General features: G+C 71.8%; 53 protein-coding genes and 3 pseudogenes (1 of these 56 only partly in view). 35 read left to right on the top strand and 21 right to left on the bottom strand.

All coding sequences use genetic code 11. The annotated features are described in order from the left end of the window. From ACFV2X_RS12125 to ACFV2X_RS12095, 7 genes and pseudogenes are all read left to right on the top strand, one after another. Positions 1–813, top strand: partial view of an MFS transporter gene (locus ACFV2X_RS12125; protein ID WP_385614728.1) — the 3' portion only. 381 nt of this gene lie to the left of the window's left edge; only the last 813 of its 1194 coding nucleotides appear in the window; the start codon falls outside the window, past its left edge; its stop codon occupies positions 811–813. 35 nt (positions 814–848) lie between these two features. Beyond that, positions 849–1715 carry a cupin-like domain-containing protein gene (locus ACFV2X_RS12120; protein WP_385614725.1) on the top strand — a complete coding sequence of 289 codons (867 nt, stop codon included), beginning with the start codon at positions 849–851 and terminating at the stop codon, positions 1713–1715. Continuing rightward, on the top strand, positions 1712–3007 hold the full coding sequence (locus ACFV2X_RS12115; protein WP_385614722.1) for an aminotransferase class I/II-fold pyridoxal phosphate-dependent enzyme: 1296 nt from the start codon (positions 1712–1714) through the stop codon (positions 3005–3007). The genes ACFV2X_RS12120 and ACFV2X_RS12115 overlap by 4 nt, the downstream gene beginning before the upstream one ends. Next, positions 3004–3921 carry an HpcH/HpaI aldolase/citrate lyase family protein gene (locus tag ACFV2X_RS12110; protein ID WP_385614719.1) on the top strand — a complete coding sequence of 306 codons (918 nt, stop codon included), beginning with the start codon at positions 3004–3006 and terminating at the stop codon, positions 3919–3921. Before ACFV2X_RS12115 ends, ACFV2X_RS12110 begins: the two co-directional genes overlap by 4 nt. Beyond that, positions 3908–4834 carry an acetaldehyde dehydrogenase (acetylating) gene (locus ACFV2X_RS12105; protein WP_385614716.1) on the top strand — a complete coding sequence of 309 codons (927 nt, stop codon included), beginning with the start codon at positions 3908–3910 and terminating at the stop codon, positions 4832–4834. Before ACFV2X_RS12110 ends, ACFV2X_RS12105 begins: the two co-directional genes overlap by 14 nt. Positions 4835–4839: 5 nt before the next feature. After that, positions 4840–5850, top strand: a pseudogene (gene dmpG / locus ACFV2X_RS12100) (4-hydroxy-2-oxovalerate aldolase); the annotation flags it as partial. Between the two features lie 164 nt (positions 5851–6014). Further along, on the top strand, positions 6015–7013 hold the full coding sequence (locus ACFV2X_RS12095) for an ornithine cyclodeaminase family protein (RefSeq protein WP_385615063.1): 999 nt from the start codon (positions 6015–6017) through the stop codon (positions 7011–7013). Between the two features lie 32 nt (positions 7014–7045). Here ACFV2X_RS12095 and ACFV2X_RS12090 read toward each other — a convergent pair whose 3' ends face one another. Then, entirely contained in the window at positions 7046–7537 is a 492-nt protein-coding gene (locus ACFV2X_RS12090; protein WP_385614714.1) for a MaoC family dehydratase, read from the bottom strand. Positions 7538–7632: 95 nt separating this feature from the next. Between ACFV2X_RS12090 and ACFV2X_RS12085 the strand changes: the two genes are divergently transcribed. After that, on the top strand, positions 7633–8997 hold the full coding sequence (locus tag ACFV2X_RS12085) for a hypothetical protein (RefSeq protein WP_385614711.1): 1365 nt from the start codon (positions 7633–7635) through the stop codon (positions 8995–8997). 25 nt (positions 8998–9022) lie between these two features. Here ACFV2X_RS12085 and ACFV2X_RS12080 read toward each other — a convergent pair whose 3' ends face one another. After that, positions 9023–9622, bottom strand: a complete 600-nt coding sequence (locus ACFV2X_RS12080) for a helix-turn-helix domain-containing protein (RefSeq protein WP_385614708.1) — start codon at positions 9620–9622, stop codon at positions 9023–9025. Between the two features lie 87 nt (positions 9623–9709). Here ACFV2X_RS12080 and ACFV2X_RS12075 point away from each other — a divergent pair, with 87 nt between their 5' ends. Beyond that, positions 9710–10240: a GNAT family N-acetyltransferase gene (locus ACFV2X_RS12075; protein ID WP_385614705.1), complete on the top strand. Its 531-nt coding sequence runs from the start codon at positions 9710–9712 to the stop codon at positions 10238–10240. Positions 10241–10348: 108 nt separating this feature from the next. Beyond that, positions 10349–11641, top strand: coding sequence for a zinc-dependent alcohol dehydrogenase (locus ACFV2X_RS12070; protein WP_385614702.1), 1293 nt, complete (start codon positions 10349–10351; stop codon positions 11639–11641). Positions 11642–11643: 2 nt separating this feature from the next. Here the strand turns inward: ACFV2X_RS12070 and ACFV2X_RS12065 are convergent. Next, positions 11644–11893: pseudogene (locus tag ACFV2X_RS12065) on the bottom strand (glycosyltransferase); the annotation flags it as partial. Between the two features lie 26 nt (positions 11894–11919). Next, positions 11920–12375: a DUF2267 domain-containing protein gene (locus tag ACFV2X_RS12060; protein ID WP_385614699.1), complete on the bottom strand. Its 456-nt coding sequence runs from the start codon at positions 12373–12375 to the stop codon at positions 11920–11922. A gap of 156 nt (positions 12376–12531) precedes the next feature. On the opposite strand from ACFV2X_RS12060, the gene ACFV2X_RS12055 reads away from it, so the two are divergent. Further along, positions 12532–13362 (top strand): class I SAM-dependent methyltransferase, encoded by an 831-nt coding sequence (locus ACFV2X_RS12055; RefSeq protein WP_385614697.1) that lies wholly within the window; start codon positions 12532–12534, stop codon positions 13360–13362. Between the two features lie 46 nt (positions 13363–13408). Beyond that, positions 13409–13966 carry an NUDIX domain-containing protein gene (locus ACFV2X_RS12050; protein ID WP_385614694.1) on the top strand — a complete coding sequence of 186 codons (558 nt, stop codon included), beginning with the start codon at positions 13409–13411 and terminating at the stop codon, positions 13964–13966. Positions 13967–14036: 70 nt separating this feature from the next. On the opposite strand, the gene ACFV2X_RS12045 is transcribed toward ACFV2X_RS12050, so the two are convergent. Next, positions 14037–18659: a glycoside hydrolase family 2 TIM barrel-domain containing protein gene (locus tag ACFV2X_RS12045; RefSeq protein ID WP_385614692.1), complete on the bottom strand. Its 4623-nt coding sequence runs from the start codon at positions 18657–18659 to the stop codon at positions 14037–14039. A 175-nt stretch (positions 18660–18834) separates the two neighbouring features. On the opposite strand from ACFV2X_RS12045, the gene ACFV2X_RS12040 reads away from it, so the two are divergent. Beyond that, positions 18835–20550 (top strand): GAF domain-containing protein, encoded by a 1716-nt coding sequence (locus tag ACFV2X_RS12040; protein WP_385614690.1) that lies wholly within the window; start codon positions 18835–18837, stop codon positions 20548–20550. A 28-nt stretch (positions 20551–20578) separates the two neighbouring features. Here ACFV2X_RS12040 and ACFV2X_RS12035 read toward each other — a convergent pair whose 3' ends face one another. Continuing rightward, the gene (locus ACFV2X_RS12035; RefSeq protein WP_385614687.1) at positions 20579–21304 is read right to left on the bottom strand and encodes a response regulator; all 726 of its coding nucleotides are present in this window, start codon (positions 21302–21304) and stop codon (positions 20579–20581) included. A 248-nt stretch (positions 21305–21552) separates the two neighbouring features. On the opposite strand from ACFV2X_RS12035, the gene ACFV2X_RS12030 reads away from it, so the two are divergent. Beyond that, positions 21553–22134 carry a hypothetical protein gene (locus tag ACFV2X_RS12030; RefSeq protein WP_385614685.1) on the top strand — a complete coding sequence of 194 codons (582 nt, stop codon included), beginning with the start codon at positions 21553–21555 and terminating at the stop codon, positions 22132–22134. A 115-nt stretch (positions 22135–22249) separates the two neighbouring features. On the opposite strand, the gene ACFV2X_RS12025 is transcribed toward ACFV2X_RS12030, so the two are convergent. From ACFV2X_RS12025 to ACFV2X_RS11995, 7 genes are all read right to left on the bottom strand, one after another. Next, positions 22250–22918 carry a CBS domain-containing protein gene (locus ACFV2X_RS12025; protein ID WP_385614682.1) on the bottom strand — a complete coding sequence of 223 codons (669 nt, stop codon included), beginning with the start codon at positions 22916–22918 and terminating at the stop codon, positions 22250–22252. A gap of 80 nt (positions 22919–22998) precedes the next feature. After that, complete coding sequence (locus ACFV2X_RS12020) at positions 22999–23706, bottom strand: pyridoxamine 5'-phosphate oxidase family protein (protein ID WP_385614679.1); 708 nt, start codon at positions 23704–23706, stop codon at positions 22999–23001. A 6-nt stretch (positions 23707–23712) separates the two neighbouring features. Continuing rightward, positions 23713–24795: a zinc-dependent alcohol dehydrogenase family protein gene (locus ACFV2X_RS12015; protein ID WP_385614677.1), complete on the bottom strand. Its 1083-nt coding sequence runs from the start codon at positions 24793–24795 to the stop codon at positions 23713–23715. Between the two features lie 112 nt (positions 24796–24907). Then, positions 24908–25816 (bottom strand): universal stress protein, encoded by a 909-nt coding sequence (locus ACFV2X_RS12010; RefSeq protein WP_385614675.1) that lies wholly within the window; start codon positions 25814–25816, stop codon positions 24908–24910. Positions 25817–25835: 19 nt separating this feature from the next. Continuing rightward, positions 25836–26108, bottom strand: a complete 273-nt coding sequence (locus ACFV2X_RS12005) for an SHOCT domain-containing protein (protein ID WP_385614672.1) — start codon at positions 26106–26108, stop codon at positions 25836–25838. 12 nt (positions 26109–26120) lie between these two features. Further along, positions 26121–26786, bottom strand: a complete 666-nt coding sequence (locus ACFV2X_RS12000; protein ID WP_385614670.1) for an HPP family protein — start codon at positions 26784–26786, stop codon at positions 26121–26123. Positions 26787–26904: 118 nt separating this feature from the next. Next, positions 26905–28176 (bottom strand): FAD-binding protein, encoded by a 1272-nt coding sequence (locus ACFV2X_RS11995; protein WP_385614668.1) that lies wholly within the window; start codon positions 28174–28176, stop codon positions 26905–26907. Positions 28177–28383: 207 nt separating this feature from the next. On the opposite strand from ACFV2X_RS11995, the gene ACFV2X_RS11990 reads away from it, so the two are divergent. The 15 genes from ACFV2X_RS11990 (at position 28384) to ACFV2X_RS11920 (ending at position 38965) form a co-directional block, all read left to right on the top strand. After that, positions 28384–29214, top strand: coding sequence for an MIP/aquaporin family protein (locus ACFV2X_RS11990; protein ID WP_385614665.1), 831 nt, complete (start codon positions 28384–28386; stop codon positions 29212–29214). 51 nt (positions 29215–29265) lie between these two features. Continuing rightward, positions 29266–30783 carry a glycerol kinase GlpK gene (gene glpK / locus ACFV2X_RS11985; protein ID WP_385614663.1) on the top strand — a complete coding sequence of 506 codons (1518 nt, stop codon included), beginning with the start codon at positions 29266–29268 and terminating at the stop codon, positions 30781–30783. A gap of 105 nt (positions 30784–30888) precedes the next feature. After that, positions 30889–31407, top strand: a complete 519-nt coding sequence (locus tag ACFV2X_RS11980) for a hypothetical protein (RefSeq protein WP_385614662.1) — start codon at positions 30889–30891, stop codon at positions 31405–31407. 6 nt (positions 31408–31413) lie between these two features. Continuing rightward, positions 31414–32382: an SRPBCC family protein gene (locus tag ACFV2X_RS11975; protein ID WP_385614659.1), complete on the top strand. Its 969-nt coding sequence runs from the start codon at positions 31414–31416 to the stop codon at positions 32380–32382. A gap of 30 nt (positions 32383–32412) precedes the next feature. Beyond that, positions 32413–32862 (top strand): gas vesicle protein GvpJ, encoded by a 450-nt coding sequence (gene gvpJ, locus ACFV2X_RS11970; RefSeq protein WP_385614657.1) that lies wholly within the window; start codon positions 32413–32415, stop codon positions 32860–32862. Next, a complete protein-coding gene (locus tag ACFV2X_RS11965; RefSeq protein ID WP_385614655.1) occupies positions 32859–33671 on the top strand; it encodes a GvpL/GvpF family gas vesicle protein in 813 nt (270 codons plus the stop codon). Before gvpJ ends, ACFV2X_RS11965 begins: the two co-directional genes overlap by 4 nt. Positions 33672–33673: 2 nt before the next feature. Further along, positions 33674–33925 (top strand): gas vesicle protein GvpG, encoded by a 252-nt coding sequence (locus ACFV2X_RS11960; protein ID WP_089514370.1) that lies wholly within the window; start codon positions 33674–33676, stop codon positions 33923–33925. A gap of 3 nt (positions 33926–33928) precedes the next feature. Then, a complete protein-coding gene (locus tag ACFV2X_RS11955) occupies positions 33929–34300 on the top strand; it encodes a gas vesicle protein (protein WP_385614651.1) in 372 nt (123 codons plus the stop codon). After that, the gene (locus ACFV2X_RS11950; RefSeq protein ID WP_385614648.1) at positions 34300–34698 is read left to right on the top strand and encodes a gas vesicle protein; all 399 of its coding nucleotides are present in this window, start codon (positions 34300–34302) and stop codon (positions 34696–34698) included. Before ACFV2X_RS11955 ends, ACFV2X_RS11950 begins: the two co-directional genes overlap by 1 nt. After that, a complete protein-coding gene (locus ACFV2X_RS11945; protein WP_385614647.1) occupies positions 34695–35492 on the top strand; it encodes a GvpL/GvpF family gas vesicle protein in 798 nt (265 codons plus the stop codon). Before ACFV2X_RS11950 ends, ACFV2X_RS11945 begins: the two co-directional genes overlap by 4 nt. Continuing rightward, positions 35489–35692: a gas vesicle protein gene (locus ACFV2X_RS11940; RefSeq protein WP_385614645.1), complete on the top strand. Its 204-nt coding sequence runs from the start codon at positions 35489–35491 to the stop codon at positions 35690–35692. The genes ACFV2X_RS11945 and ACFV2X_RS11940 overlap by 4 nt, the downstream gene beginning before the upstream one ends. Continuing rightward, on the top strand, positions 35670–36035 hold the full coding sequence (locus ACFV2X_RS11935; protein ID WP_385614643.1) for a gas vesicle protein K: 366 nt from the start codon (positions 35670–35672) through the stop codon (positions 36033–36035). The genes ACFV2X_RS11940 and ACFV2X_RS11935 overlap by 23 nt, the downstream gene beginning before the upstream one ends. 77 nt (positions 36036–36112) lie before the next feature. Beyond that, positions 36113–36694, top strand: coding sequence for a helix-turn-helix domain-containing protein (locus ACFV2X_RS11930; protein WP_385614640.1), 582 nt, complete (start codon positions 36113–36115; stop codon positions 36692–36694). Positions 36695–36735: 41 nt separating this feature from the next. After that, positions 36736–37254: a GNAT family N-acetyltransferase gene (locus ACFV2X_RS11925; protein WP_385614638.1), complete on the top strand. Its 519-nt coding sequence runs from the start codon at positions 36736–36738 to the stop codon at positions 37252–37254. A 136-nt stretch (positions 37255–37390) separates the two neighbouring features. Next, positions 37391–38965, top strand: coding sequence for an alkaline phosphatase D family protein (locus ACFV2X_RS11920; RefSeq protein ID WP_385614635.1), 1575 nt, complete (start codon positions 37391–37393; stop codon positions 38963–38965). Between the two features lie 71 nt (positions 38966–39036). Here the strand turns inward: ACFV2X_RS11920 and ACFV2X_RS11915 are convergent, their stop codons facing one another. Together ACFV2X_RS11915 and ACFV2X_RS11910 are read right to left on the bottom strand one after the other, a co-directional pair. Beyond that, positions 39037–40515: an MFS transporter gene (locus ACFV2X_RS11915; RefSeq protein WP_385614633.1), complete on the bottom strand. Its 1479-nt coding sequence runs from the start codon at positions 40513–40515 to the stop codon at positions 39037–39039. Between the two features lie 111 nt (positions 40516–40626). Continuing rightward, complete coding sequence (locus ACFV2X_RS11910; protein WP_385614630.1) at positions 40627–42231, bottom strand: fatty acyl-CoA synthetase; 1605 nt, start codon at positions 42229–42231, stop codon at positions 40627–40629. A gap of 293 nt (positions 42232–42524) precedes the next feature. Between ACFV2X_RS11910 and ACFV2X_RS11905 the strand changes: the two genes are divergently transcribed. Then, the gene (locus ACFV2X_RS11905; protein ID WP_385614627.1) at positions 42525–43187 is read left to right on the top strand and encodes a TetR/AcrR family transcriptional regulator; all 663 of its coding nucleotides are present in this window, start codon (positions 42525–42527) and stop codon (positions 43185–43187) included. A gap of 45 nt (positions 43188–43232) precedes the next feature. On the opposite strand, the gene ACFV2X_RS11900 is transcribed toward ACFV2X_RS11905, so the two are convergent. Then, positions 43233–43613 carry an ArsR/SmtB family transcription factor gene (locus tag ACFV2X_RS11900; RefSeq protein ID WP_385614624.1) on the bottom strand — a complete coding sequence of 127 codons (381 nt, stop codon included), beginning with the start codon at positions 43611–43613 and terminating at the stop codon, positions 43233–43235. On the opposite strand from ACFV2X_RS11900, the gene ACFV2X_RS11895 reads away from it, so the two are divergent. Next, positions 43597–44979 (top strand): MFS transporter, encoded by a 1383-nt coding sequence (locus tag ACFV2X_RS11895; RefSeq protein ID WP_385614621.1) that lies wholly within the window; start codon positions 43597–43599, stop codon positions 44977–44979. The genes ACFV2X_RS11900 and ACFV2X_RS11895 overlap by 17 nt on opposite strands. A gap of 2 nt (positions 44980–44981) precedes the next feature. Here ACFV2X_RS11895 and ACFV2X_RS11890 read toward each other — a convergent pair whose 3' ends face one another. Then, positions 44982–45749 carry a sulfite exporter TauE/SafE family protein gene (locus tag ACFV2X_RS11890; RefSeq protein ID WP_385614618.1) on the bottom strand — a complete coding sequence of 256 codons (768 nt, stop codon included), beginning with the start codon at positions 45747–45749 and terminating at the stop codon, positions 44982–44984. A gap of 42 nt (positions 45750–45791) precedes the next feature. Then, on the bottom strand, positions 45792–46430 hold the full coding sequence (locus tag ACFV2X_RS11885; RefSeq protein WP_385614616.1) for a TetR/AcrR family transcriptional regulator: 639 nt from the start codon (positions 46428–46430) through the stop codon (positions 45792–45794). A 133-nt stretch (positions 46431–46563) separates the two neighbouring features. Between ACFV2X_RS11885 and ACFV2X_RS11880 the strand changes: the two genes are divergently transcribed. Further along, positions 46564–47766, top strand: a complete 1203-nt coding sequence (locus ACFV2X_RS11880) for a cytochrome P450 (protein WP_385614613.1) — start codon at positions 46564–46566, stop codon at positions 47764–47766. Between the two features lie 5 nt (positions 47767–47771). Beyond that, the gene (locus ACFV2X_RS11875) at positions 47772–47987 is read left to right on the top strand and encodes a ferredoxin (RefSeq protein ID WP_385614610.1); all 216 of its coding nucleotides are present in this window, start codon (positions 47772–47774) and stop codon (positions 47985–47987) included. Between the two features lie 44 nt (positions 47988–48031). Here the strand turns inward: ACFV2X_RS11875 and ACFV2X_RS11870 are convergent, their stop codons facing one another. Continuing rightward, positions 48032–50728 (bottom strand): SpoIIE family protein phosphatase, encoded by a 2697-nt coding sequence (locus tag ACFV2X_RS11870; RefSeq protein ID WP_385614606.1) that lies wholly within the window; start codon positions 50726–50728, stop codon positions 48032–48034. A gap of 240 nt (positions 50729–50968) precedes the next feature. Between ACFV2X_RS11870 and ACFV2X_RS11865 the strand changes: the two genes are divergently transcribed. Continuing rightward, on the top strand, positions 50969–52414 hold the full coding sequence (locus ACFV2X_RS11865; protein ID WP_385614603.1) for a glyceraldehyde-3-phosphate dehydrogenase: 1446 nt from the start codon (positions 50969–50971) through the stop codon (positions 52412–52414). 45 nt (positions 52415–52459) lie between these two features. After that, the gene (locus ACFV2X_RS11860) at positions 52460–53848 is read left to right on the top strand and encodes a CAP domain-containing protein (RefSeq protein WP_385614600.1); all 1389 of its coding nucleotides are present in this window, start codon (positions 52460–52462) and stop codon (positions 53846–53848) included. Positions 53849–54149: 301 nt separating this feature from the next. On the opposite strand, the gene ACFV2X_RS11855 is transcribed toward ACFV2X_RS11860, so the two are convergent. Continuing rightward, a complete protein-coding gene (locus ACFV2X_RS11855) occupies positions 54150–55469 on the bottom strand; it encodes a polysaccharide lyase family 1 protein (RefSeq protein WP_385614597.1) in 1320 nt (439 codons plus the stop codon). Between the two features lie 274 nt (positions 55470–55743). Beyond that, positions 55744–56301: pseudogene (locus ACFV2X_RS11850) on the bottom strand (endo-1,4-beta-xylanase); the annotation flags it as partial.

Here is a 56301-nt window from a genome sequence, read left to right as displayed (position 1 = left end):
CGGGGAGCGCTGCGGACGGCCTACGCCCTGGAATCCATGCTGGACGAGACGATTTTCCTGCTGGGGCCGCTGCTGGCCACCGCCCTCGCCTCGGCGGTGCACCCGGCCGCGGGCCTGATCGCCTGCGCGGTCCTGACCTTGACCGGCTCCATCGCCCTGGCGCTGCACCGCCGGTCCGAGCCGGTGCCCGAGCCGACCCCCGGCCGCGGCCCCCAGCGGGCGATCGCGGTGCCCGGGGTGCGGGTGCTGATGGTCTCCTACGCGGGGACGGGATTTCTGCTCGGCGCGGTCGACGTCACGATGATCGCGTTCGCCCAGGAGCGGTCGGCTTCCGGGCTTGCCGGGGTGTTCCTGTCGCTGACGGCGGTGGGCAGCCTGATCGCCGGGGCGGTCTACGGGGCGGTGAACTGGCGGCTGTCACAGGCGCGGCTGCTCTCGATCACCACCTCCGTGCTGACCCTCGGCGTGATTCCCCTGGCCTTCGCGGACTCCTTACTGGTGATGGGCCTCCTCGCCGTGGTCGCGGGCGTGGCGATCTCCCCGGGGCTGATCGCGGGCAGCACGCTGCTGGAGTCGCTGGCCCCCAAGGGCTCCTTGTCGGAGGGTTTCTCGTGGCTCACCAGCGCCGGGGCCCTCGGTATCGCCCTGGGCACGGCCGTGGGCGGGCGGCTGGCCGACCCGGGCGGCTTCGAGCAGGCGGCGTGGGCGGCGGTCGGCGGCGGGATCCTCGCCATGGGGCTGAGCCTCGTAGGACAGCCGGCGCTTCTGAGGACGAGGCCGGCCCCGGAAGCGGCTTCGGGAACCACCGTTTGAGAACAATGACGTTACGACAGCGTGAGGACTGAGTTGTGAGCACAGCGCATGGCGTGTCCGAGCGGAAGGGACTCGGGGGATTACCGGTTCCCCGTCTCTCGTTCGACGAGTTCCTGGCCTTCGGGCGACGGGCCCTCATCCGGGCGGATGTCCCCGTGGTGATCGATTTACCGAAAGGCGCCCGGGGCCTCGGCAGAGAAGGCGTGGCCGAGCGCCTTGGAAACATGAAGGTGACCCTGTTCACCGAGCCGAGCGACAAGCGGAATTCACGGCGGTGGACCACCAAGGAGATCCGGCTCCGCGAGTTCTTCGACGACGACCGATACCAGACCGACCCCGGCACCTGGAACCGTATCGTGTCGAACATCCGCAACAGCCCGGCCGATGTCGACGCGATCCTCGGCTTTGACGCCGGAGAACTGTTCGACTACCGACGCTCGTTGAACGCCGCCAACCTGTGGATCAGCCACCGCGGAGTGTTCACCCAAAGCCACTTCGACGAGCTGGAGAACTTCAACATAGCGCTGGAAGGCCGTAAGCGGTTCGTCCTGGCACCCCCGGGATTCCTGGAGTACTACCCGAGGTCGATCGCGCGCGGGTTCGGCGACAAGTCCCAGGCATTCGACTTCGACGAGGTCGACCGGCGGCGCTTCCCCAAGCTCGTCTCCAAACTGGCCGAGCGCCGGGAGCTGATCCTGGAGCCCGGGCAGATGCTCTACCTCCCGCTCGGCTGGTGGCACCAGGCCGAATCACTGGACGAGATGAACATCAACATGAACTTCTGGCTGCGCGACCCGAAGATCCTCCGCAGACCCTATGTGCTGGGCGTCGCGCTCTACACGGCCGCCTACCGCAAGCTCAAGGGCGTCTACAACTACCAGCCGGCCGAGGCGGCGTCATGAGCGGGCGCAAAACCATCGGGTGCAAAACCATCGAGCCCACGCACCGGTACCGCAACAACGACAAGGCCGTCGGCGTCGGAAACGCCTTCTGGGACCTGTCCGAGCGCAACGGCCTCGCCGGGATCGTGGCCGAACTCGACGACGGCAACCCCAGTGTGCTGCACACCGAGGACGGCCACGAGTTCACCAACTTCACCTGCTGCTCCTATCTGGACCTGGACTCGCACCCCAAGGTCATCGAGGGCGCGGTCGCCGCGCTGCGCCGGTTCGGGGTGCTGGACCACTGCATTCCGCGCAGCCGGGTGCAGATCCCGGCGCTGCTGGAGCTGGAGGCATCGCTCGGCGAACTGTTCGGCGCCGACGTGGTGGCCGCGATCTCGGCTGGCGTGGCCAGCGCCGGACTGCTGCCGCTGATCGCCTCCGGGCATCTGGGCAACGGGGTCAGACCGCTGATGGTGTTCGACAAGAACTGCCATGTGTCCATGGCCGGGGCCAAGCCCGCCTGCGCCGACGAGACGGAGGTGGTCAGCTGCGGCCACCACGACCTCGGATTCCTCGAGGACATGTGCAAGCGGTACGAGCGGGTCGCCTACGTCATGGACGGCTCGGACAGCCTGGGCGGATACGCGCCGGTGCGAGAACTGGCGGAGCTGCAGGAGAAGTACGGCCTGCTGGTGTACTACGACGACTCGCACTCCCTCTCGGCGTACGGGGACCGCGGCATCGGCTACATACGCACGCACTGCCCCGTGCTGGACGAGCGGACGATCACCGTCGCGACCCTCAACAAGGCGTTCGGGACCAGCGGCGCGGCCATCCTGCTCGATGGCTACCCGAAGGACACGCTGCGCGTGGTCGAGCGGTTCGCGGGTGCCCTCAGCTACTCGCAGCCGATGAACACCGCCGCGGTCGGGGCCTCGCTGGCCTCGGCGGAGATCCACCGCACCGAGGAGCTGACCGAGCTCCAGGGGCGGCTGCGGGCCAATATCGCGCTCTTCGACAGCCACATCAAGACCGAGCAGACCGGGACGACGTTCCCGATCCGTCTCGTACCGATGAGCGACGAGACGGTCATCGAGGCGGGCCGCCGGGTGTACCGGGCCGGGTTCTACGTGTCCCCGGTGTTCTTCCCGATCGTCCCCCGCGGCACCGCGGGCCTGCGGGTGATGCTCCGCGCGGGCCAGACCGAGGAGCAGATCCGCGGGCTGTGCGCGGCCCTGGCCGACGTGGGCGTCCCGCAGGCGGCCCCCGTGCCGGAGCGGGCATCCGTGCCGGTGGAGGGGGCCGGATGACGGGCACCGCCCGGGCGATCCCGCGCTCCATCCTGTACACGCCCGCGCTGTCGCTCGACCGGGTCGTGGGGGCGTGGTCCTACGACGCGGATGTGCATCTGGTCGACCTGGAGGACGCCGTTCCGCCACCGGAGAAGTCCGCGGCGCGCAGGGTGTGCCGGGCGGCGCTGGAGAAGGCGCCGGAGCCCGCGAACGCCGCCGTACGCGTCAACGAGTTGGGCACCATCGAGGCGGTGCACGACATCGTGATGCTCGCCGAATGCCCGGTCAAGCCCGGCTTCATCGTGATGACGATGGTGAAGTCCGCGGTCGAGGTGGCGCTGATGCGCGACACCCTCGCCTCGGCGGGGGCCCGGCCGCAGATCTATGTGACCGTGGAGACCCCGGCCGCCGTCGCCGACGTCGACGCCATCGCGGCGGCCGCCGACGGGCTGATCCTCGGTTCGGCGGACCTGGCCGCCGCCCTGGGCATCCAGATCAGCTGGGCGGGGCTGCTCGCCGCCCGCCAGGCGATGGCCCTGGCCGGCGCCCGGCACGGCACCGCCCTGATCGACACCGCCAACTTCCGGCTGGCCGAGCCGGAAACGCTGGCCGAGGAGATCGACCGGGTGCGCGAGCTGGGCTTCCACGGCAAGGTGACCGTGCACCCCAGCGAACTGGCCGCGATCAACCAGGCCCTGCGGCCCGACCCGGCCGGGCTGCGGCTGGCCCGGCGGGTGACCGAGGCCGTACGGGCGGCGGACGGCGGAATCGCGGTCCTGGACGGGAACATGGTCGGCCCGCCGTTCGCCCGGATGGCGCGCGCGACAGTGGCGCGCGGGGACGCCTGGGCCGAGCGGTTCGGGAGGGGTGGCACGGGCGATGTGGATGGTGTCGGTGATGACGGCGAGGAGGCGGGCCATGACCGTCGCTGAGCGCGCCACCGCCGGGTCCGCCACCGTCCCGCCCATCACCGTCGCCGTCATCGGCACCGGGGTCATCGGCCGGGACCTGGTCGGCAAGGTCCACCGCTCCACCGTGCTGAACTGCGGCCTGGTGGCCGGGCGCAACCCCGAGTCCGAGGGGTTACGGTACGCCGCCGAGCTCGGCTGTCCGACCACGGCGGAGGGCATCGACGCGATCCTCGCGGCCCCGCGCCCGTACGACGTGGTGTTCGACGCCACCAACGCGATGTCGCACGCCGAACACTGGCGGCTGCTCCAGCCGCTGGACACGCTGCTGATCGACCTGACCCCCAGCCGGGTCGGCCGGATGGTGGTGCCCACGGTGACCGGGACCCGCCCACCGGCCGAGCGCAACGTCAGCCTCATCAGCTGTGGCGGACAGGCGTCGATCCCGATCGCCCACGCCCTCGCCCAGCGGTTCGAGGTGGCGTACATCGAGGCCGTCTCCACCGTGGCCGGCACCATCGCGGGCCGGGCCACCCGGCTCAACCTCGACGAGTACATCGCCACCACCCAGCACGCCCTCACCACGCTCGCAGGCGTACGCGACACCAAGGCGATCCTCAACATCAGCCCGGCCGTGCCCCCGGCCACCTTCCGGACCGCCGTCCACGCGATCGTCCCCGGGGCCGACGCCGAGGCGGTGCGTGCCCTGGTCGACGACGCCGCCGAGCGGGTGCGGGCGCATCAGCCCGGGTACGAGGTCATCGCCTGCACGGTGACCGGCGACCGGGTCGTGGTCTCCCTGGAGGTCACCGCGGACAGCGACGTACTGCCCCGTTACGCCGGAAACCTGGACATCATCAACTCGGCCGCCATCCTGGTCGCCGAGCAGCACGCGGCCCGGCTCGCCTCAGCCGCCTGGACGGCGGTGGGCCGATGAGGTCCGTGGTGATGTACGACCCCACCTTGCGCGACGGCCAGCACGCGGTGCGGCATCGACTCGGCGTGGCGGCGTTGCGGGGGTACGCCGAGGCGGCCGACGCGGCCGGGATCCCGGTGGTGGAGGTGGGCCACGGCAACGGCCTGGGCGCCTCCTCCCTCCAGGTGGGGCGGGCCGCCGTCAGTGACGACGAGATGCTGTCGACCGTGCGGGAAGCCCTGCGGCACAGCAAAATGGGGGTGTTCATGCTGCCCGGCTGGGGCACCTCCGACGATCTGCGCAAGGCCGTGGCGCACGGCGCCGATGTGATCCGCATCGGTGTGCACTGCACCGAGACCTCGCTGGCCGAGCGCCACCTCGGGCTGCTGGCGGAGCAGGGCGCGGAGGCGCACTGCGTGCTGATGATGAGCCATATGGCCACCCCCGCCGAACTCGCCGAGCAGGCCACGCGCGCGGTCGGGTACGGGGCACGGGCGGTCGGCATCATGGACTCCGCGGGCCACTTTCTGCCGCAGGACGTCACCGACCGGATCGGTGCGATGGTCGAGGCCGTCGGGCCGTTGGGCGTACCGGTGATCTTCCATGGCCACAACAACCTCGGCATGGCCGTCGCCAACTCCGTGGCCGCCGCCGAGGCGGGGGCCGGGATCATCGACGGCTGCGCGCGCGGCTTCGGCGCCGGGGCGGGGAACACCCAGCTCGAGGTGGTGGTGCCGGTGCTGGAGCGCACCGGGTTCGCCACCGGCATCGATCTGTACGCGCTGCTCGACGCCGCCGAGTTCGCCGAGCGGGAGCTGATGCCCGCGCCGCCGGTCACCGGCTCGCTGTCCATCGTCAGCGGTCTGGCCGGGGTGTTCTCCGGGTTCAAACACCAGGTGCTCGACCACTCCGGGCGGGCCGGAGTCGACCCGCGCGATGTGTTCTTCGAGCTCGGCAGAAGGCAGGCCATCGCCGGGCAGGAGGATTTGATCGTCGACGTGGTGGCCGAGCTGAGCGCCCGGAAGGCCACCCTATGAGCGTGTCTTGGTGCGCTGTGCGGGCTGGACTGAGGAGCCGCGCAGCGACGGAGGAGCGAGCAGTGACGGGGGAAGCCCGTGCGTTGGAGCGCGTCGAGACTGAGCGGGAGGGAGGGGCCGGGCCGACCGGACAGGCAGGGCCGGTGACCATTGGGGCGCAGGATATGGCGGGCCGGGACCGGTTGGTGCGGGTGATCGACGCGCTGGCCGAGGTGTTCGCCGATCTGTCGGCGGGCCGGACGCGCTCCCCGGCCCGGACGATCATCGAGCACGGCGCACACGACTCGTACGGCGGTGTGCACGGTCCGCGGCGGCAGTTGCTGGCCGGTACGGCGGTGTGGGAGCGGCGCGGGGTGGGCAGTGTCAAGATCACCACGCTCACCCCGGACAACCCGGACCGCGGCCTGCCGCTGATCCACGGCGTGGTCGTGCTGACCGATCTGGACACCGGCAGGATCACCGCGTTGCTGGACGGCGCCGAGCTGACCGCCGTCCGGACCGGCGCGGTGGCCGGCCTGGCGACCCGGCTGTGCGCCCCCGAGGACGCCGAGGACCTGGCCGTCCTCGGCGCCGGGGTGCAGGCGCGGGCGCTGGTGCGGGCCGTGTCCGCGGTGCGCCCGATCCGTTCGGTCCGGGTGTTCTCCCGCACCCGGGCCCGTACGGAGACGTTCGCGGAGTGGATCCGCGCCACAGCGGGCCGCCCGGACAGCTCGGGCCGCCCAGTTGAGGTCTCGGTGTGCGACACCGCACGAGACGCCGTCGCCGACGCCGCCGTCATCTGCACGGCAACCTCGACCGACGACCCGACACCGCTGGTGGCGGCGGACTGGGTGGCCCCCGGAGCGCATATCAACGTGATCGGCGGCACCCACGAGGACGCGATCGAGGTCGACCCGGCGCTGCTCGCCTCCGCGTTCGTCGTCGTGGAGGAGCGGGCCGCCGCGCTCGAGGACGCGGGCGAGGTGCGGGCCGCGCTGGCCGACGGGCTGATCGGCGTGGCCGAACTGCATGAACTGGGCGCGCTGGTGACCGGAGTGACCGGAGTGACCGGGGCGAGCGCGGCGGACGGCCGGACCTCGGTGTTCCGCGGGGTGGGCATGGCCATCGAGGACACCGCCGCCGCGGCCGCGCTCCACGAGGCCGCGAGCACGGAGGCGGGGTGAGTCGGAGCCGGGTGAGTCGGAGCCGGGGTGAGTCAGTCCGCCTCGCGGCAGCGCACCATGAAGGACCGCTCGAAGACGATGACGGTCTCCCCGGTCGACTTGGCGCCGGTGGTCTCCACCGTGATGATGCCCTGCCCCGGCCGGGACCTGGACCGCCGCTTGCCGAGGATCCGGCTGGTCGCGTAGAGCGTGTCGCCGACGAACACCGGCTCCTTCAAGCGGACCTTGTCCCAGCCGAGGTTGGCCACCGCCCGCGCGGACAGCGCCTGCACGGTCATACCACCGACCAGACACAGCGTGATCCCGCTGTTGACCAGCACCCGCCCGTACTCGGCACCCTCCCCGTAGGCCCGGTCGAAGTGCAGCGGGTGCTGGTTCATGGTCAGCAGGGTCAGCCAGGTGTTGTCGGTCTCGGTGATGGTCCGGCCCGGCCAGTGCCGGATCACCATGCCGGGCTCGAAGTCCTCGTAGTCCCCGCCGTGCTCTTCGACGTACTCGTTGTCCTGGACCCGGCGCAGCGTCATGCCGCCAAGCGTAGCGGCGCCGACTATGCTGACGTTCGGCCAATTCGCGGTCGGCAAAGGCGAATTGAGATCGTCTGGGATGCGGGGGAAGCCGGATGGGCGCGCTCGAGGACATCGGCACACCGGGGGCGTCGGGACACCCGTGGTTCGGCCGCCACCGGCTGAAGCCCGCCGCGTCCGCGGACACCATCCGGGAGATGCTGCGCACCGAGATCCGGGACACCGGCTGGCCGTATCAGCCGCTGCTGCCCGCCGCCCCGATCGCGCTGCCGCGCGCGTCGTACGCCGAGCTGTTCCGCGCCACCGCCGCGCTGCTCGACCTGGTGCGCCGTACCGCCCTGGAGTCCGCGCCCACCACGGACGGCAGGCTGGCGGCGTACCGCATGCCCGCGAGCGAACACCAGCTGTTCGTGGCCGACCAGTTCGTCGAGGAGCGCTACGCGGACTGTGTGACCCGGCCGGACATCGTGATCGGGCCGGACGGGCCGCGTTTCCTGGAGTTCAATGTCAGCGGCGCGCTCGGCGGCCCGGTGGAGACACACTGCCGCCTGGAAGTGTGGCGCAAGCTCCACGCCGACGACGCGGGCCGGGTGCCGTTCGGCTACCAGGACCCGTTCGCCGTGCGCGCCGAGATGTTCCGGGCGCTGTGCGCGGAGCTGGCCGTGGCGCCCCGGGTGGCCCTGGTGGGCAGCGCCCGCGACCAGGGCGTGGAGTCCACCCGGTACTTCGATGTGGAGGCGGACTACTTCAACAGCCATGGCCTGACGGCGCGTTTCTTCGAGCCCGAGGATCTGAACTCGGCATGGGACTGTCCGCCGCGGCTGCGCTATCCGCTGGGGCTGCGGAACTTCACCATCCCGGACTGGGCCGAGCTGGGCATCGACACCGCGCCCGTACAGGCCGCGCTGGACCACGGCTGTCTGCTGGTGGGGACCCAGACCTCCACGTTTCTGTCCAGCAAGCTGACCATGGGCCTGCTGTCGGAGGGGCGGCCGTGGATGAGCGCGGCGGAGCGGGCCCTGGTCGACCGATATCTGCCGTGGACCCGGGTCCTGTCCCACCGCTGGACGGACCGGGGCGGGCGGAAGGTCGACCTCGTCCCCTTCGCCGTGGACAACCGCGAGCTGCTGGTGCTCAAGGAGAGCATCGGGATGAGCGGCAAACAGGTCGTCATCGGCCGGGAGACCGGCCAGGCGGAGTGGGAGGCGGCGGTGGCCGCGGCCGCCGGGACGGGCACCAGCGTGGTGCAGGAGTACGTGGCGCCGCGCGGCTGCCGGCTGGCGATGGTCGCCGACGGCGCCGAGGAGCCGCATGACGTCGAGGTGGCCCCGGTGTTCGGGCCGCTGCTGTTCGGCGGCCGCCCGGCCGGCATGTTCTCCCGGTTCTTCGGCGATGGCACCGCCGGGATCGTCAGTGTCCTGGGCACCAACAGCTCCGACGACTGCGTGGTGGCCGTCTGAGCGCGTGGCCGCGCCCATGCCGCCCTCAGCTGCCCGAGGGGCGGGCCCGTACGTGCATCCGCTCACCCTGCGTCCCGAAGATGCTCAGCACCTCGACGGGCTGGTCTCCCGCAGCGGCGAAGCCGTGGGGTACACGGGTGTCGAACTCGGCGGCCTCGCCCGCGGTCAGAACGAGATCGTGCTCGCCCAGCGCGAGCCGCAGCCGGCCGGCGAGCACATACAGCCACTCGTACCCTTCGTGCACCTTCTGCTCGAGCCGAGTGCCCTCGGTCTCGGGTATCTGCCCGGCGGGCAGGATCATCTTGTAGGCGTGCAGCCCGCCGAGGTGGCGGGTCAGCGGTACGAAGACCCTTCCGTGCCGGGTGAAGGGCCGGGGGTGGACGCGAGGATCACCGGTGGCGGGCGCGCCGACCAACTCGTCCAGCGGCACTTGATAGGTCTTGGCCAAGGGCAGCAGCAACTCCAGGGTCGGCTTGCGCTGCCCCGACTCCAGGCGCGAGAGAGTGCTCACGGAGATCCCGGTCGTCTCGCTCAGCTGGGACAGCGTGGCGCCACGCGCCTGGCGCAGCGACCTCAGCCGTGGCCCGACACCCGTCAGCACATGCGAGAAATCCTCATCCGTCACCCTCCTATTTGCCGGTCCGGCAACTGGCGTTGTCAAGTCGACGAAATCTCGCTGCGCCGCCTGCCCACCGGATGTGACGATGGCGTCATGGCCGATATACGTACCGCACACACCTGTGACCTGGATCCCGCCACCCTCAAAGTGGCGCGCGCCCTCCTCGATGACGTCTTCGGGGACATGACCGACCACGACTGGGACCACGCCCTGGGCGGCATCCACGCCCTGGCCTGGGAGGACGGCGAGCTGATCGGCCATGCGTCGGTGGTGCAGCGGCGGCTGCTGCACGCCGGGCGGGCGCTGCGCGCGGGCTATGTGGAAGGCGTGGCGGTACGGGCGGACCGGCGTGGCCGCGGACACGGCGCCGCCATGATGGCGGAGCTGGAGCGGGTGGTGCGCGGCGCCTATGACCTCGGCGCGCTGGGCTCCAGCGATGAGGCGAGGGACTTCTACGCGGCGCGCGGCTGGCAGCGGTGGCAGGGGCCCACCTCGGCGCTCACCCCCGAAGGCGTCCGGCGCACCGCGGACGAGGACGGCGGAATCTTCGTCCTCCCGGCCGCGGTCCCGCTGGACGTGTCCGCCGAGCTGATCTGCGACTGGCGTGACGGCGACGTCTGGTAGTACGCGGGCCCGGCGGTCGGTGGCGCGCGGGCCCGGCTGTTTCCTCCGCTCCCGCCTGGGCACCCCGGTAAGCCGGGAACCATCCTGTCGCCCAGGAAGAGAGCAACCATGAAAGCTGTCGTATGGCACTCCGTAGGCGACATCCGCCTCGAAGACGTGCACCAACCCAAGATCCAGGACGCGTACGACGCGATCGTACGGATCACCACCTCGGCGATCTGCGGCACCGATCTGCACTTCGTACGCGGCACGATGACGGGCATGCGGGAGGGGCGGATCCTCGGGCACGAGGCCGTGGGCATCGTCGAGGAGGTGGCGGGCGGGGTGCGCGACTTCCGCCCCGGCGACCGGGTGGTGATCCCCTCCACCGTCGCCTGCGGGGTGTGCAGCTACTGCCGGGCCGGCTACCACGCCCAGTGCGACCGGGCCAACCCCCACGGCCCCCTGGCCGGCAGCACCTTCTTCGGCGGCCCCGAGTCCGCCGGGGGACTGGACGGGCTGCAGGCGGAGTACGCCCGGGTCCCGTACGCGCACACCGGGCTCGTACCGCTGCCCGACACCGTGGACGACGCCCAGGCCATCCTGCTCTCGGACATCTACCCCACCGCGTGGTTCGGCGCCAAGCTCGCCGAGATCGGCACCGGCGACACGGTCGTCGTGCTCGGCGCGGGCCCCGTCGGGCAGGCCGCGATCGCCTGCGCCCGGCTGTGCGGTGCGGGCCGGGTCATCGTCGTCGACGGGGTCGTCGACCGGCTCGAACTGGCCCAGCGGCAGCACGCCGAGACCGTCGACTTCAACGCCGAGGAGCCGGTGTCCGCCGTCCGCGAGCTGACCGGTGGCATCGGCGCGGACCGGGTCATCGACGCTGTCGGCATCGATGCCGCATGCCCCGACCACGGCCCCGCGGCCGATACCCTGGCCGGGCAGCGCGAGGAGTTCGCCCACGAGGTGCGGGAGACCGCCCCCGAGCAGAACCCCGACGACCAGGGCACCTGGCGGCCCGGCGATGCCCCGTCGCTGGCCACCCGGTGGGGTATCCGGATGGCGGCCAAGGCCGGGACACTGGGGATCGTCGGCGTCTACCCGCCGCAGGCGCAACACTTCCCGATCGGCGAGGCGTTCCAGAAGAACCTCACCATCAAGATGGGCAACTGCCACCACCGCCGCTATCTGCCCCGTCTGGTCTCGATGGTGGCCTCCGGCGAGCTCGACCCCTCCCCGCTGATCACCCACTGGTCGGGCACCCAGGACGTCATCGAGGCGTACCGCGCCTTCGACCGCCGCGAACAGGGCTGGACCAAGGTGGCCCTGGGCATCGGCGGACCCGGCAGCGTGGCCCCGGGCCGAGGACACGCGGCGGGCACGGGCGCGGCCACCACGGCGGGTGCTCACGCGCATTAGCGGGGCCCGCCTGTCAGCACACCGGCGCCCTCGGGCACCGCCTCGACCGCCTCGGTGGTGGCCAGGCCGACGACCGGCATGCCCAGATGTATGGCCTCCAGGGGGACAGCCCCAGCGAGGTCCAGCGCACGGGGTGCAGATACAGACGGCGGCGCGCCATCTCGGCGTGCAGCCGCCCCTGCGGCAGCTCTGCGTGGCGCAGCGGTCCCCGGACAGGCCCAGATACGCGGCGAGCCCTTCCGAACGTGCGCCCGCGGCCGGGCCGTCGCTCACCTTCCCTACTGGCCTTCCTCGCCCCCTCGGCCTTCGAAGGCCCGCGCCTCGGGCAGCAGCTCCCGGATATCGCCGGGCAGCGCCTTGTACAGCCGCTCCATCAGCTCCGGACTCACCGCGGAGTCCAGCACCTCGAAGAACACGCTCGCCTCCCGGATCGCCTCGTCCTCCGACGTCCGGGCGCGCCAGGCGATCCGCCCCGCGAAGCCCGTGAGGTCGAACCGCTCGCCGTGGTCGCGCCGGTAGGCCCGCTGCGCGGGTGAGGCCTCGTGGGAAGCGGCCACCCGCCGCATGGAGTCGGCGGCCTCGGGCGGCAGCTGCGCCGCCATGTGGTCGGCCAGACCGTCCGGGATCCGCTCGGCAAGCGTTTCGAGCGTGGCGCGTACGGCCCGCTCCGCCGACCGCCGGTCGGGCAGCTGCGCCAGCGCCTGGACCTGGCTCGTCAGCTCTTCGTAGCGCATGATCAGCACCCCCAGCGTCGCGCTGTCGGCATCCTCGGTCGAGTGCCCACGGCCGCCCCCGCGAACCGCCGGTGGCCGGCCGCCGTACGCCCCTTGTTAACGTCGGACGAGCCGAACGCGAAGGCAGAACCGAAGAGGGAGAAGAGGGGGCAGAGCATGGCCCGAGCACCGCGCATAGAACTGGACTCACCGTTACCCGACACGGTGGACGGCCGTCAGATCAGGGCCGTCGCCTTCCAGGCCGGCCGCCTGGAGTACGTGGACAAAACCCTGCGCAGGGTCGGCCTGACCGCGGCCGGGAGCCGGGCCCTGGTGGTGGGGAGCGGCCGCGGACTGCTGGCCCGCGGTCTGGCCGGGCTGGGATTCGACGTTGTCGCCGTCGACCCGTCCGCCTCCGCGACGGCGATCGCGCGCGAGACGGACGCGCGGGAGCCGGACGCGCGGGAGCCGGACGAGCGGGAGACGGGCGAAGGGGAGACTGGCGAGGGGGAGCGAGGCGCGGTCCGGTACGAAACCGCGCCGCCGGAGGAGCTGGGTGTCGCCGATGCCGCGTTCGATCTCGTCTACTACGCGGACACCTTCGAGGTCACCCCGGCCCTCGGCCCGGTCCTGGCGGAGGGGGCCCGGGCGCTGGCACCGGACGGTGTGCTGATCTACGACACCGTGAACCGCACCCCGGTGTCCCGGCTGATCTACCTCATCGCCTTCCAGCGCCTGCCCATGACCCGGATCATGCCGCCCGGCCGCTACGCCGCGGAGCGGCTGCGCACCCCCGCCGAGATGACGGAGGCGCTGCGCCGCCACGGGCTGCGCAACGAGGACATCTGCGACTTCAAGCCCCGTGATCCGCGCAGCTTGGTCAAGGCCACCATGGACCGTCGCCGCGGGCGGATCACCGACGAGGAGATCCCGCCCATCGTCGACTTCGTCCTGGCCCCCGGCACCCGGCCCCAGGTCACCTACCTCGGCTACGCCCGCAAGGTCTGATGGGCCACGGCGGCGGACCGGGCGGGCGCAGCGCACACTGGGCACCGTGACGGCAAAACGAAGCGCCGGAATCCTGCTGTTCCGCGGGGCGGAGACGGCGGGGGCGGAGGCGACGGGGGCGGGGGCGACGGGGGCGGAGGCGGCGGACCCGGCGGCGGTGGGCCGGGCAGGGACCGGCCCGGTCTCCGCCCCGCAGGTCCTTCTCGCCCACATGGGCGGGCCTTTCTGGGCGCGCAAGGACGAGCGCGCATGGTCCATCCCCAAGGGCGAGTACGAACCGGACGAGGCCCCGGAGGCCGCGGCGCGCCGGGAGTTCCAGGAGGAGCTGGGCCTGCCGCCGCCCCCGGGCGACCTCCTTGCGCTCGGCTCCGTCCAGCAGACCGGGGGCAAGGTCGTGACGGTCTGGGCGCTGGCGGGAGATCTCGATCCGCGGCAGATCACCCCGGGCACATTCGAGATGGAGTGGCCCAGGGGGTCCGGGCGGCTTCAGGCCTTCCCCGAGATCGACCGGGTGGCCTGGCTGGATCTCGCGCAGGCGCGCACGAAGATCGTGGCGAGGCAGGAGGTCTTCCTGGACCGCCTCGAGGAGCGGCTGCGCGGCTGAGCGATCTCGCGCCTCCGGCGCAAAGACGGGGGGCTGTCCCGGCCCATGGGGTGGGCCGGGACAGTCCGGGTCAGGCCGCGCCGCAGCGCACTGTCGCCGCCCCCCAATCCGCATGGTCGTGGGCGTTCCCGTCGCCTCCGTCGGTGACCCGCAGGCGTAGCACCTGGGCGCCCTCGACCTTGGCCTCGACCGGCACGGCGGCGTCCGCGCCGGTGACGACGTCGCCGCGGTAGACCCGCTCGCCGTCGGCGTAGACCTCGAATGCGACGCTGCCGTCGCCCGCCACCTCGTCGTCCACCCCCGCCTCGGCGGTGAAGGTCGAGCAGTTGCCGCCCAGGAAGACCTCCACCGTCGAGTCGGCGTGCACGCCGAGGCCGTGCTCGTAGGTTTTGCCGCCGATGGTGAGCGGCTTGCCGTCGCCGGGGGCGGACTCGCCGTTGCTGTGGTTCCGTTCGACGGGGCCCCAGCCGTTGTCCGCGGTGATGAAGTCGAGCGTGGACACGGAGACCTCGCCGCGCGGCGGGGGAGGGGTGCCGTCGAGGTCGACCGACGCCGAGGCGCTCACGCGCGCCCCGCCGACCGAGGTCGCGCGGAGCGCGGCGACGGCGGGCCGCAGCCCGTCGGGGGCGTTCTCGCCGCGGGTGATCTTGGCTTGTACGGTCGCGGTCCGGCCCGGAGCGAGGTCGCCGAGCTCGGCGGAACCGGGCTCGGCCGTCCAGCCGTCGGCCGGCTCGAAAGCCGCGGTGACATCGCGCAGCGGGGTGTCACAGGGGTTGGTGACGGTCAGTTCGGCCGAGGTGGAGCCGCCCGCCGGCACGGTGGTGTCGGTGGCGGTGAGCTCGGCCTCGGGGGTGCAGACCACTGGTCCGCGCGGAGAGCCGGTGCGGGCCTCGGCGCGGGTCAGCGGGCGCAGCCGGAGCGTATAGGCGTACTCCCGGGCCGGCCGCACCTGGTACTCGGGCAGCACGGTGTGGAAGGTCTCGCTCACGCCGCTCACCGCGTGATCCAGGTGCAGGGTGTTGCCGCCGGGGTCCTTTTGGAGGGCGAACGGGTACGCGGCGCGGTCGATGCCGGTGTACGGCGTGACCCCGGCCGAGAAGCCCCCCGAGCCCGAGCCCGAGCCGGACCCGGAAACCAGCAGACCGCTCTTGCCGTCGGACAGCGACGCCCAGCGGACGTCTTCGTGGTTCCCGTAGTCCTGCGGCCTGGTGTACCCCGCGAACTGCTCGTCCACGTCCGTCGAGTACACCCCCACCGGGGCGCCGTCCTCGCGGTCGTTGTAGTTCTCCTGAGGCCCGCGCCCGTACCAGGTGAACGTGTCGTACCGCTCGGGCAGCCGCAGCGAGAGCCCGATGCGGGGCAGGTAGGGCACCGTGCGCGCCTTGCCCCGCGCCTCGACGCGGTGGTCCAGGCGCAGCTCCCCGGTGCCGCTGACCGTGTACCGGAGGGTCTGCGCGAAGGAGGAGTCCCGGGCGCCGGGCGCGGCGGCCGAGGAAGGCACGGTGACGGTGACCTCGCCGCCCCGCTCGGCGACCGTGACCTTGCCCGGCTCGGTCCGGAGCCGGTCCAGGCCCGCCTCGCGCCACGGTCCTTCCTCGGAGCCGATCTCATTGCTGACCGGGGGGCGCCAGGCGTCGAGTTCGGGGCCGGAGGTGAGCAGTTCCCGGCCGTCGGCCCGCATCGAGACCAGCTCACCGCTCGCGTGGTCGAACCCGTACGAGAAATCCTTCCCCGTGACGGTGATCCGGCCGTCGGCCGTGCTGGTGGTCAGTCTGCCTGGCACCGTGGCGGGCGTGGTGCCCGCGAGTTGCGCGCCGCCGATGTCGAACTGCTCGACCGCGACGCGGTGCCCGGCCTTCGCCCAGGCGGTGTCCTCGGCCAGCACCGCCTCCACGGTGAGCTGCCGGTCGGCGTCCTTGGGGTTGGCGGGCGGCTTCGGGAGCCGGATGCGCTGTCGCTCGTCGGGGTCGAGGTCGATGGAGCGGGTCCCATGGGCCAGGGTCCTGGCCCCCTCGCTGATTCGCCAGCGCAGCCGCAGGTCGCCGGTGCCGGTGAAGGAGCGCTCGTTCAGTACGTCGATCCGCCCCGCGGCGGCCTCGGGGCCGGAGATCCGCACCGGGGCGTGGACGGCCGCCATGGTGCGGGCCTCGGGCTGTACGGTGCGGTCGGAGGAGACCACGCCGTCGACCCCGCCGGTCCCGGATCCGTAGGACAGGAACTCCCCCTTGTGGTCGAGCCGGTCGAAGTCGAGCGCGAGCACTGCCTCCGAGCTGGGGTCGGCGGCGAGCCGGTCGGGGCTCAGCGCCTGGTGGTAGACGCGGACCTGGTCGACCGTGCCGTGTGCCATGCGGCTGCGGATGTTCTCCTGGTCGGTCTCCGGGTTGCGGCCGATGTTCACCGGCTGGGCGGAGTAGGGGACCTTTCCGCTCCAGTCGGCGGCGGCGGCCCGTTCGCCGTCGATGTAGAGCGTCAGCGCCGAGCCGTCGAAGGCGCCGGACACGCGGTGCCAGGAGCCGTACCAGTCCGCGGGGACATCGGCCGCGACGGTGTGCCACTCCCCGTCCCCGTAGACGAAGAACTCCAGGGTGTCCTTGTCGCGCATCTTGAGGGCGTAGCTGTGATCGCCCTTCGCGATCACGGTGAAGGCACCGGTCCAGCCGGCGGGTTTCACCCGGGCGTCCAGGGTGAGCCCGTCCGAGACCGCGTCCAGCTTCGGGTCGCGGTAGACCTCGACGAAGTCGTCGAGCCCGGACAGCCTCAGCGCCTTGCCCCGGTACCCCGCCACCAGGTCCGGCTTTCCTGAGACGTAGGACAGGATGTCGTTGCCGGAGGAGTCGGGGGTGGTGAGCAGCGGCTGGGCGATGTTCTGTTCCGCCCAGTCCCAGATGTAGCCGCCCTGGACCTGGGGGTACTTGCGGACGACGTCCCAGAACTCCCGGAAGTTGCCGAGCGAGTTGCCCATGGCGTGGGCGTACTCGCCCATGATGATGGGCTTGGTGGTGGCCTTGGCCTTCTCCTCAAGACCCGCGGGGGAGGGGTAGCGCGGCCCCCAGACATCGGCGAACGGGGCATCGCCGTCGGGGCTGTTGGGCTGGTGGTAGACCGGGCGGGCGGGGTCCTCACGGTCCAGGAACTCGGCCATCGCGTAGTGGGCCTTGCCCAGGCCCGCCTCGTTGCCGGTGTCCCACATCAGGACGCTGGGGTGGTTCTTGTCCCGCTCGTACATCGCGGTCAGCCGGTCCAGGAACGCCTTCTGCCACTCGGGCCGCTCGGCCAGGCAGTCGTTCGGGCAGCCGTCGTGGTGGTGGGTCTCGATGTCGACCTCGTCGTCGATCCACAGTCCGCGCGCGTCGGCCAGCTCGTACAGATACGGATCGGACGGGTAGTGCGAGGTGCGGATGGAGTTGATGTTGAGCTGTTTCATCAGGGAGACGTCGGAGGCGGTGCGCTCCCTGGTGGCGTGCCGGCCGGTCTTCGGATCGGTCTCGGCGCGGTTGACGCCCTTGATGAGGATGCGTTGACCGTTGACGAGAAGCTGCTTGTCCTTGATCTCCGTCTCGCGGAAGCCGACCGGCTGGGCGGTGGTGTGGGTGACCCGGCCGTCGGCGCCGTGGAGTTGGACGACGAGGGTGTAGAGGTTCGGCGTCTCGTCGGTCCACTTGTCCGGGTCGGACACCTGGGCGCTGAGGGTGGCGGATGCGGTGCCGCCCCCGGGACCGACCGTTCCCGACATCGTTGTCACCTTGCGCCCGAGCCGGTCGTACAGCGTCCCGTTGACCTTGCGCTCAACCGCCCCACCCGCGCCCGCGCCGTCTGCGCTCTGCCCGTCCGGGCCCACGGCGGCGACGTCGACCCGGGCGGTCAGCCGGGCGTCTCGGTAGGCGGCGTCCAGGTCGGTCTTGATGGTGACGTCACGCAGATGGGTCGCCGGGGTGGAGTACAGGCCGACCGAGCGGAAGATGCCGGCGAAGCGCCACTGGTCGTAGTCCTCCAGGTGGGACCCGGAGCCCCAGCGGTGCACCTGCACCGCGACCGTGTTCCGGCCCGGGTGAAGCCGCTCGCTGATGTCGAACTCGGCAGGTGTGTAGCCGCCCTGGTCGTACCCGGCGTACGAGCCGTTGACCCAGACCAGATAGCCGCTGGTGACACCCTCGAACCGGAGGAACGTCCGGCGTTTCTCCCAGCTCTCGGGCAGCTCGAAGGTCTTGACGTAGGCGCCGGTGGGGTTGACGTCGTGCGGCACCTTCGGAGGGTCGTCCGGATACATTTCGGTGGGGATGTTGCGGAACACGGGGTGGTCCAGGCCGTCCGTCTGCCAGGTGTGCGGCACGCTCACGCTGCGCCAGCCCGCCCCCGAGGTGTCGTGGCCCTCGGCGAAGAAGTCCTCCGGGACGTCTTCGGGGCAGTCGGACATATGGATCTTCCAGGAGCCGTCGAGCGACTTGGTCCAGGGGGTGTCCTGGTCGCCCTTGAGCGCGCCCGCGGTGTTGTCGTACGGCGTCAGCGGCGCGTGGGCCATCTCCTGCCCGACCGCGGTGACCTCGGGGTCCTCAAGGAGCTGGTACACGTCCGCGGGCGGCGCCGAGGGGCTCCCCACCGCGGCGGGGACGGGGGCCACCAGCGTTCCGGCCAGCGCCAGCGGGATCAGTAGGGGGAGAAGGCGTAAGGAGCGAAGGAATCTGGGCAGGGGCATCGACGGCCCACCCTTCTTTGATGCCGATGTTCAGCCGGTATACGGGGCTTGCCGAACCAATCCGAAATCAACAGGGCCGAACATTAGCCAACGCGCCCTTTCGCGCCAAGACTCCGGACAGCATTCACCGCCCGCGGTGCGCGGCTACCGTAAGGAGAGGGAGGCACCGGTGGGCATGGGCAGCGCGAAGAGCGCCAGGAATCTGCCTCGGCTGCAGCTCGACGAACTGCTGGACGAGCTGCAGCTGCGCATCGACGCGGTGCGGGGGACACAGGACCGGGTGCACAGCCTGCTGGAGGCCGTGCTCTCGGTCGGCCGGGAGCTGGATCTGCCGCAGGTGCTGCGGCGGATCGTCGAGGCGGCCGTGGTGCTGGTGGACGCCGAGTACGGCGCCCTGGGCGTGATCGGCGAGGACCGGCGGCTCGCGGAGTTTCTGACCGTGGGCGTCGACGAGCGGCAGACCGCGGCGATCGGGGCGCTGCCGTGCGGCCACGGCATCCTGGGCGAACTCATCCGCCACCCCGAGCCGCTGCGGCTGGCCGAGCTGTCCGAGCACCCGGCCTCGTACGGCTTTCCGGCGGGGCATCCCCCCATGCACTCGTTCCTGGGGGTGCCCATCCGGGTGCGGGACGAGGTCTTCGGCAATCTGTATCTGACGGAGAAGCGCAGCGGTGCGGAGTTCGACGGCGAGGACGAGACGGTGCTGTCCACCCTCGCCGTGGCGGCCGGCGTGGCCATCGAGAACGCCCGGCTGTACGAGGAGGCCCGGCACCGCCAGCGCTGGCTGGAGGCGAACGCGGAAGTCACCCAGGGCCTGCTGTCCGGGGTGGACGAGACCCGGGTGCTCGGGCTGATCGTCGGACACGCCCGGCGCCTCCTCGCGGCCGACCTGGGGGTGCTCGCGCTGCCGGTCGAAGGGACCGCCGACCTCCAGATGGCGCTCGCGGACGGCACCGACGCCGAGGCGCACCGCGGTCTGGTGCTGCCCTGTCAGGGCTCGTTCGCCGGCGCGGCCTTCCTCGCGTCCGAGGCGGTCACCAGCGTCGATGTCGAGAACGACCCACGGATCACGCTGGGCCCCACGCGCTGGACGGGCCTCGGCCCCGCGGTGGCGGTCCCTATGCGGACCGGCGAGGGGGTCCAGGGGGTGCTGTCGCTGGCCCGGGCGGCGGGCAGTGCGCCCTTCACCCCGGTGGAGACGGATATGCTGCTCGGCTTCGCCGGTCAGGCGGCGATCGCCATGAAGCTGGCCGAGCGGCGGCGCGACGCCGAGCAGTTGGCGCTGTTGGAGGACCGCGACCGGATCGCCCGCGATCTGCACGACCTGGCCATCCAGCGGCTGTTCGCCGCGGGGATGTCGCTGCAGTCCACCATGCGCTTCGTCCACCACCCGGAGGGCTCCGAGCGGCTGTTGCGGGTGGTGGACGACCTGGACGACACCATCAAGATCATTCGGTCGACGATCTTCGGTCTCCGGTCGCACGAGGCGGGCCCGGCCGCCCAGGGGCTGCGGGTGCGTACGGCCAGGACGGTCGAGGAGGCCGTGCCCGCGCTGGGGTTCACGCCCTCGCTGCGTACGGAGGGGCTGGTCGACACCGATGTGCCGTACGAGGTCGCGGACGACGTGGTCGCGGTCCTGGCCGAGGCGCTGTCCAACGTCGCCCGCCATGCGCGGGCCGGTGGCGCGGAGATCTCCCTGGTCGTCGGGTCCGGCCGGCTGAGCCTCACGGTCACCGACGACGGGGTGGGCATTTCGGAGGGCGGGCGGCGCAGCGGGCTGCGGAACCTCAGCGAGCGCGCCGCACAGCGCGGCGGTGAGCTGGCGCTTGAGGCGCCGCGGGGCGGCGGCACGCGCCTGGTGTGGAGCGTTCCGCTGCGGCAGGAAGCCTGACGGTGCCAGAGGGCGGCTGCGGACGGCGTCAGGGGGCGGAGTCCGGCCGGGGGGAGCGGCCGCCGGGGTGCGGCGGTTCCGCATGGGTGGCGATCACGGCCGCCTGGACGCGGCGTTCGACGCCGAGCTTGGACAACAGACGGGAGACGTGGTTCTTCACCGTCTTCTCGGACAGATAGAGCCGCTTGCCGATCTCCCGGTTCGTCATTCCCTCGCCGATCAGGGTCAGGATCTCCCGCTCCCGGGTGGAAAGACCGGTCAGCGACTCGTCCCGCGGCTGCGGCTCGGCGCTCTCCCCGCGCAGGGCGCTCATCAGCCGGGTGGTGGTCGCCGGGTCGAGCATCGACTGGCCGGACGCGACCGTGCGTACGGCGGAGACCAGGTCGGAGCCCTTGATCTGCTTGAGGACATACCCCGCTGCCCCCGCCATGATCGCGTCCAGCAGCGCATCGTCGTCGTCGAACGACGTCAGCATCAGACAGGCCAGCTCGGGCATGGTGGACCGCAGTTCGCGGCAGACGGCGACTCCGTTCCCGTCCGGCAGCCGCACGTCCAGGATCGCGACATCGGGACGCAGGGCGGGGCCCCGGGCGAGCGCCTGGGCGACGGTTCCGGCGTCGCCGACCACCTCGATGTCCGGCTCGGCGTCGAGGAGGTCGTGCAGCCCGCGCCGTACGACCTCGTGGTCGTCCAGCAAGAACACCCTGATCGGGCTGATCGGAGTCGATGGGGGGTGGTGTGGTGAGTCGGTCATGGCGGTCTTCCGTCCGCACTGCTGTCGTGGCCCGGCCCTCTGAGACCGATCATGGCGCGCCCCGGGAGACCGCGCCAGGGCCGAACGGACCCCGCGGTCGGGCGGTGGGGCCGATGGTCCCCACCGCCGGGTCTGCCCGGCACTCGCCCTCGCGGCCCGCGCGTGGCAAGGTCGACACAGGGAGCCCTTGCGCTGCCGGGCGGGTTTCCGCCGAGCAGCACGCGACAGCACCGACAGGGGGTGCGGCGATGAGCGCGAAGGCGCGGGGGCGGCTGTGGTGGAGGTGGCGGCGCAACCCGCTGAAGCGGCGTTCGGACGTCGTGGAGGCGTGGGTCGCGCTGGTGGCCGGCCTGGTGATGGCGGTCGGTGGCACGACCGCCGGTGTGGTCACCGCCGCCGCCGTGGAACAACCCCTGCTGGCGCAGCGCGCCGAGCGGCACGGCGTCCCGGCGCGGCTGCTGGAGGACGCCCCCGCCGCGACGCCCCGCGCCGACGGCAGCAGGGCCGACCGCGTCCCCGCCAAGGTGCGCTGGAAGGCGTCCGACGGCACGGTCCACACCGGTGTCGCCCAGGTACGCGAGGGGCGCGCGGCGGGCGCGTCGACCGTGGTGTGGATCGACGCGCGCGGCCGACTGGTCCACGAGCCGCTGACCCAGCAGGAGGCCGAGAGCCGGGCGGCCCTGACCGGCGCCACGGCGGCCACCGGCGTATGCCTGGTGACCCTGGCCGGCCGGCGCGTCGTACGGTGGCGGCTGGACCGCGGCCGTGCCGCGCAGTGGGAGCGGGCATGGGCCGAGGTCGAGCCGCGCTGGAGCAGCCGCGGCGGCTGAGCCGCCGCGGCCACCGGCTACCGGCGCGCAGGTCACGTCGGCCGCAGGCGCGCAGGCCACGTCGGCTGCAGGCGCGCAGGCCACGTCGGTACGTCGGCGGCCGAGGCCGTGGCGGTCACGACGGCCGGGTGACGTGGTGGACGGCGGCCAGCCGGTTGTCGAAGTCGACCACGCCCTCGACCGAGCGGATCAGCCGCGCCGCCGCCGGGATCAGGGCGGTGTCCCTGACCTGGCCGGTGAGGGTGACCACGCCCTCCCGCACGCTCACCAGCACCGGCTGCCCCGCCGAGGCCGGGAAGAGATACGACACGACCTCGCGCCGCACTTCCTCCTCGATGTCCTCGTCCGCGCGCAGAAACACCTTCAGCAGATCGGCACGGCTGACGATGCCCTCCAGTCGACCCTCGTCGTCGACCACGGGTAGCCGCTTGACGCGCCGGTGGGTCATGATCCGGGCGGTCTCGGCCAAGGTCGCGTTCGCGTGCACCGTAATGGCGGGTGAGGTCATCAGCTCCTCGGCGGTCACCGCGCCCGCCTTCACGATGTCCGGCAGGTCGCGCAGTTGGCCGAGCCGGGTCGGATCGCTGTCCCGGAACTCCTCCTTGGGCAGCAGATCGGCCTCCGAGACCACGCCGATCACCCGCCCCTCGCCCTCCAGGACCGGCAGGGCGCTCACCTTCCACTGCTCAAGCGTCTTCACGATCTCCTTGAACGGGGCCTCGCGGCCGACGGCGACGACGGTATGAGTCATCACATCACTCACGATGTGCGAGGTCCGATGCACCGGGACCTCCTTCCTTGCCTCGGCGGCGGGCTGCGCCGCAATGGCAGGCGGCGGCTCCGCCGCGGTGTCCCGCCCCGCGCTCAGCGCACGCGGATCCGGCGCCCCGTGACGCGGGTGGGGTCGATGCGCAGCCACAGGTCGCGGCTGCCACCCGGCCAGGGTTTGCCATACGCGCGGCCCGCCAGGTGCTGTACCGCCTTCAGGTCGGTGACCCGCCGCGCCCGCCCCACCACGAGCACGCTCCAGCCCTCGCTCAGCGCCTCGTCGATGTGGTCCACCTCGAAGGCGACCTCGGACCCCGCGGCGGCGGCCGGGGAGGCCTCCGGAGCGGTGCGGAAGATCACCGCGTCGTCCACGACGCTGTAGTTGACCGGGAGGATGGTCGGCCCCCGGGAAGTGGACACCGAGATCCTGCCCACGCCATGGGTCGAGAGCCGGTCGTAGCACTCCCGGGGGCTCAGCTCCACCAGGTCCGGGTGCTCGGGTTCCCGGCCGGGGCCCGGGCCGGGCGGCCCGGCCGCACCTCGGCCCTGGAGTTCGACAGCGGTGGTGTCCAGGGCCGCGGCCAGCCGCAGCAGGAAGCCCGGGTCGGGGGTGGTGGGAGACTCCTCCAGATGCTTCACATAGTCCGGCGCCGTGCCCGCCCGCGCGGCCACCTCCTCCCGGCTCAACCCCAGCCGCTCGCGCCGCTGGGCCACGCGCCGTCCGACGTCACCGCCGCCGCCGCCGCTGCCGCCGCCGACGGCCGGCCGTGAGGTGGCCGGGTCCCGTCCTGCTGGTTCGGACATGGCCGATCACTTCTCTCCGTTCGTCCCGGTAGGCACCAGCGGCCTGGTCGGCACCCCGAGCGCGACCTTGAGCGCACCGGTGTCGGCCGCCTGCGAGAAGACGTCGTACGCCTCCTCCATCTGGTCGAGTTCGAAGGTGTGGGTGATGAGCGACGCCGCGGCGGGCAGCCGCCCGGTGGTCAGCATGGACAGCAGCGTGGGCGTGGTGCGGGTGTCGACGAGACCCGTGGTGATCGTCAGATTCCGCATCCACAGGTCCTCCAGATGCAGTGTCACGGGCCGTCCGTGCACGCCGATGTTGGCGATCCGCCCGCCGGGCCGCGCCATGCGCGTGCATGCCTCGAAGCTCTCGGGGGTGCCCACCGCCTCGATCACCACATCGGCGCCGAGGCCCCCGGTGAGGTCGTCGACCAGCGGCTTGGGTCCCTCCGTGGTCTGCACCACCGCGTCGGCGCCCAGCCGCTTGGCCGCCTCGAGCCGGGTGGACAGCAGATCGACGGCGATGATCCGGGCGGGGGAGAAGAGCTCCGCGGTGGCGATCGCGGCGAGCCCGACCGGCCCGGTGCCGACGACCGCGACCGTGTCCCCGGGCCGCACCCCCGCGTTCAACACCCCCACCTCGTAGGCGGTGGGGAAGACATCGGCCAGCAGCACGGCTTCGAGGGTGTCGGCCGCGCCGGTCAGCGGGTGCAGGGACAGATCGGCGAAGGGCACCCGGACGTACTCGGCCTGGGTGCCGTCGATCAGCCGCCCCAGGACCCAGCCCCCGCCGCCGTGGCACTGACCGTATGCCTGCTCCCGGCAGAACCGGCAGCGGCCGCACGGCGAGACGCAGGAGACCAGCACCCGGTCCCCGGGGCGTACGGTGCGTACGTCGTCGCCGGTCTCGACGACCTCGCCGACGGCCTCGTGGCCGAGGACCGTACCGGGCCGGACGTCCGGCACATTGCCGCTGAGAATATGCAGATCGGTGCCGCAGATGGTGGTGGTGTCGACACGGACGATCGCGTCGGCGGGCTCCTGGAGGCCGGGGTCGGGAACGTCCTCCCAGGAGGGGCGCCCGGGTCCGTGGAAGACGAGTGCTTTCATGACCGCTTCCCCTCGGATATGCCCCCTACGTCTTGATATACCCAATTGTCCCCGCTGGGCACGTACCGTGCATGGCCTCTCCCGCCCCGGTCGGCCTCACTCGGAGCGGATCTCAGTCGGGCCGGTCGATCGGGACGAGCACCACCGGGCAGTGGGAGTGGTGCAGCACCGCGTGGGTGACCGGGCCGAGCTGCATGCCAAGACGGGCCGCACGGCGATGGACGGGCAGGACCACGACGTCCGCCGCGCGCGAGCCCTCCACCAGGGCGGGCGCCGGGGCGCCGTGGGTCGTGTGCTCCCGCACCCGCACCTGCTCGAACTCCTTGCCCAGCGCCGCGACCACCTGGTGCGCGCCCGTCTGCTCCCGCTCGGCCCGCGCCGCCGGATCCTCCTTCGAGGGCAGCGGATGATCGCCGCCGAACAGCTGCGAGCGCGCCCCCGCGTACAGCACACGCAGCCGTGCGCCGCGGCGCACCGCCTCCTCGAACGCGTACCGCGCCGCGGCCTCGTCCGCGTCCGTCTCGACCCCGACCAGGACCTTGCCGTGGCCCTCGGGCCCGTACGCGGCCGGAATGTCGCCCCGCACCACCAGCAGCGGGCGCGAGGTGTGCGCGGCCAGCCGCAGCCCCACCGAGCCCAGCAGCAGACCGGTGAAGCCCCCCAGGCCGCGGGTGCCGATGACGGTCAGCGCCGCGTCCTTGCCGATGCGCAGCAGCTCCGGCACCGCGTCCTGTGCCGTGAGGGTGGGCACCACCCGCAGCTCCGGGGCCTGCTCGGCGACCCGCGCCACCGCCAGCCGCAGCACCGTTCTGGCGATCTCCACCGGGGTCTGCGCCTCGGTGACCACGCCGAAGGCGACCGGGTCGGTCTGCGCCCACGGCCAGGCGTGCACGATCTCCAGCGTCGACTGGCGGCGCTGGGCCTCGCCGATCGCTCGGTCCAGCGCGACCCACGCGCTGTCGGAGCCGTCCAGGCCCACCACGACCCGGCCGTTGAGCGGCGAGGTGCCGGAACGCATCATGGGTCACGACCTCCCGTCCTCACCCGGGCCCGGCCTGGGGCGGCGGGGTCCGCCCGCGCAGAACGGCCAGCCGGGTCCGGTACTCGTCCTCGTCGATCTCGCCGCGGGCGAACCGCTCGGAGAGCACCCGTTCCGCCGGGGACCAGGGGACGCGCAGACCGTGCAGGCCGTGCTCCGCCTGCCGGAACAGGGCCACCGCCACCAGGGCCACCAGGGCCCACAGCGCGAGCATGATCAGGGTCAGCAGGGTGTAGCCCCAGCCGCTCGCCGCGTGGCCGTACCACCAGTACATGCGGGACCTCCTTCACCTGCTCGAGCCCGGCCCGCCGTTCCGCCCCCGGTCCGCCGCCTGGCCCCGGTCCGCCGCGGGTGCGCCGCTGAGCGGTGCCGCGTCGTCGACGCGGTAGGTGAGGCGGTCGACGACGGCCACCACCCCGTCCACCTGGCCGGTCATCCGCACCGCGATGGGGACCTCGCTGTGCCGCTCCAGCTGCCCCTCCAGCCGCACCACCCCGTCGGTCACCGTGACGTCGACCGCGTGCGGCAGCAGCCACAGGGAGCGGACCAGCACCTCGTCGATCACCTCGGCGCGGATCTCGTGGTCCGGGCGGAGGAAGACCCCCAGCAGATCGCGCCGGGTGACGATGCCGATCAGCCGGTCCTCCTCGTCGATCACCGGCAGCCGCTCCACGCCGTGCCGCGCCATGGTCCGCGCGGCGTCGACCACGCTGTCCTGCGGCCGTACGGTGATCGCGGGCCGCGACATCAGCTGCCCGGCGGTGCGGGCGGCCGACCCGGCTCGTAGATCTGCCCCCGAGACCACGCCGACGACCTTCTCGTCCTCGTCCACCACGGGCAGCCCGCCGATGCGATGTCGCGCGAGCAGTTCCATGACCTCGTGGGGCGAGGCCCCGGAGCCGACCCGCACGACCTCGTCGGTCATCACATTGCCGATCTTGCGGTGCTTCATCGCGGGCCCCTTCTCCGCCCTTCACGACCAGCCTCCCGCGGCGGGACCCCAGGCCATATGGGCTGCCTGGGGTCCGGATGAGGGACCTTCGGCCCACCTGATCCCGACCGGGTCCTCGTCACCCCACGGGGAAGAGCCGGTCCAGGTACGGATTGCGGAACTTCCCCGCCGGGTCGTACTCGCGCAGCAACCGCCCGAAGTCCGCGGCCCGTTCATAGCCCGCCACCACATCCCCGGGCGCGGCCGCGGTCAGCTTGCCCCAGTGCGGGCGCGCCCCCAGCGGCAGCAGCTCCTCCTCCATCGCGGCGACGACCTCCAGCACCGCGGCACGGTCCGGCGCCCAGGTGAAGTGGAGTGCGACGCTGTCACGGCCGTACGCCGGGCTCAGCCACAGGTCGTCGGCGGCGATCGTACGGACCTCGGACACCAGCACCACCGGTGCGATCCGGGAACCCAGCCGGCGCAGCGCCGCGAACGCCTCGGGCGCCGCGCCGCGCGGGAGGATGAGCTCCGACTGCAGCTCCTCGCCGCTGCTGGGCGTGAAGTCCGGCCGGAAGTGCGGCAGCCGCTCATGCCACGGCCCGGGCACGCCCGCCTGTCGGGTGCAGTGCGCGGGCGGCATACCGGGCACGGGGTGGCGCGGGCCGTCGGCCGGGCGGGCGCCCAGCCAGGGCTGGTCCGGCCGGGGCGGACCGGGCCGGTCGGCGCGGCACTTGAGCCACACCACCCCGTCCCCGGAGTGCCAGTCGGTGAACACGCTCACGCTGTACGCGGCGCCGGACACCTCGTCGAACCGGTCGGCCAGCCGGTCCAGGGGCAGCCCGTCGTAGACCCACTGCGCCACCTCGTACGTCGGCTCGATGTCCAGGGTGACGCCGGTGACGATGCCGAGCCCGCCCAGCGAGACCACCGCCCCGGCCAGCCGGTCCCCGTCCGCCTCCCGGCTCAGCCGTGTCAGGTCCCCCTCCGGGCCGACGATCTCAAGACCCGCCACCGCCGCCGCGAGGCTCCGCTGTGCGTTGCCGGAGCCGTGGGTGCCGGTCGCGCAGGCCCCCGCCACCGTGATGTGCGGCAGCGAGGCGAGGTTGGCCAGCGCGTACCCGGCCGACTGCAGGGCCTCGGCGACCTGCGCGTACCGCATGCCCGCGGCGACGGTCACCCGCGAGCTGTCGGGGTCGATCTCGACCCGGTGCGGCAGCCGGTCGAGGCGGATCAGATCGCCGCTGGTGTCGGCTATGCGATTGAAGGAGTGGCCGGTGCCGAGCGCGCGGACATGTTCGGCGGAGCCGACGATCCGTCGCAGCTCGGCGACCGAGGCCGGGTGGTGCACCCGCGCCGCGCCGAAGGTGATGTTGCCGGCCCAGTTCGTGGGGGCTGCGCTTGTCGGCATCCGCGTTTCCTGATCCTGTCTCACGAAAGTGTTCCGCTCCGGTGAAAGCGATCGGCCGCAGAGGCGGCCACGACCGTAGTACAGGGCCGCCCACCTCCCCGTACAGCCCTGAGCGCCGTGACGTTGCCCCGATCGGCCCAGCCGCGCGAGCCGACGGGACCCGGCCCGTCCACGATGGTCGTCAAAGCGCCGGAGACGGGTGGCCCCATGAGCGAGCAGAAGCGAGATGCGCACCGGACGGGGCTGATCGGCGAGCTGTCCGCGGAGTTCGTGGGCACCATGGTCCTCATCCTCTTCGGCTGCGGCGTTGTCGCACAGGTCGTCGCGGGCGGGCTCGGCGACCACGACAGCATCGCCTGGGCCTGGGGGCTCGGCGTCACGTTCGGGGTGTATGTCGCGGCCCGGCTCAGCGGCGGCCACCTCAACCCCGCCGTCACCCTCTCCCTGGCGGCGTTCAAGGGCTTCCCGTGGAACAAGGTCCTGCCGTACGCGGTCGCGCAGACCGCCGGGGCGTTCGTGGCGGCCCTGCTGGTGCGCTGGAACTACACCGAGGTGCTGGCCAAGGCCGATCCGGGGCACACCCTCAAGACCCAGTTCGTCTTCTCCACCCTGCCCGGCAACGGTGTGCTTCCGGTCAGCGAGTGGGGTGCGCTGCGCGACCAGGTCATCGGCACCGCGATCCTGATGCTGCTGGTCCTCGCGGTCACCGACCTGCTGAACACGCCCCCGGGCGCCAACCTCGCCGCCGTCGTCATCGGGCTCATCGTGGTCGCCATCGGCATGGCCTGGGGCACCGACGCGGGTTACGCGATCAACCCGGCCCGTGACTTCGGCCCCCGCCTCGCCAGCTTCATCACCGGCTATGACACCGCCTGGCGGGATCAGTACGGAAACTTCTACTTCTGGGTGCCCATCGTCGGCCCTCTTGTCGGCGGCCTGGTCGGCGCGGCCCTCTACCGGATCCTGGTCAGCCCCTTCCTCCCGGTGCCGGGGCCAGGGCCGCAGGAGGTGGGGCAGACCCCGTCCCCCGAGACCTGAGCCGAACCACGACCCCCCCCGAACCCCGAGCCACGAGTGAGAGGCGGCAGGATGCCGGAATTCGTCGGTGCGGTGGACCAGGGAACCACCAGCACCCGTTTTATGATCTTCGACCACGATGGTGCGGAAGTGGCGAAGTACCAGCTGGAACACCGCCAGATCCTGCCGCGCTCCGGATGGGTCGAACACGACCCGGTGGAGATCTGGGAGCGCACCAACTCGGTCATGCAGAACGCGATCCGGGCCGGCGAACTGGCCCCGACCGACCTGGCCGCGATCGGCATCACCAATCAGCGGGAGACCACCGTCGTCTGGGATCCGCGCAACGGGATGCCGTACTACAACGCCATCGTCTGGCAGGACACCCGCACCGACACCATCGCCGCCGCCCTGGAGCGCGACGGCCGCGGCGAGGTCATCCGCCGCAAGGCCGGTCTGCCGCCGGCCACCTACTTCTCCGGTGCGAAGATCCAATGGATCCTGGAGAACGTCGACGGTGTCCGCGAGGCCGCCGAGCGCGGCCACGCCCTCTTCGGGAACACCGACAGCTGGGTGCTGTGGAACCTCACCGGCGGCCCCGGCGGCGGCGTCCACGCCACCGATGTGACCAACGCCAGCCGCACCATGCTGATGAACCTGGAGACCCTGGACTGGGACGACGAGCTGCTGGAGATCTTCGGCGTGCCGCGGACGATGCTGCCGACGATCAACCCCTCGGCCCACCCCGAGGCGTTCGGCCACACCCGCACCACCCGCCCGCTGAGCACCGCCATCCCCGTCACCGCTGTGCTCGGCGACCAGCAGGCGGCCACCGTGGGCCAGGTCTGCTTCGCGCCCGGCGAGGCGAAGAACACCTACGGCACCGGCAACTTCCTGCTGCTCAACACGGGCACCGAACTCGTCCGTTCCCACAACGGGCTGCTCACCACCGTGGCGTACCGATTCGGCGACGGCCCCACCGTCTACGCCCTGGAGGGCTCCATCGCGGTGACCGGCTCGGCCGTGCAGTGGCTGCGCGACCAGCTGAAGGTCATCGACGACGCGGCCGCGAGCGAGCGGCTGGCCCTCACGGTCGAGGACAGCGGCGGGATCTACTTCGTCCCGGCCTTCTCCGGGCTGTTCGCCCCGTACTGGCGCTCCGACGCGCGCGGCGCGATCGTCGGCCTGTCCCGCTACCACAGCGGCGGCCATCTGGCACGGGCCACGCTGGAGGCCATCTGCTATCAGAGCCGGGACGTGGTGGAGGCCATGGACCAGGATTCCGGTGTCCACCTCGATGTGCTCAAGGTGGACGGCGGGGTCACCGCGAACGACCTGTGCATGCAGATCCAGGCCGATGTCCTCGGTGTCCCGGTCAGCCGCCCCCGAATCGCCGAGACCACCGCGCTGGGCGCCGCCTACGCCGCGGGCCTGGCCATCGGGTTCTGGCGTGACACCGATGAGCTGCGCTCGCATTGGCAGGAGTCCAGGCGGTGGGAGCCCCAGTGGAGCCGGGAGCGGCGGGAAGAGGGCTACGCGGGCTGGAAACGGGCCGTCGAGCGGACGCTTGACTGGGTGAAGGTTCAATAACCCCCTCGCTCCGGAGCGCCCGCGCCGCGAACCGATGGGCCGAATGCACCATACTGGGTCATATATCCGCAAAGTGTGCTCACTCGACAGGGGAGGTATGGGCGGATGACGAACAACGGAGAGGTGGCGCTCGCCTTCACCAGCGGTTATCTCCTCGGGCGCGGCCATCGGATGCGGTCGGCGCTCGCCCTCGCCGGTGTGACCGCCGGCAGGCGGCTTGTGTCGGGCCGGGGAATGACGGGTGTGGTGCCGGGGACTTCCGAACTCGGCAAGCTCGGCCATGAAGTCCGCGACCAACTGATGGCCGCGGGACGCTCGGCGGCCATGTCGGCGGCCAGCCACCGCATCGACGCGCTGAGTGACCGGCTGGAGCACCGCGCCGAGGCGCTGCGCCACGGCACCGACGGCCACAAGGGGGCCGAGGCCGACGAGGCCAAGGAGGCCAAGGAGGCCAAGGAGGCCAAAGCCAAGGCGGCCAAGGAGACCGAGGAAACCGACAAGGCCAAGGAGACCAAGGAGACCGAGGAAACCGACGAGGCCAGGCGCAAGAAGACGACCGACCGTCCGGAGCGGCCCAGGAAGAAGGTCGGTACCGGAGGGTCCGAGCGGCGAAGCCGAGGGTGAGAAACCATGGCTGAACGAGCGGACGGACAGCGGCATCTGGGCGCCCTCTCCACGCTGACCGAGGAACTGCCCACCGAGCGGCTGATGAAGGAGACACAGAACCTGCTCACCGCCCTCGGGGAGCGGGCCCTGAGCACGGTCACCAACCTCGGGGACGGGGGCGGCCTCGGGCTCAAGGCACCGGTGAAGCCGCTGCTCAAAGGGGGCGCGCTGCAGGTCATGGAGAAGGCGAAGGAGAAGGTCAAGGAGGCCGTGCCGTTCCTCGGCGGCGGCGGAGGCGGTGGCGGCAAGGGCAAGAAGCTCAAGGTCACCAACATCGTCGAGCAGATCGACGTCGGCGTCCCCGTCTCGGTCGCCTACAACCAGTGGACGCAGTTCGAGGACTTCCCCAGCTTCACCAAGAAGGTGGAGAACGTCGACCAGACGAGCGACGAGGAGCTCGACTGGAAGGCGCAGATCTTCCTCTCGCACCGCGAGTGGCACGCCGAGATCATCGACCAGGTGCCCGACCAGCACATCGTATGGCGGTCCCGGGGCCAGAAGGGCCACGTCGACGGCGCGGTCACCTTCCATGAGATCGCCCCCGACCTCACCCGGGTCCTGCTGGTCCTGCAGTACCACCCGCAGGGCTTCTTCGAGCACACCGGCAACCTCTGGCGCGCCCAGGGCCGCCGCGCGCGGCTGGAGCTCAAGCACTACCGCCGCCATGTCATGTCCGAGGTTCTCCTCCACCCCGACGAGCTCCAGGGCTGGCGCGGTGAGATCCACGACGGCGAGGTCGTCCCCGCGAAGGACGAGAAGCGCGAGGACGAGGAGCCCGGGGACGAGTACGAGGAAGAGGACCAGTACGACGAAGGCGACGAGTACGACGAGGAGGCGGCAGCGGCGGACGAGGAAGGCGAGTACGAGGAGAGGGACGACGAGGAGGACGACGAGGAGGACGACGAGGAGCCCGGGCGGCGCTCGCGCCGCTGACGGACCCCCGCTCCGGAACGGGTGAGCGTGGTGACCGTAGCAAGGCAGCAGGGCGGCTATCTGGACCGTCCGGCGTCCAGCGGTCTCGCCGACGTGGTCGGCGTGATCCTGGACAAGGGACTGGTCATCGACGTCTACGTCAGGGTGTCGCTCGTCGGCATCGAGCTGCTGACGATCGACGCCCGTGTCGTCATCGCCAGCGTCGACACGTATCTCAAGTTCGCCGAGGCGACGAGCCGGCTCGACATCGCCCGCAGCGGAACCGAGACACGCGGTATTCCGGGTCTGATGGAGGAGATGCGCGAGGGCGGCGCACGCCAGAAGACCAAGGGTGCGCTGGAGGGCGTCAAGGAGAAGGTCAGCGACCTTCTCCAGCCTGCGGATGAGGAGGAAGAGCGAGAAGGAGCGCGCCGGCGCGACGCCGAGGACAGGCCCCGGCGCAGAAGGAGTCAGCCGAGTGACAGGGAGCGCGAGCGGTGACGGCCCAGGACGGACACGCCTGCTACGTGTACGGGGTGGTCCCCGACGAGAAGGGCGCACAGGGTGAACGGGCCGACCAGGCGGTCAAGGACCTGCCCGCTGTCGGCACCGTCAAAGACCAGGAGTCCCCGATCACTTTCATCAGGCACGGCGGGCTGGCCGCGGTGGTGAGCGAGGTGCCCACGGGCAAGCCGCTCGGGACCCCCGAGGATCTGCGCGCCCATGCCGGAGTGCTGGACACGCTGGCCGCCTCGGGCATGCCCGTACTGCCGTTGCGGTTCGGCACGGTGGTACGGGATCCGCGGGCGGTGACCGATGAACTGCTGACCGAGGGCCACGACGACTTCGGCTGGGCCCTCGACCGGCTCCGGGGCAGCGCGCAGTTCACCCTCAGGGCGCGCTATGTCCAGGACGAGGTGTTGCGCGAGGTACTGGAGGAACACGTCGAGGCCAGGCGGCTGCGCGAGGAGCTGGAAGGGCTGCCGGAGGCCGCCGGATACGACCTGCGCATCCAGCTGGGACAGCTGGTCGTGGAGGCGGTCGGCGCCAAGCGGGAGGCGGACGCCCGGGAGATCGAGCACCGGCTGGCGCCGTTCGCGCTCGCGGTGGCGACCTCGGAGCCGGCGTCCGCCGAAGGGGTCGTGAACGCCGCCTTCCTGATCGAGGACAAGAGGCGCGAGGCGTTCGAGCAGGCCGCGGAGGAGTTGGCCCGGCAGTGGCACGGCCGGGTCCAGCTGCGGCTGCTGGGGCCGCTGGCCCCGTACGACTTCGTGGCCGACGCGCTGCGCCAAGGGGAGGAAGGCGGCTAGCCATGGGCCTGATCACCGGATTGCTGACCCTTCCGCTCGCACCGGTGCGCGGCGTGGCGTGGATCGCCGAGCAACTGCGGCAGGAGGCGCTGCGGGAGCTGTACGACCCCACGGTGATCCACCAGCGCCTGGAGGAGGTCGCGGAGGCCCGAGAGTCCGGCGAACTGTCCGACGAGGAGGCGGCGGAGCTGGAGAGTGAACTGGTCGACCGGCTGATGCGGGGCTCGCAGTCGGCCGGGGGCCTGGAGGTGTGAGCCGTGTCCCGTGCGGAACGGGACGACCGCGGCGACGAGCGGCGCCGTGGGTACGACGAGCGGGACCGGGACCGGGCCCGCCGCGAGGACCGTGGGCAAGAACGACCCCGGCGGCGGCCCATGGACGCCCGCGGGGCCGCGGTGAGCGCCGTACGCCAGGTGTGGGAGCTGACCGGGGAGGAGCCCGAGGGCGTGGTGTCGCTGGAGCGCGGCGACGAGGGCTGGACCGTCGGCGTCGAGGTGGTGGAGATCCACCGGGTGCCGGACACCACGGACCTCCTCGCCCTCTACCGGGTCACGGTGGACGACCACGGCGAACTCGTCTCCTACCGGCGCGGCAAGCGTTACGCCCGGGGCCTGCCGGAGGAGGGCTGATGAGCGAGAACTTCGGCCAGGACCGCGGGTTCGTACCGAGCCGGCGCGCGGGCGCCACCCGCGAGCCCGCCCGCCACGAGCCCGCGAACCTGGCCGACATCCTCGAGCGCGTACTCGACAAGGGGATCGTGATCGCGGGGGACATCCGGATCAATCTGCTGGACATCGAACTGCTCACAATCAAGATCCGGCTGCTGGTGGCCTCCGTCGACCGGGCCCGTGAGATGGGCATCGACTGGTGGGAACACGACCCCACGCTCTCCTCCGGCGCCCGGGACGTCCTGGAGGAGAACGAACAGCTGCGGCGGCGGATCGGCGAGTTGGAGAGCGGCCGCGGCGAGCGTCGGGACCAGCGGCAAGAACAGCGAGAAGACAGTGAAGGAGAGGGGCAGGGGTGACCGGGCCCGAGGCCACGTGGCTGTACGCGGTGACATCCGCCGACGTGGCCGACACGGGTGTGCCCGCCGGTCTCACCGGCGTGGCGGACGAGCCGGTGCGCGTGGTCGAGGGCGGGGGACTGGCGGCCGTGGTCGGTTCCGTACCGCGGAGCGACTTCGACGAGCGGGCGCTGCGCGAGCACTTGGAGGATCTGCGCTGGCTGGAGCGGGCGGCCCGCGCCCACCACCGGGTCATCGACGCCGCCGCCGGCCGGCGCCATGTCGTCCCGCTGCGCTTCGCGACGCTCTACCACGACGACGAACGGGTCCGCGCCATGCTGGCGGAACGGCAAGCGGACTTCGCGGCCGCGCTGCGGCGGGTGGCCGGGCGGACCGAGTGGGGGGTAAAGGCCTATGTCGATCCGCGGGCCTTCCTCCCGGACCCCGCCGAGGACGCGGCCGAGGGCGGCGGGCGGCCCGGCGCCGCCTATCTCGCGCGCCGCCGCACCCAGCGGCAGGAGCAGGAGACGGCCCATCTGCGCGCCACCGAGCGGGCGGAGGAGGTCCATGCGACCCTGGCCGAACTGGCGGTCGCCACCGCCGAACACCCGCCGCAGGACGCGGCGCTCGCCGCGTACGAGGGGTGGATGGTCCTCAACAACTCCTATCTGGTGCCGGATGACCGCACCGACGCGTTCGCCGCCGCCGTGACCGCGCTCGGGGAGCGTTTCCCCGAGGTCGGCCTGGAGCTCAGCGGCCCATGGCCGCCGTACTCGTTCACGGCCCTGCCGCAGCCGGAGGCGGAGGAGCCGTGACGGGCGCGGTCGAACGGCGTGAGGTGGCCCTGGTGGACCTGCTCGACCGGGTGCTGGCGGGAGGGGTCGTGATCAGCGGGGAGATCACCCTGTGCATCGCCGACATCGACCTCGTACGGATCTCCCTTCGGGCACTGATCGCTTCCGTACGAGTGGAAGCCGGAGCGGAAGCCGAAGATGACCACCGACCGCACCCCTGACGACCGGCGCCCCGATCACCACGACCGGCGTCCCGATCACCGCTTCCACGACGAGCGCCGTCCCGGCGACCCGCGGCGCATCACCGTGGACCCCGAGTCGGTGCGGCACAGCCTGGCCGGCCTGGTGCTGACCATCGTGGAGCTGCTGCGCCAGCTGATGGAGCGTCAAGCGCTGCGCCGGGTCGACCAGGGCGACCTCAGCGACGAGCAGATCGAGGAACTGGGGCTGACCCTGATGGCCCTGGAGAAGAACATGGCCGAGCTGCGCGAGCACTTCGGCCTGACCCAGGACGACCTGAACATCGACCTCGGCCCGCTGGGCCCGCTGCTTCCCCGCGACTAGCCCATCACGGCAACCCCGGCCTCTTCCCGCTCTCTCACATCTGGGATATATTCCCGGTTATGAGAGAGGAGGCATGAGTGGACGAGGAGGCGTCGCCCGGCCCCGAGCCCCTGGAGGCCCGGCTCGCGGTTCGCCTCGCCGAACTGCGGGTGGAGCGCGGCTGGTCCTTGGACGAGCTGGCGCGGCGTACGGGCGTCAGCCGCTCCACGCTGTCCCGGCTGGAGCGGGCGGAGATCAGCCCGACCGCGGCGCTGCTGGGCAAGTTGTGCGCGGCGTACGAGCGGACCATGTCCCGGCTGCTCGCCGAGGTGGAGGAGGAGCCGCCCCGGGTGGTCCGGGCCGACCGGCAGGCGGTGTGGCGGGACGAGAAGTCGGGCTTCACCCGGCGGTCGGTGTCCCCGCCCCACCCCGGGCTGCGCGGCGAGCTCGTCGAGGGGATTCTGCGGCCGGGTGCCGACATCTCGTACGACACCCCGCCCGTACCTGGCCTGGAGCAGCACATCTGGGTGCTGGAAGGGGTCCTCGAGGTCACCGTGGGCGGCGCGGCGCATGAGCTGCGGGCGGGGGACTGTCTGCGCTTCCGGCTGTGGGACCGGTCGCGGTTCCGCTGTCCCGGGCCCGATCCGGTGCGCTACGCCGTGGTGGTCGTCCCGCCGTGAGCGTCCGCCCCCCACCCAGCTACGAGCGAAGGAAGCGCGTCTTGCACACCATCACCCGCCTGTCCGCCGAGACGTTCCACGACAGCGTCAAAAACCTGGCCGACCTGCTGGTCGACGCCGTTCGCGGCGGCTTCTCCCTCGGCTTCCTCGCCTCCTTCGACCAGAGCGCGGCGGTGGACTGGTGGCGCGCCCGGCAGCCCGCGGTGGCCGACGGCAGCCTCGCCGTCTGGGTCGCCCAGGGCCCCGACGGCATCTCGGGTACCGTCAGCCTGGCCCTGGAGGGCAAGCCCAACGGCCGCCACCGCGGCGAGGTTCTGAAGCTCATCGTGCACCGCGAGGCCCGTGGCCAGGGCCTGGGCCGCGCGCTCCTCGCCACCGCGGAACGGGCCGCCGCCGAGGCCGGGGCCACCCTCCTGATGCTGGACACCGAGACCGGTAGCGTCGCGGACCACCTCTACGGCGCGGCCGGCTGGACCCGCTATGGCATCGTCCCCGGGTACGCCGCGGATCCGGCCGGCACCCTCCAGGACTGCAGTTTCTATTACAAAGAGCTTGCATAACAGGCCCGTTGAACGCCTACTGAACATGCACGCGTCATCTTCTGGACGGTTGCCGTTAAGGGTCCGTCCCAGGTGGCCCTGAAAACGTCACGTCCGGTCGCCATGACCCATCGCTTGACGGACGAGAGGGACCGCCATGCCTGGACAGGCCGAAGCACAGCCATCCGACAGACGCCCATCCGACAGACGTCGATTCCTCGCCGCCGCCGGCGCCGCGGCCGTCGGCGCGGCGACCGTGGGCCAGTTGGCCCTCGCGGGCACCGCGCGTGCCGCGGATCCCGCGCTCCCCAGCGGCGTTTTCACCCTGGGTGTGGCCTCGGGTGACCCGCTGCCCGACGGGGTGGTGCTGTGGACACGCCTCGCCCCCGACCCGCTGAACGGCGGCGGCATGCCCGACCGGGCCGTCGACGTCGCCTGGCAGGTGGCCGAGGACCCGCGCTTCCGGCGCATCGTCCGGCAGGGAACCGCGCAGGCCCTGCCCGCCCTCGGGCACAGCGTCCATGTGGACGTACGCGGTCTGCGGCCGCACCGCGAGTACTGGTACCGGTTCCGCGCCGCGGACCAGATATCCCCGGTCGGCCGCACCCGCACCGCCCCCTCGCCGCACGTCGCCACCCCGCTGCGGCTGGCCCTGGCCTCCTGCCAGAACTGGCAGCACGGCTACTTCACGCCGTACGCCGACATGGCCGAACAGGACCCGGACGCCGTGCTGTTCATCGGCGACTACATCTACGAGAGCACGCCCGCCGCCACCGGCGTACGCCGCCACGAGGGCAAGGGCGAGCCGTACTCGCTCGTCCAGTACCGCAACCGCTACGCCCAGTACCACACCGACCCCGACCTCGCCCGGATGCACGCGCAGGCGCCCTGGATCGTCACCTTCGACGACCACGAGGTGGACAACGACTGGGCGGGCGAGATCCCCCAGGACCCGGACAAGCAGTCACACGACGCGTTCGTCGCCCGGCTGACCGCCGCCTACCAGGCGTACTACGAGCACATGCCGGTGCGCGCCACCGCGGTGCCCAATGGCCCGCACATCAAGATGTACCGCAGCCTGGACTTCGGCAGCCTGGCCCGGCTGCAGGTGCTGGACACCCGGCAGTACCGCAGCGACCAGGTCACCACGCAGGAGGCCGCGCAGAACCCGCTGCTGACGATGCTCGGCGCCGAGCAGAAGCAGTGGCTGCTGGACGGGCTGCGCCGCTCGCCCGCCCGCTGGAACCTGATCGGTTCACAGATCATGATGGCCGAGACCGACCGGCTCGCGGGCCCGGGCAAGCTCTGGTTCTACGACGCCTGGGACGGCTACCAGGCGGAACGCAATGAGCTGATGGCCGAGTTCGCCCAGGTCCGCAACCCGGTGGTGCTCTCCGGGGACCGCCATCTGACCATGATCAGCGACCTCAAGCAGGACTTCGCCGACCCCGCCTCGCAGGCGGTGGGGGCCGAGTTCGTGGGCACGTCCATCTCCTCGAACGGGGACCAGGACCAGGCCGCCTTCCACGCCGAGTTCGACCCGCTGGTGCCCGACAACCCGCACTGGAAGCTCCTCGACGCCCACCGCGGATACCACCTCTTCGACATCGACCGCGGCGGTATCGACGCCCAGGTGCGGATCGTGGACACCGTGGTCAAGGCTCAGTCGGCGGCGCGGACCCTGGCGCGGCTGCGGGTGGAGAACGGACGGCCCGGGGTCGAGCTGGCCTGACCCCAGGCCCTCACCACCGCCACTGCCGCCACGGCCCTGACGCCACTGCCGCCACGGCCCTGAACGGGGGCTCAGCCCTGGCGTACCGGCTGCGGTCCGGCCGGTGCGCCGGCGGCGGTGGCGGAGGGCCGGTCCGCTCCCTTCCCCGGTATCAGCGCGGCGATCAGCAGCGCCACCACCGCACCGCCGGCGCCCATGGCGAAGGCGGTGCGGAAGCCGTCCTCGGAGGGCACCGCCAACGGGCCGAGACGGGTGGTCATATGGGCGAGGACCACGCCGACCACCGCGCTGGAGGTCGAGGTGCCGATGGCCCGCATCAGGGTGTTCAGGCCGTTGGCCGCACCCGTTTCGGACACCGGCACCGCCGACATGATCAGCGCCGGCATGGCGGCGTACGCGAAGCCGATCCCGGCCCCGATGACACAGGAGACCAGGACGATCTGCCAGACCTCGGCCATGAGGACGATGGCCAGCAGATAGCCGACGGCGATCACCGCGGAGCCGAGCAGCAGCGAGACCTTGGGCCCCCAAGTGGCGGTGATCCGCGCGGAGACCGGCGACACGGCCATCATCACCAGCCCGGAGGGGCCCAGGCACAGGCCCGCCGTCATGATCGACTGGCCCAGGCCATAGCCGGTGGCCTCCGGCAGTTGGAGCAGTTGCGGCAGCGCCAGCGACATGCCGTACATCGCGAAGCCGATCACGATCGAGGCGAGATTGGTCAGCAGCACCTGGCGCCGCGCCGTGGTGCGCAGATCCACCAGCGGTCGGCCGGTGCGCAGCTCCCACCGCCCCCACAGCAGCAGGATCACCACCGCCGCGCCGAACAGCCCGTCGGTGAGCGCGCTGGTCCACCCCCAGTCCGCGCCCTTGGAGATCGCCAGCAGCAGACACAGCAGTCCGGCCGACAGCCCGATCGCCCCCACCACGTCGAATCTGCCGCCGCCGTGGACCGGGGACTCCGGCACCACCGCCAGCACCAGCGCGATCACCACCACGCCCGCGGCCGCCGACACCCAGAACAGCACATGCCAGTCGGCGTGTTCGGCCAGGGCCGCGGCGCCGGGCAGCCCCAGCGCGCCGCCCACGCCCAGCGATGAACTCATCAGTGCCATGGCCGAGCCCAGCCGCTCGGCCGGGAGTTCGTCGCGCATGATGCTGATGCCCAGCGGGATGACACCCGACGAGAAGCCCTGCAGCGTACGGCCGACGACCATGGGAGCCAGCGAGTCGCTGAGCGCGCACACCACCGACCCTGCCACCAGCATCCCCAGGCTGATCAGCAGCATCCGCCGCTTGCCGTACATGTCCCCGAGCCGCCCCAGTACGGGGGTGGCCACCGCGCCCGCCAGCAGTGTGGCGGTGATCGCCCACGAGGCGTCCGAGGCCGAGGTGTGCAGCAGCCCCGGGAGGTCCGGGACCAGCGGCACCACGAGCGTCTGCATCAGAGCGACCACGATCCCGCCGAAAGCGAGCACCGCGACCACCGGTCCGGTGCGTGGCGCGTGGGTGTCCGCCGTCGTCTCGGCGGTATGGGGCGCTTGGGCCACGGGTGTCCTCCGGAGTGCCGACGCCACGGAACGCGCCGTGCCGCCGCTGCTGTATGACGTCCCATCAGGGGAGCGGCGGCAAGTGTCGCATATTTTTGTGTAACGCGTACGTCAAATCTGGGCGGGGTCGGCGACCTCGCCCAAGTGGGCGTATTTCTCGCGGAGTTCACGCTTGAGGATCTTGCCGCTAGGGTTCTTCGGCAGCGACTCGGCGAAGACCACGTACTTGGGCACCTTGAAGCCCGCCAGCCCCTTCCGGCAGTGCGCGATCAGCTCCTCGGCCGAGGGCCGCCGGCCGGGCGCGGTCACCACCACCGCCGTCACCGCCTCGATCCAGTACGGGTGCGGCACGCCGAACACCGCGGCCTCCGTGACCGCCGGATGGGCGTGGATGACCTCCTCCACCTCGCGCCCCGAGACGTTCTCCCCACCGCTGTTGACCATGTCCTTCTTACGATCGACGATCGTCAAATACCCCTCCTCGTCGAAGACGCCGAGGTCGCCGCTGTGGAACCAGCCGCCCCGGAACGCCTCCGCCGTCCGCTCCGGGTCCCGCCAGTAACCCGGTGTGACATGCGGGCCGCGGTGCACGATCTCGCCGACCGTCCCCGGCGCCACCGGGCGGTCCCGCTCGTCGACGAGCCGGGTCTCCACATGCAGACCGGGTCGCCCCGCCGAACCCGCCTTGCGCTCCTGGTCGGCCGGGCCCAGCACGGTCGCGATCGGCGACATCTCGGTCTGCCCGTAGAAGTTGTACAGCGCCAGACCCGGCAGCCGCCGGCGCAACTCGGCCAGCACGGGCACCGGCATGGCCGCGGCGCCGTAGTAGCCCTTGCGCAGCGAGGACAGGTCATGGCGGTCGAACTCCGGATGGCGCAGCAGCGAGATCCACACGGTCGGCGGCGCGAACAGCTTGGTCGCCCGCTCGGCCGCCACCGCCGCGAGCAGCGCCGCCGGATCCGGGCCGGGGAGGACGACCGAGGTGGCGCCGAGGTGGACGTCCGGGGTGAGAAAGGCGTGCAACTGGGCGCAGTGGTACAGCGGCAGCGCGTGGACCTCCACATCGTCGCCGGACATGCCGCCGTCGACGATCGCCGTCTGGTATTGGGAGATGAGACCGCGGCTGGTCATGATGGCGCCCTTGGGCCGCGACTCGGTGCCCGAGGTGTACATCAGCTGCACGGGCTCGTCGTCGGCCACCACCGGGTCGGGCACCGGATGGCCCTGCTCCGCGCCCAGCGCCGCCAGGTCCTCCCAGCCGGCCCGCCCCTCCGGCCCGCCGATCGCGGCCCGCAGCGCGATCCGCGGCGGCGCGGCCTCGGCCAGGGCGGCGTCCGCGGCGCCGATCAGGTCGGCGCCCGCGATGACGCCGACGGCGCCCGAGTGGCGCAGTACGTACGCGACCTCCGGCGGCGTCAGCATGAAGTTGACCGGCACCGACACCGCCCCCAGCCGGGCGAGCGCGAAGTAGGCCACCACGAAACCGTGTGAGTTGCGGGCGTAGAGCACGACCCGGTCGCCCTGGACGACCCCCCGGGCCGCGAGCGCCCCCGCGGTCCGGCTCACCAGCGCGTCCAGCTCCGCGTACGTCTGGCGGAGCGCGCCGAACACGACCGCCGTCCTGGCGGGCACCCGCGCCGCGGTCCGCGACAGCAGGTCGGCGATGCCATGGCGGCGGGCGCGCGCGACGTCCGCGGGCAGGGAAGGTGCGGTCACCGGAGATCTCCCGAGGTGAGGGGGCGGGACGTAATGCTCGCCACGCTGGCACGGCCCGCCGGGCCCGGCAAGGCCCCGGCGAGTGAGCCGGAGGGGCGCGCCGCTGTCGAAAGGGAGAGCGCGCGGAGGCCCTGAGGAACGAAGGGCCGAGCACGGTCGACCGTCGACAGGGGCTGAGGCGCCCCGGAGGCGAACCGAGCCGCAGAGAAGGGGGTGCGTAGCCTTGACCCCCGGTGCCCGCGTCGGCGGGCGGGGGGCGAATGGCAAATGGACGGGGAGAGGGGATCCACCGGATGGCGCAGCAGGCGGACGGGACGGCCCGCAGGGGAAGGGGGCGTCCGCCGCGCCTGTCGCGCGATCAGATCGTCCGCGCCGCCGCGGAACTGGCGGCGCGTGAGCCCGGGGGCGTGCTGACGATCAAACGGGTCGCCGAGGCAGTGGACTCCGCCCCCATGGCCCTCTACCGCTACTTCCCGGACCGCGACGATCTGCTGCAGGCCGTCGCCGACCGGATCATCGCGGACGCGGAGCACACCGAACCGCCCGGCGCCACCTGGCAGGACCAACTGCGCGCCTGGATGCACACCAGCCGCGAGCGCCTGCGGCCCTACCGGCAGCTGCTCTCCTATATGGCCGCGACCGAACAGCCCGCGTGGGTGCCCGCGCTGGTCACCCTCACCCGTGTGCTGCGCCCGCTGCGGCTGGGCGAGGACGAACTCGCCCTGGCCGTCACCCTCATCTGCTCCACCGTCATCGGCCACGCCGTGTACGAGACCCACCGGCGCCCCGCCGAGCAGAAGATGGCCGGGCTGCGGGAGGCCCTGGCGCTGCGCCCCCAGGAGGAGCAGGAGGCCGTGGCCCCGCTGCTGCCCAGGCTGCCGGACGCCCAGCGCCGGCTGTACGACGTGGTCGTAGACCGCACCATCGCCGCGGTGGAGGCCCTGGCCACGGGGTGAATCCGGGGGCTCGGCGCCCCGCGGGACTCAGCGCCCCGCCGGGGTTCATCCCTCGGGCGGGGTCCAGTGCGCGATCAGGTCGAGCAGCCCGGGAAACCGCGCCTGAAGGTCGTCGATACGCACATGGCTGCGGCGCTCCAGGCCGTACTGGCGCTGCCGGATCAGCCCCGCGTCGCGCAGCGCGCGGAAGTGGTGGGTGAGCGAGGACTTCGGGCGGTCGATGCCGAACCAGCCGCACGGGTGGTCGAACGCCTCCGACTCCAGCAGCAGCGCGCGGACCACGCCCATGCGCAGCGGGTCGCTCAGCGCGCCCATCACCACCTCGAGGCGCAGCTCGTCACGGGCGGGCTCGGGCAGGGGTTCCGGCAGGTCGGCGGGGGCGGGGCAGGGGGCGGCGAACCTGTGGGCCGTGGCGGTCTGCGGCATCCACGTCACCTCCGTTGAGACAGCGCAACCATCAGTACGAGTTGAATCGTACAGGAGTTTATGTTCGACTCTTCTCGTACTGGTAGTTCGACTTTTCTCGTACAGCTTGCTGTGCGGTTTGGAGGGGGCCCCCATGGGGAGCGCAAGGAGTGCCCAGCACACAGAAACCCCGGTGACGCCGCGCCGGGAAGTCTGGCTCGCGGCGTGGCCGGTGACCGCCGTGTTCATCCTGTCCAACACGGCGACCCCGCTCTATGTCCTGTGGCAGAAGGAGCTCGGGTTCTCCTCCGGGATGCTGACCGTCGTCTTCGCCTGCTACATCGTGGGTCTGATCGCGGCCCTGCTGGTGGCCGGGGTGGTGTCGGACCGGGTCGGCCGCAAGCCGGTGCTGCTGCCGGCGCTCGCGCTGGGGGTCGTGGCCAGTGTGCTGTTCGCGACGGCCGGTTCGATCGTGGCGCTCGCCATCGCCCGGCTGCTGAGCGGGGTGGCGGTCGGCTCCATCGTCTCGGCCGGCATGGCGGCGGTGACCGATGTCGCGGGACCGGATCGCAAGCGGCTCGCCGCGCTGCTGGCCTCCACGGCCATGGTCCTGGGCGCGGGGCTCGGCCCGCTGCTGGCCGGGATCCTGTCGGAGACCCTGCCCGGCCCCACGGTCACCGTGTTCCTGGTGGAGATCGCGCTGCTGGCCCTGGCGGTGCTGGCCGTGCTGCGTATGCCGCTGCGCCGGCCCGCCGCCGCGCCCGGGCCTGGCGCCTGGGTCCGGCCCGGCGCCTGGGTCCGGGTGCCGTCCGTGCCGCGCGCCAACCGTGTCCATCTCCTGCTGGGCATCGTGGTGTTCGCCCCCGGCATCACCTCCACCTCCTTCGTCCTCTCGCTCGGCCCCTCACTGCTGGCGGATCTGCTCGGCACCACCAGCCGGGTGGTGGCCGGAGCCACCGCCTTCGTGATGTTCACGGCGGCGACCGCCGTCCAGTTCGCCGTACGGCGGCTGAGGGTGGGCGCCATCCTGACGGCCGGGGCCGCGTCGACCGCCCTGGCCATGGCCTCACTGGCGCTGGCCGTGCAGCTGTCCTCCACCCCGCTGCTGGCCCTCGCGGCGGTCCTGGCCGGCGCGGGGCAGGGGATGGGGCAGCTGGGCGGGCTCACGCTGATCAGCGCCCATGTGCCGGCCGCCCGGCTGGCCGAGGCCAACGCGGCGCTGAACGTCGGCGGTTACGTCCCCGCCGGGCTGCTGCCGGTCGCGGTCGGATACCTCAGCGACGCGGTCGGGCTGTCCCGCGGCACCACCGTCTTCAGCGCCGTCGTCGCGGCCGCCGCGCTCGCCGGAGGCGCCGTCGTGCTGGCCAACCGCCGTACCACCCCCTGAACTCAGCCGACCAGCATCTGGACGATGGCCACCGTGCCGACCGTGACGATGAGGGTCCGCAGGACCACGGGGCGCAGCCGGCGGCCGGCCCTGGCGCCGAGTTGGCCGCCGAGCGCGGAACCGACCGCGATGAGCGCCACGGCCGTCCAGTCGAACTCCGCGACGAAGAGGAAGAAGAGCGCGGCGACCGTGTTGACGAGGGCGGCGAGGACGTTCTTGGTGGCGTTGAGGCGTTGCAGGGGCTCGTCGAGCAGGATGCCCATCAAGGACATGTAGATGATCCCCTGCGCGGCGGCGAAGTAGCCGCCGTAGACGCTGGCCAGCATCAGGCCGATGAACAGCAGCGGGCCGCCGTCGCGGCGGGCGGCCCGCCCGGCCTTCTCACGGCGGCTGCGCACCTTCGCGCTGATCACGGGCTGGAGCGCCACCATCAGGAGGGCGAGCCCGACCAGCACGGGGACGATCGTCTCGAACGCCGACGCGGGCAGGGCCAGGAGCAGCGTGGCGCCGGTCAGGCTGCCCAGCAGGGCACCGACACCGAACTTCAGGATGCGCCGGCGCTGCCCGCTGAGTTCGCTCCGATAGCCGATGGCTCCGCTGATGGAGCCGGGGATCAGTCCCAGTGCGTTGGACACCGTGGCGGTGATGGGTGGCAGGCCCGTCGCGAGCAGCACCGGGAAGGTGATCAGGGTGCCCGAACCGACGACCGTGTTGATGGCGCCGGCACTGGTGCCCGCCACGAAGACGGCGACCATCTCGCCCGGCGTCATTCGGTGTCCTCTTGTGGAATGTACATGCGCATGGCACAGACACTAAAGGGCCGATGTTTCGGTGTTCACCGAACCCTGCCCCTGCGCCGAACCCTGCCCCGGCATCTCGGACAGTCCGTCGAGCAGGGTGCCGAGCGCCCCCATGACCAGCGCGCACACCTCGTCCGGATCGGCGTCGGCCAGCGGCTCCTTGCCGACGACCACACGCATCATGCCGATGCCGAGCATCCAGGACAACGCCAGATCCGCCCGCAGCGCACGGTTGTCGGCGCTGCTCAGGGACGCCAGCACCCGGGCGTAGTCGTCGCTGATCGAACGTACCGCCGTACCGATCTCGTCACCGCTGCCGACGGAGCGCAGCAGGGTCGCCAGCGCGCGGCTGCCCGGCTCTCTTCCGCGGTGGGCGAGCATCCCGCGCAGCGCGGCCTGGAGCAGTTCATCGGGCGGGGTGCCGCGCATCTGCTCCTCCCCGTCGTGTGCCACCACCTCGCCGAACAGCGCTCGTTTCGAGCCGAAATAGCGGAACAGCAGCGCCTGGTTCGCCCCGGCCCGATCCGCGATCTCGCGGACCGTCGTCCGCTCGTAACCCCGCTCGGCGAACAGCGCGGACGCGGCCTCCAGCAACCGCCGCCGAGTGCCCTGCGCATCCCGTCGCCGCCCCTCTGACGTGGTCGTACCCACCGCGACACTCCTCTCGTCCGCTCTCCGCGATCCCCCCGCAGGATCGCCGGATCAACGGCGCAATCGGGCCGTTGACCGTACCAAGGGGCGGCTCCTACGTTTGTAAGCACGTGCTTACGCAAGGGAGGTCACGGTGACCACAGCGGAGACGACCGTGCAGTCGGAAGCGATCGCCTATCCCTTCAACTCCTCCGAGGGCCTGGGGCTCAGCCAGGCGTACCAGGAAGCCAGGAACCGTCCGGGGTTAGTGCGGGTGCGCATGGCGTACGGCGAACCCGCCTGGCTCGTCACGCGCTATGCCGAGGCCCGGCTGGTGCTCGGCGACCGGCGCTTCAGCCGCGCCGCGGCGCTCCACCACGACGAGCCCCGGCAGTCCGAGGGCCGACGCAACAGCGGCATCCTGACCATGGACCCGCCCGATCACACCCGGCTGCGCACCCTCGTCGCCAAGGCGTTCACCGTCCACCAGGTGGAGAAACTACGGCCGTCGGTGCGGCAGTTGACCCATGCACTCCTCGACGGGCTGGAGGCCGCCGGGCCGCCCGCCGACCTGGTCGACCGCTACGCCCTGCCCATCCCGGTCGGGGTCATCTGCCGGCTGCTCGGCGTGCCGGAGGAGGACCGGCCCAAGTTCCGGGCCTGGAGCGACGCCGCGCTGTCCACCAGCTCCCTGAGCGCCGAGGAGTTCGACCGCAACCGCGATGAACTGCGCGCCTATATGGCCGGGCTGATCGAGATCCACCGCGCCGCGCCCCAGGACGACCTCATGACCTCGCTGATCGAGGCCCGGGACGCCGGCGACCGGTTGTCCGAGCTCGAACTCGTCGACCTGTGCGTGGGCATTCTGGTGGCCGGACACGAGACCACCGCCACCCAGATCCCCAACTTCGTGCTGACACTCCTGGACCACCCCGACGAACTGCGCCGCCTGCGCGAGGAACCCGCCCTGCTGAACGGCGCGGTCGAGGAACTGCTGCGCTTCGTACCGCTGGGCAAGGGCGCCTCCCAGCCCCGCTACGCGACCGAGGACATCGAGGTGGGCGGCCAACTGGTGCGCGCCGGAGAGCCCGTCCTCGTCGCCGTCGGCTCCGCCAACCGGGACGCGCTGCGCTTCGACGAGCCGGGCAAACTCAACGTGGCCCGGCCCGCCACCCAGCACCTGGGCTTCGGCCACGGTGTGCACCACTGCCTCGGGGCGCCCCTGGCCCGGCTTGAGCTCCAGGAAGCGCTCGGCGCGCTGATCACCCGCTTCCCGGGGCTGTGCCTGACCGGGGACGTGGTGTGGAAGGACCAGATGCTGGTCCGCGGACCGCGTGTCATGCCGGTCGGGTGGTGAGCGGGATGACCTGGAAGGCCGAGATCGACGGGGGCCGGTGCATCGCGTCCGGTATGTGTGCCGGAATCGCTCCCGACCTGTTCGCGCTCGACGAGGAACACGCCCGTCCGCTGGCCGACGAGGTCCCGGAGGAGGAGCGGGTACTGGATGCCGCCGACTCCTGTCCCGCGGCGGCGATCACCGTACGGGACGGGGCCACGACGGTCGGACCACGCCCCTGACCTCCGGGCCTGCACGAAAAGCGCTGCATACCGTACGTCGGGCGCTACAAGGCCGACGGATCGCCCTGGCCGACCAGGCTGTCCCCGAACCCCTGCGCGCCATCGTCGAACGCCGCCGTGCCGCTCAGGGCCTGCTCGGCCCAGATGACCTTGCCGTCGGCGGTGTAGCGGGTGCCCCAGGATCGCGCGAACTGGGAGACCAGGAACAGGCCGCGCCCGCCTTCGTCGGTGGCCCTGGCCCGCCGCAGATGGGGGGAGGTGCTGCTGCCGTCGGAGACCTCGAAGGTCAGATCGCGGCCGCGGAGCAGCCGTAGCCGCACGGGCGGGGCACCGTAGCGCACGGCATTCGTGATCAGTTCGCTGATGATCAACTCGGCGGCGAAGTCGGCCTCCTCCAGACCCCACGACCGTATCTGCTGGGCGGCCGCGGCGCGGATCGGGGCCACCGCCGCCGGGTCCAGCGGCACCTCCCACTCGGCCACGTCCTTGGGGTCGAGCACGCGGGTGCGGGCCACCAGCAGCGCGATGTCATCGCTCTGGCGGGCCGGACGCACGGTGTCGAGCAGGGCCTGGCAGGTCTCCTCGGGGCCGAGGTCCGGGCTGTCGGCGAGGGCGCGGCGCAGTGGGTCCGGGCCGGTGTCGGGGGCGCCGTCATGGCTGTCGAGGAGCCCGTTGGTGTACAGCACCAGACGAGTTCCTTCGGCCAGCGGGAGCTCGGCCACCTCGAAGGGCTCCCCGCCAAGACCCAGGGGCGGGGAGACCGGCACGGCGGGGGTGTGCACGGTGCCGTCCGGGCCGATCAGCACGGGCGCCGGGTGGCCTGCCCTGGCCACGGTGCACAGACCGCGCACCGAGTCGTAGATCGCGTACAGGCAGGTGGCTCCGGTGATCCGCGCGCCGTCCGGGTCGGTGTCCTGCTCCAGGTCGAGCCGGGTGACCAGCTCGTCCAGCAGGGAGAGAAGTTCATCGGGAGGCAGGTCCAGGGCCGAGAAGTTCTGCACCGCGATGCGCAGCCGGCCCATCGTGGCCGCGGCGTGCAGGCCCTGCCCGGCCACCTTCCCGACGACCAGGGCGACCCGGTGTCCGGGCAGCGGGATGACATCGAACCAGCTGCCGCTCGTCCCGCCCTGCGCGGGCAGGTAGCGCGTGGCCACCTCCGTGGCGTCCTGCTCGGGCAGGCTGCCGGGCAGCAGGTTTCGCTGCAGGGTGGTGACCATGGCGTGTTCGCGGGCGTACCGGCGTGCGTTGTCGACACAGATGGCGGTGCGCCCGGACAGCTCCCCGGCGATCGCCAGGTCCTCTTCCTCGAACGGCTCGCTCCGCCGCGTCCGCCAGAAGTTGGCCAGGCCCAGAGTGACGCCGCGATAGCGCAGCGGAACCGTGATCAGCGACTGGATCCCGTGGTCGGGGAGGTGTTCGGCGGGGGCGCCGAGTCCGGTGGCGTCGCCGCCCGCGGTCTGGTCGCTCACCGCGGCCTGAAGGACGGCGTGGCCGGTACGCAGGGCTTGGCCCTGGGGTGCGGTGGGAAGGTAGCAGGCCCGCTCACCCGGGCGGAAGAGTTGGTGTGCGGTGGTGTCGCCGCGCTCGCCGCCCTCGCCGCCCACTGCCGTGCGGTGCAGCACCTCGTACGGTGGCTCCGGCTCCTCGCCCTGGAGTACGGGGTCCAGCAGCTCGACGGTGACGATATCGGCGAACCGGGGGACGGCCACCTCCACCAGCTTCTCGGTGGTTTCGGTCAGCTCCAGGGTCGAGCCGATCCGCACCCCGGCGTCGTACAGCAGCTCCAGCCGCTCGCGGGCCGCCGCGGCCCGGCCGGACAGCGACTGCAGTTCGGTGGTGTCCCTGAGCGTGGCCACGCTTCCGGCGGGGCCGCCGCTACGGTCCGTGGGCCGGAGATTGACCGCCAGTAGCCGGTTGCCGCACGGGTGCACCTCGTCCGTGACGGGGCGCCCCGACACCAGCAGCTCCGCGAGCTGCGGCTCGAGGCCGAGCTCGGCGATGTGCCGTCCCTCGGCGTCCGGGGCGAGGCCGAGCAGTGCCCGGGCCTCGCTGTTGACCAGCAGCAGCCGCCCGTCCGCGGCCAGGACCAGCACCCCTTCCCGGACCGAGTGCAACACCGCGTCGTGGTGCTCGTACATCCGCGTCATCTCGGTGGCGCCCAGGCCGTGGGTCTGCCGCCGCACCCGCCCGCTGATCAGCGCGGTGCCGCCGGTGGTCAGGGCCAGCGCCCCGGCGGCGCTGCCGAGCAGCAGCGGCAGCCGCTGCATCATCACGCTGTTGACGCTCTCGACCTTGACCCCGACCGACACCCCGCCGAGGACGCTGCCGTCGGGCTTGAGGACGGGGACCGCCGAGACCACGGACAGGCCCTGGCTCGCATGAAATGTCTCCGAGATCGTCTTTCCGGCTATCTCTTCCCGCACCAGCTTGGCGGGGCCGATGATCCGCTTGCCGATCAACGTCGTATCGGGGTGGGTGAGACGCAGGCCACGGCGGTCGAACACCACGACGCTGTCGACGCCGGAGCCCTTCCGTGCCGCTTCGGCGGAGTCCCGGAGCAGCGCGGTCGGGTGGTTGCTGGCCATGGCCTGGGCCACTCCGGGGGCGTTCGCCATGGTCCCGGCGACCGCGAGAGAGCGCCGTCGGGCGTCCGTCATGCCCTGGCTCCGCGCTTGCAGCGCGAGGCCCACGACCGCGCCGGCGACCAGGAGCAGGACCAGCAGCAGCTGCAGGATGAACACCTGCCCGGCGACGCTCCGGGCACGCGAGAGGGCCCCCAGCCGTCTCCAGCGGGATGTGAGGGGAGCTTCGGACCCGGATCGGGGCCGATGCCGCCGCCAGGACATACGAGCATGTGTGCTCATGTCCGCATTTATAACATTCCACTCGGTGCGATCGACAGGGCTCGGGTGGCTCCGTTTGAAAGATCAAAATGGCGGGGGGTTAGCATATGAGCGCCGCCTAGCTCGAAAGATAAATTTGTGACTGTCAACGAGGACTCGTTCACCAACTGGAAGCAGCGCGAGGAGATCGCGGAGTCGATGATTCCGATCATCGGGAAGCTGCAGCGCGAGCGGGACGTCACGGTCCTGCTCCACAGCCGCTCCTTGGTGAACAAGTCAGTGGTCAGCATCCTCAAGACGCACCGATTCGCCCGGCAGATCGCCGGTTCGGAACTCTCCGTCACCGACACCATGCCGTTCCTGCGGGCCCTCACCGCGCTCGACCTCGGCCCCTCTCAGATCGACATCGGCATGCTGGCCGCGATGTACAAGACCGACGACCGCGGTCTTCCGGTGGAGGAGTTCACCGCCGAGGCCGTCGCCGGCGCCACGGGTGCCAACAAGATCGAGTGCCGTGAGCCGCGTGACGTCGTCCTCTATGGATTCGGCCGCATCGGCCGCCTCGTCGCCCGCCTCCTCATCGAGAAGGCCGGCTCAGGCAACGGCCTGCGGCTGCGCGCCATCGTCGTCCGCAAGGGCGCCGGCCAGGACCTCGTCAAGCGCGCCTCGCTGCTGCGCCGTGACTCCATCCACGGCCAGTTCCACGGCACCATCACCGTCGACGAGGCCAACAGCACGATCGTCGCCAACGGCAATGAGATCAAGGTCATCTACTCCGACGACCCGACGTCGGTGGACTACACGGCGTACGGCATCAAGAACGCCATCCTCATCGACAACACCGGCAAGTGGCGCGACCGCGAGGGCCTGTCCCAGCACCTTCAGCCCGGGATCGACAAGGTCGTCCTGACCGCCCCGGGCAAGGGCGACGTCCCCAACGTCGTCCACGGCGTCAACCACGACATGATCAAGCCGGATGAGCAGATCCTGTCCTGCGCCTCCTGCACCACCAACGCGATCGTCCCGCCGCTGAAGGCGATGGCGGACGAGTACGGCGTGCTCCGCGGCCATGTGGAGACCGTCCACTCGTTCACCAACGACCAGAACCTGCTGGACAACTACCACAAGTCGGACCGCCGTGGTCGCTCGGCCCCGCTCAACATGGTCATCACCGAGACCGGCGCGGCTTCCGCCGTCGCCAAGGCGCTGCCCGACCTCGAGGCGACCATCACCGGCAGCTCGATCCGGGTCCCGGTCCCGGACGTCTCGATCGCGATCCTCAGCCTGCGGCTCGGCCGCGAGACCAACCGCGAGGAAGTCCTCGACTACCTCCGCGAGGTGTCGCTGACCTCGCCGCTCAAGCGCCAGATCGACTTCACCAGCGCCCCGGACGCGGTCTCCAGCGACTTCATCGGCTCGCGCCACGCCTCGATCGTCGACGCCGGCGCCACCAAGGTCGACGGGGACAACGCGATCCTCTACCTCTGGTACGACAACGAGTTCGGCTACTCCTGCCAGGTCATCCGCGTCGTCCAGCATGTCTCCGGGGTGGAGTACCCGACGTACCCTGCCCCGCTGGTCTGATCCGGGCGCCGGAACCCTGGGCAGCGCCCCCGCGTTGGGTGTGACATGGGCGAACTGGTTCCCGGCGGAAACACCTTGCTCCCGGACGGCATGCTGTTCATCCGGGTGCAGGGCCCGTTCGACCTGTCCGTGCTGATCACCGGAGACGACGGAAAGGTCGCGTGGGACGGCGACTTCGTCTTCTTCAACCAGCGCACCGCCCCCGGCGTCCTGCTGCAGGGCGACACCGTCACCCTCCGGCCGGGGCAGCTGCGGCGGGGCGCGAGCCGCGTCACGGTGGTGATCAGCCCCGCCGAACCCGGCACACCGCTCGGCAGGCTGCCCGCCCCCACCATGAGGGTCAGGGGGGCGGGCGGGGGGCAGGCCATCCTGTTCACCCCGCCGCGCCCGACCGAGGAGACGGTGCTGCTGCTCGCCGAGATCTATCGGCGCGGTGTCCGGTGGAAGATACGGGCCCTGGGGCAGGGGTACGCGGAGGGGCTGGCCGGGGTGGCGCGGGACTTCGGCGTCGACGTCGCGGACGACGGAGAGCAGCCGCCACCTCCGCCGCCCGGACCGCCGTTTCCGCCACCTGCACCGCAGTATCTGCCGTCGGCTCCGTCGTTTCCGGCGTCCGCTCCGTCATTTGCCACGTCCCCGGCGGGCGCCGCCCACGACCCCGACGGTTTCCTCGGCCTGGTCAACGGCGTACGGTCGCGGACCGGGGCCCCGGCCGTCGCCCTCGACGCCCGGCTGAGCACGGCCGCCCGGGCCCACGCCGAAGCCATGGCCGCACAGGGCGGCCTCGGCCTGGAGAGCCCCGATGGGACATCGGTCTTCCACCGGATCGCCACCGCCGGTTATTCCTGTCTGACCATCGCCGAGCACATCGTCTCCGGGCCCCGTACGGCGGCCGAGTTCGTGGACTACTGCATCGAGGACGGTGAGCGCGGCGCGCCGTTCCGGGATGGCTCGGTCGCCCATGTCGGAATGGGCCGGGCCGTCGGCGGCCGCTCGGGCGAGGTCTTCTGGACCGTGCTGTGGGCCCAGCCGTTCACGGCCGCGGGCCTGGCCCGCACGGCGGAGGCCGTCCGCGCGCTCACCAACGCGGAGCGCGCCGCGGCCGGACTGCCGCCGCTCGCCCCCGACCCGAACCTGACCGTGGCCGCGCAGCGGCACAGTGAGGACATGGTCGCGCGCGACTTCTACTCCCACACGGCCCCCGAGGGCAGCCAGCCATGGGACCGGGCGGCAGCCGCCGGATGCCGCCACCGCGGCATCGGCGAGAACATCGCATGCGGTCAGCGGACTCCCTCGGAGGTGGTCCGAGGCTGGATGAACAGCCCAGGACACCGTGCGAACATCCTGAAACCGGAGTTCAGCCACATCGGGATCGGCTACGCGACGGGGAGCCGGGCGGGCACCTACTGGACGCAGCTGTTCGGCAGCGTATGACCCACCGGGGCGAGTGAGCAGTTGTGCGTGCGGCGGCGTACTGGCGGCGTACTGAAGGGGAGAGGCACCCACTCGCGACCCCTTCGACGCCGGAGGTCCCCACCGTGGCCACCGTCAAGGCCGCCCCGCCCCGGCCGACCGCCGTGCCGCGGCCGACCGCCGTGCCGCGGCCGACCGTCGGGGTGCGGACGACGGCGGCCCCATCCCGTTTATCGAGGTCAGCCGCGCCAGGCCGGTCGCGCCCCCGCGCGACCCGTACGACGAGAGCTGGAACGGCTGACCTCCTTCTCCTGGCGAGGCGTCATCGCTCGTGGCCGACCGCCAGCTCGTTGAGATACGTCTCGGCGTGGGTGTAGCCGGTGGCGTCGGTGGCCTTGCCGTCGGACGGGTCGGCCGGGTTCAGCCCGTGCCCGCGTTCCCAGGCGTCCGGCATACCGTCGCGGTCGGCGTCGGCCGGCGGGGTGCCGCCGCGCAGGGTGCCGAAACCGCCCACGCTCTCCGGGTCGCTGATGATGGCCCCGGTCTGGTGGACCACATCGTTGACCAGGCGGGTGTCGATGGCGTCACGGGGGTGCGAGGCGCCCGCGCTCGCCAGCACGCTCTGGTATGCCTGCCCCGCGGGTTCCACGGTGATCGGCGGAAACGCGAAGGGTTGGCTCTCCACCGTGGCGGGCCCGAGGTCCGCCGCTGTGGTCTCCCGGCCGTCGAGCTGCCCGTCGACGTCTCCGTCGTACAGGTTCCCGGAGGCGTAGACGTGGTAGTTCGCGTTGGCGCGCGAGAACGGACCGCCGGAGGACGAGGGGCCCTTGATGAAGTAGTTGCCCACGGCGTTGGCGTTGCTGATGCCCGCCGAGTCGCCCAGGATGTAGGCGTCCGACCCCCAGTCGTAGATCACGCTGTTGACGTACTGCAGCCGCCCCTTCGACTTGGGGTTGCGGGTCTTGTTGTGCAGATACAGGTTGTGGCTCAGCGTCACGCCGTCGCTCTGCACGAGGCCGCCGCAGGAGTGCGGCGACAGACCCTCGGAGATGATCGAGTACTGGACGGTGACGTTCGTGCTCGAGTTGATGGAGAAGTTCTCGTCACGCCCCCATGAGGCAGAGACATGGTCGAAGATCATGTTGCTGCCGCTGTCGATCCCCACGGCGTCCCGGTTCTGGTTCGGCGTGAGCCCATGGCGGAACCGCATGTACCGCACGATGACGTTGTCGGAGTCCGATGCGGAGATCTGGTAGCCCCGGGTGGACACCCCGTCGCCCGGGGCGGTCTGCCCGGCGACGGTGATGTTGCTCGCGATGTGCAGCGGCGAGGCGAGCGTGATGTAGCCGCCCACGTCGAAGACGACGATACGGGGGCCTCGGCTCACCGCGTCCCGGAAGGAACCGGGACCTGAGTCGTTCAGGGTGGTGACGTGATACACCTCGCCACCCCTTCCCCCGGTGGCCTGTGCCCCGAACCCTTCCGCGCCCGGGAAGGCGGCGGGGGCCGCAGTCGTGCTTCCCGTCGCCGTACTGACCGCGGCGACCGCCACCGGAGCTTCCCCGGCCGTCAGGGGCGTCAGCGGGCCGGACACGGTGGCAAGCGCGACCGCGGCCAGGGCGGTCCTCCATCTGCGTGACACGCGCGGCACTCCTTTCCGTGAGTGGGGCCGCCGCGGTCCCGTGCGGGATCCGCGGCGGCCCCGGTGGTCGGTCAGCAGGACGAGTTGGTCTGGGTGAGCAGGCCGAGCCGCCACGGGAGCGTGTTGTAGTCGCCGCCGGCGTTGGGGTTCATGGAAGGTGGTGTTGCCGGCCCGGGCGAACGGGTTGCACTCGGAGGCGGCCAGCTGGGTCCAGGAGCCGCCGATGCTGCCGGAGCGCTCCACCCGGCCGCCTTCGGGGACATCAGCTCACCGCGGTCTTCGTCACGGTACTTGCCGCGGCCGCGGGGGTGCCGCCCATCGCGGTGAGCGCCGAGTTGTAGGCGGGTTTCTTGTTGCCGTTGCCGTCGAAGAGCAGTGGTTTGTCCCCGGCGCGCCAGGAGTCGGTGTCCCGGATGCCCCATACCGTGATGCCGTTGCACCGCGCCACGTTCATGCAGGCCTTGACCGTGTTCGCGTACGCGGTGGTCGGTGCCTGTGCGATGTCGAGTTCGGTGATCTGGACGTCCACGCCGAGGGCGGCGAAGTTCGACAGGGTGGTCTGGAAGCTGGCCGGCGGGCCGCCGGTGCCGAAGTGGGCCTGGAAGCCGACGCAGTCGATGGGCACACCGCGAGACTTGAAGTCGCGCACCATGCGGTAGACGCCCTGGGTCTTGGCGTCGCTCCAGTTCTCGATGTTGTAGTCGTTGTAGCAGAGCTTGGCCGAGGCGTCGGCCGCCCGCGCGGTGCGGAATGCCTGCTCGATGAAGCCGTCGCCCAGCAGGTTCTGGAAGACCGAGGGGCGGTGTGCTCCGCTGCCGCCGTCGGCGAACGC

It is taken from the genome of Streptomyces sp. NPDC059679 (assembly GCF_042734105.1).
Taxonomy (GTDB): domain Bacteria; phylum Actinomycetota; class Actinomycetes; order Streptomycetales; family Streptomycetaceae; genus Streptomyces.
This window is presented reverse-complemented; position numbering and strand designations above follow the sequence as displayed.

Coding starts and splice junctions, on each gene's coding strand:
- ACFV2X_RS12115 (WP_385614722.1), top strand. CDS start 1,712: ATGAGCGGGCGCAAAACCATCGGGTGCAAAACCATCGAGCCCACGCAC.
- ACFV2X_RS12110 (WP_385614719.1), top strand. CDS start 3,004: ATGACGGGCACCGCCCGGGCGATCCCGCGCTCCATCCTGTACACGCCC.
- ACFV2X_RS12105 (WP_385614716.1), top strand. CDS start 3,908: ATGACCGTCGCTGAGCGCGCCACCGCCGGGTCCGCCACCGTCCCGCCC.
- ACFV2X_RS12095 (WP_385615063.1), top strand. CDS start 6,015: ATGGCGGGCCGGGACCGGTTGGTGCGGGTGATCGACGCGCTGGCCGAG.
- ACFV2X_RS12090 (WP_385614714.1), bottom strand. CDS start 7,537: ATGACGCTGCGCCGGGTCCAGGACAACGAGTACGTCGAAGAGCACGGC.
- ACFV2X_RS12085 (WP_385614711.1), top strand. CDS start 7,633: ATGGGCGCGCTCGAGGACATCGGCACACCGGGGGCGTCGGGACACCCG.
- ACFV2X_RS12075 (WP_385614705.1), top strand. CDS start 9,710: ATGGCCGATATACGTACCGCACACACCTGTGACCTGGATCCCGCCACC.
- ACFV2X_RS12070 (WP_385614702.1), top strand. CDS start 10,349: ATGAAAGCTGTCGTATGGCACTCCGTAGGCGACATCCGCCTCGAAGAC.
- ACFV2X_RS12060 (WP_385614699.1), bottom strand. CDS start 12,375: ATGCGCTACGAAGAGCTGACGAGCCAGGTCCAGGCGCTGGCGCAGCTG.
- ACFV2X_RS12055 (WP_385614697.1), top strand. CDS start 12,532: ATGGCCCGAGCACCGCGCATAGAACTGGACTCACCGTTACCCGACACG.
- ACFV2X_RS12045 (WP_385614692.1), bottom strand. CDS start 18,659: ATGCCCCTGCCCAGATTCCTTCGCTCCTTACGCCTTCTCCCCCTACTG.
- ACFV2X_RS12040 (WP_385614690.1), top strand. CDS start 18,835: ATGGGCAGCGCGAAGAGCGCCAGGAATCTGCCTCGGCTGCAGCTCGAC.
- ACFV2X_RS12035 (WP_385614687.1), bottom strand. CDS start 21,304: ATGACCGACTCACCACACCACCCCCCATCGACTCCGATCAGCCCGATC.
- ACFV2X_RS12030 (WP_385614685.1), top strand. CDS start 21,553: ATGAGCGCGAAGGCGCGGGGGCGGCTGTGGTGGAGGTGGCGGCGCAAC.
- ACFV2X_RS12020 (WP_385614679.1), bottom strand. CDS start 23,706: ATGTCCGAACCAGCAGGACGGGACCCGGCCACCTCACGGCCGGCCGTC.
- ACFV2X_RS12015 (WP_385614677.1), bottom strand. CDS start 24,795: ATGAAAGCACTCGTCTTCCACGGACCCGGGCGCCCCTCCTGGGAGGAC.
- ACFV2X_RS12010 (WP_385614675.1), bottom strand. CDS start 25,816: ATGATGCGTTCCGGCACCTCGCCGCTCAACGGCCGGGTCGTGGTGGGC.
- ACFV2X_RS12005 (WP_385614672.1), bottom strand. CDS start 26,108: ATGTACTGGTGGTACGGCCACGCGGCGAGCGGCTGGGGCTACACCCTG.
- ACFV2X_RS12000 (WP_385614670.1), bottom strand. CDS start 26,786: ATGAAGCACCGCAAGATCGGCAATGTGATGACCGACGAGGTCGTGCGG.
- ACFV2X_RS11995 (WP_385614668.1), bottom strand. CDS start 28,176: ATGCCGACAAGCGCAGCCCCCACGAACTGGGCCGGCAACATCACCTTC.
- ACFV2X_RS11990 (WP_385614665.1), top strand. CDS start 28,384: ATGAGCGAGCAGAAGCGAGATGCGCACCGGACGGGGCTGATCGGCGAG.
- glpK (WP_385614663.1), top strand. CDS start 29,266: ATGCCGGAATTCGTCGGTGCGGTGGACCAGGGAACCACCAGCACCCGT.
- ACFV2X_RS11980 (WP_385614662.1), top strand. CDS start 30,889: ATGACGAACAACGGAGAGGTGGCGCTCGCCTTCACCAGCGGTTATCTC.
- ACFV2X_RS11975 (WP_385614659.1), top strand. CDS start 31,414: ATGGCTGAACGAGCGGACGGACAGCGGCATCTGGGCGCCCTCTCCACG.
- ACFV2X_RS11960 (WP_089514370.1), top strand. CDS start 33,674: ATGGGCCTGATCACCGGATTGCTGACCCTTCCGCTCGCACCGGTGCGC.
- ACFV2X_RS11950 (WP_385614648.1), top strand. CDS start 34,300: ATGAGCGAGAACTTCGGCCAGGACCGCGGGTTCGTACCGAGCCGGCGC.
- ACFV2X_RS11935 (WP_385614643.1), top strand. CDS start 35,670: ATGACCACCGACCGCACCCCTGACGACCGGCGCCCCGATCACCACGAC.
- ACFV2X_RS11920 (WP_385614635.1), top strand. CDS start 37,391: ATGCCTGGACAGGCCGAAGCACAGCCATCCGACAGACGCCCATCCGAC.
- ACFV2X_RS11905 (WP_385614627.1), top strand. CDS start 42,525: ATGGCGCAGCAGGCGGACGGGACGGCCCGCAGGGGAAGGGGGCGTCCG.
- ACFV2X_RS11900 (WP_385614624.1), bottom strand. CDS start 43,613: ATGCCGCAGACCGCCACGGCCCACAGGTTCGCCGCCCCCTGCCCCGCC.
- ACFV2X_RS11890 (WP_385614618.1), bottom strand. CDS start 45,749: ATGACGCCGGGCGAGATGGTCGCCGTCTTCGTGGCGGGCACCAGTGCC.
- ACFV2X_RS11875 (WP_385614610.1), top strand. CDS start 47,772: ATGACCTGGAAGGCCGAGATCGACGGGGGCCGGTGCATCGCGTCCGGT.
- ACFV2X_RS11860 (WP_385614600.1), top strand. CDS start 52,460: ATGGGCGAACTGGTTCCCGGCGGAAACACCTTGCTCCCGGACGGCATG.